This window comes from Eisenbergiella sp. OF01-20, assembly GCF_003478085.1.
GTDB lineage: Bacteria > Bacillota > Clostridia > Lachnospirales > Lachnospiraceae > Eisenbergiella.
On record NZ_QUES01000024.1, the window covers coordinates 1 to 57,671 of the forward strand.

General features: G+C 49.8%; 50 protein-coding genes and 1 tRNA gene (1 of these 51 running past the window's edge). 2 read left to right on the top strand and 49 right to left on the bottom strand.

The features are described from left to right. Positions 1–100: 100 nt before the first annotated feature. The 36 genes from spoIVB to rimP form a co-directional block, all read right to left on the bottom strand. Positions 101–1,411 carry a SpoIVB peptidase gene (gene spoIVB / locus DXA36_RS22115; protein WP_243114713.1) on the bottom strand — a complete coding sequence of 437 codons (1,311 nt, stop codon included), beginning with the start codon at positions 1,409–1,411 and terminating at the stop codon, positions 101–103. 141 nt (positions 1,412–1,552) lie between these two features. Further along, positions 1,553–3,238: a DNA repair protein RecN gene (recN, locus tag DXA36_RS22120; RefSeq protein ID WP_118681626.1), complete on the bottom strand. Its 1,686-nt coding sequence runs from the start codon at positions 3,236–3,238 to the stop codon at positions 1,553–1,555. A gap of 58 nt (positions 3,239–3,296) precedes the next feature. Further along, complete coding sequence (gene argR, locus DXA36_RS22125) at positions 3,297–3,749, bottom strand: arginine repressor (RefSeq protein ID WP_118681627.1); 453 nt, start codon at positions 3,747–3,749, stop codon at positions 3,297–3,299. A gap of 4 nt (positions 3,750–3,753) precedes the next feature. Further along, positions 3,754–4,605 carry an NAD(+)/NADH kinase gene (locus tag DXA36_RS22130; protein ID WP_243114714.1) on the bottom strand — a complete coding sequence of 284 codons (852 nt, stop codon included), beginning with the start codon at positions 4,603–4,605 and terminating at the stop codon, positions 3,754–3,756. A 39-nt stretch (positions 4,606–4,644) separates the two neighbouring features. Next, a complete protein-coding gene (locus DXA36_RS22135; RefSeq protein ID WP_118681629.1) occupies positions 4,645–5,550 on the bottom strand; it encodes a TlyA family RNA methyltransferase in 906 nt (301 codons plus the stop codon). After that, on the bottom strand, positions 5,550–7,412 hold the full coding sequence (gene dxs, locus DXA36_RS22140; protein WP_118681630.1) for a 1-deoxy-D-xylulose-5-phosphate synthase: 1,863 nt from the start codon (positions 7,410–7,412) through the stop codon (positions 5,550–5,552). Before dxs ends, DXA36_RS22135 begins: the two co-directional genes overlap by 1 nt. 13 nt (positions 7,413–7,425) lie before the next feature. Then, positions 7,426–8,352 (bottom strand): polyprenyl synthetase family protein, encoded by a 927-nt coding sequence (locus DXA36_RS22145; RefSeq protein WP_118681631.1) that lies wholly within the window; start codon positions 8,350–8,352, stop codon positions 7,426–7,428. Beyond that, complete coding sequence (gene xseB / locus DXA36_RS22150) at positions 8,342–8,617, bottom strand: exodeoxyribonuclease VII small subunit (protein WP_118681632.1); 276 nt, start codon at positions 8,615–8,617, stop codon at positions 8,342–8,344. Before xseB ends, DXA36_RS22145 begins: the two co-directional genes overlap by 11 nt. Next, positions 8,614–9,840, bottom strand: coding sequence for an exodeoxyribonuclease VII large subunit (gene xseA, locus DXA36_RS22155; RefSeq protein WP_118681633.1), 1,227 nt, complete (start codon positions 9,838–9,840; stop codon positions 8,614–8,616). Before xseA ends, xseB begins: the two co-directional genes overlap by 4 nt. A 10-nt stretch (positions 9,841–9,850) precedes the next feature. Further along, on the bottom strand, positions 9,851–10,249 hold the full coding sequence (gene nusB, locus DXA36_RS22160; RefSeq protein WP_118681696.1) for a transcription antitermination factor NusB: 399 nt from the start codon (positions 10,247–10,249) through the stop codon (positions 9,851–9,853). A 222-nt stretch (positions 10,250–10,471) separates the two neighbouring features. Next, a complete protein-coding gene (locus DXA36_RS22165; protein WP_330425090.1) occupies positions 10,472–10,888 on the bottom strand; it encodes an Asp23/Gls24 family envelope stress response protein in 417 nt (138 codons plus the stop codon). Between the two features lie 93 nt (positions 10,889–10,981). Beyond that, the gene (locus tag DXA36_RS22170) at positions 10,982–12,247 is read right to left on the bottom strand and encodes a transglutaminase domain-containing protein (RefSeq protein ID WP_118681634.1); all 1,266 of its coding nucleotides are present in this window, start codon (positions 12,245–12,247) and stop codon (positions 10,982–10,984) included. Between the two features lie 34 nt (positions 12,248–12,281). Further along, entirely contained in the window at positions 12,282–13,877 is a 1,596-nt protein-coding gene (locus DXA36_RS22175) for a peptide chain release factor 3 (RefSeq protein WP_118681635.1), read from the bottom strand. 106 nt (positions 13,878–13,983) lie between these two features. Then, positions 13,984–15,141 carry a phosphopentomutase gene (locus DXA36_RS22180; protein WP_118681636.1) on the bottom strand — a complete coding sequence of 386 codons (1,158 nt, stop codon included), beginning with the start codon at positions 15,139–15,141 and terminating at the stop codon, positions 13,984–13,986. A 47-nt stretch (positions 15,142–15,188) separates the two neighbouring features. Next, entirely contained in the window at positions 15,189–15,359 is a 171-nt protein-coding gene (locus DXA36_RS33095) for a hypothetical protein (protein ID WP_182479213.1), read from the bottom strand. A gap of 161 nt (positions 15,360–15,520) precedes the next feature. Next, the gene (locus DXA36_RS22185; RefSeq protein ID WP_321011277.1) at positions 15,521–16,276 is read right to left on the bottom strand and encodes a SpoIIIAH-like family protein; all 756 of its coding nucleotides are present in this window, start codon (positions 16,274–16,276) and stop codon (positions 15,521–15,523) included. A 21-nt stretch (positions 16,277–16,297) separates the two neighbouring features. Beyond that, complete coding sequence (locus DXA36_RS22190; RefSeq protein ID WP_118681637.1) at positions 16,298–16,891, bottom strand: stage III sporulation protein AG; 594 nt, start codon at positions 16,889–16,891, stop codon at positions 16,298–16,300. Next, entirely contained in the window at positions 16,884–17,462 is a 579-nt protein-coding gene (locus tag DXA36_RS22195; protein WP_182479214.1) for a stage III sporulation protein AF, read from the bottom strand. Before DXA36_RS22195 ends, DXA36_RS22190 begins: the two co-directional genes overlap by 8 nt. Before the next feature lie 56 nt (positions 17,463–17,518). After that, positions 17,519–18,577, bottom strand: coding sequence for a stage III sporulation protein AE (locus DXA36_RS22200; protein WP_118681639.1), 1,059 nt, complete (start codon positions 18,575–18,577; stop codon positions 17,519–17,521). 11 nt (positions 18,578–18,588) lie between these two features. Then, the gene (locus tag DXA36_RS22205) at positions 18,589–18,975 is read right to left on the bottom strand and encodes a SpoIIIAC/SpoIIIAD family protein (RefSeq protein ID WP_118681640.1); all 387 of its coding nucleotides are present in this window, start codon (positions 18,973–18,975) and stop codon (positions 18,589–18,591) included. Positions 18,976–18,995: 20 nt separating this feature from the next. Then, positions 18,996–19,190 (bottom strand): stage III sporulation protein AC, encoded by a 195-nt coding sequence (spoIIIAC, locus tag DXA36_RS22210; RefSeq protein WP_025483821.1) that lies wholly within the window; start codon positions 19,188–19,190, stop codon positions 18,996–18,998. 17 nt (positions 19,191–19,207) lie between these two features. Next, positions 19,208–19,726: a stage III sporulation protein AB gene (locus tag DXA36_RS22215; RefSeq protein WP_118681641.1), complete on the bottom strand. Its 519-nt coding sequence runs from the start codon at positions 19,724–19,726 to the stop codon at positions 19,208–19,210. Further along, the gene (gene spoIIIAA, locus DXA36_RS22220; RefSeq protein ID WP_118681642.1) at positions 19,723–20,682 is read right to left on the bottom strand and encodes a stage III sporulation protein AA; all 960 of its coding nucleotides are present in this window, start codon (positions 20,680–20,682) and stop codon (positions 19,723–19,725) included. The genes DXA36_RS22215 and spoIIIAA overlap by 4 nt, the downstream gene beginning before the upstream one ends. A 409-nt stretch (positions 20,683–21,091) precedes the next feature. After that, complete coding sequence (locus DXA36_RS22225; RefSeq protein WP_118681643.1) at positions 21,092–23,182, bottom strand: polyribonucleotide nucleotidyltransferase; 2,091 nt, start codon at positions 23,180–23,182, stop codon at positions 21,092–21,094. 264 nt (positions 23,183–23,446) lie between these two features. Beyond that, positions 23,447–23,713 (bottom strand): 30S ribosomal protein S15, encoded by a 267-nt coding sequence (gene rpsO, locus DXA36_RS22230; protein ID WP_118681644.1) that lies wholly within the window; start codon positions 23,711–23,713, stop codon positions 23,447–23,449. 203 nt (positions 23,714–23,916) lie between these two features. After that, positions 23,917–24,948, bottom strand: a complete 1,032-nt coding sequence (locus DXA36_RS22235; protein ID WP_118681645.1) for a C40 family peptidase — start codon at positions 24,946–24,948, stop codon at positions 23,917–23,919. A 239-nt stretch (positions 24,949–25,187) separates the two neighbouring features. Next, positions 25,188–26,840, bottom strand: coding sequence for a Na/Pi cotransporter family protein (locus DXA36_RS22240; RefSeq protein WP_118681646.1), 1,653 nt, complete (start codon positions 26,838–26,840; stop codon positions 25,188–25,190). A 153-nt stretch (positions 26,841–26,993) separates the two neighbouring features. Beyond that, positions 26,994–27,938: a bifunctional riboflavin kinase/FAD synthetase gene (locus DXA36_RS22245; protein ID WP_118681647.1), complete on the bottom strand. Its 945-nt coding sequence runs from the start codon at positions 27,936–27,938 to the stop codon at positions 26,994–26,996. A 30-nt stretch (positions 27,939–27,968) separates the two neighbouring features. Continuing rightward, the gene (gene truB / locus DXA36_RS22250; RefSeq protein WP_118681648.1) at positions 27,969–28,865 is read right to left on the bottom strand and encodes a tRNA pseudouridine(55) synthase TruB; all 897 of its coding nucleotides are present in this window, start codon (positions 28,863–28,865) and stop codon (positions 27,969–27,971) included. Further along, positions 28,862–29,821 (bottom strand): DHH family phosphoesterase, encoded by a 960-nt coding sequence (locus tag DXA36_RS22255; RefSeq protein WP_118681649.1) that lies wholly within the window; start codon positions 29,819–29,821, stop codon positions 28,862–28,864. Before DXA36_RS22255 ends, truB begins: the two co-directional genes overlap by 4 nt. A gap of 33 nt (positions 29,822–29,854) precedes the next feature. After that, positions 29,855–30,232 (bottom strand): 30S ribosome-binding factor RbfA, encoded by a 378-nt coding sequence (rbfA, locus tag DXA36_RS22260; RefSeq protein WP_118681650.1) that lies wholly within the window; start codon positions 30,230–30,232, stop codon positions 29,855–29,857. Positions 30,233–30,279: 47 nt separating this feature from the next. Then, positions 30,280–33,417, bottom strand: coding sequence for a translation initiation factor IF-2 (infB, locus tag DXA36_RS22265; protein WP_118681651.1), 3,138 nt, complete (start codon positions 33,415–33,417; stop codon positions 30,280–30,282). Between the two features lie 14 nt (positions 33,418–33,431). Next, entirely contained in the window at positions 33,432–33,743 is a 312-nt protein-coding gene (locus DXA36_RS22270; protein ID WP_118681652.1) for a L7Ae/L30e/S12e/Gadd45 family ribosomal protein, read from the bottom strand. Beyond that, positions 33,730–34,002, bottom strand: a complete 273-nt coding sequence (gene rnpM / locus DXA36_RS22275) for an RNase P modulator RnpM (protein ID WP_118681653.1) — start codon at positions 34,000–34,002, stop codon at positions 33,730–33,732. The genes DXA36_RS22270 and rnpM overlap by 14 nt, the downstream gene beginning before the upstream one ends. Beyond that, positions 33,995–35,257 carry a transcription termination factor NusA gene (gene nusA / locus DXA36_RS22280; protein WP_118681654.1) on the bottom strand — a complete coding sequence of 421 codons (1,263 nt, stop codon included), beginning with the start codon at positions 35,255–35,257 and terminating at the stop codon, positions 33,995–33,997. Before nusA ends, rnpM begins: the two co-directional genes overlap by 8 nt. 19 nt (positions 35,258–35,276) lie before the next feature. Beyond that, complete coding sequence (gene rimP, locus DXA36_RS22285; protein ID WP_118681655.1) at positions 35,277–35,795, bottom strand: ribosome maturation factor RimP; 519 nt, start codon at positions 35,793–35,795, stop codon at positions 35,277–35,279. 281 nt (positions 35,796–36,076) lie between these two features. On the opposite strand from rimP, the gene DXA36_RS22290 reads away from it, so the two are divergent. After that, positions 36,077–37,432, top strand: a complete 1,356-nt coding sequence (locus tag DXA36_RS22290) for a sodium-dependent transporter (protein ID WP_118681656.1) — start codon at positions 36,077–36,079, stop codon at positions 37,430–37,432. Positions 37,433–37,499: 67 nt separating this feature from the next. Here DXA36_RS22290 and DXA36_RS22295 read toward each other — a convergent pair whose 3' ends face one another. From DXA36_RS22295 to DXA36_RS22305, 3 genes are read right to left on the bottom strand one after another with little or no spacing between them, the layout of a single operon-like run. Further along, positions 37,500–37,988 carry a MarR family winged helix-turn-helix transcriptional regulator gene (locus DXA36_RS22295; protein WP_243114715.1) on the bottom strand — a complete coding sequence of 163 codons (489 nt, stop codon included), beginning with the start codon at positions 37,986–37,988 and terminating at the stop codon, positions 37,500–37,502. 42 nt (positions 37,989–38,030) lie between these two features. Continuing rightward, complete coding sequence (locus DXA36_RS22300; protein ID WP_118681657.1) at positions 38,031–39,887, bottom strand: ABC transporter ATP-binding protein; 1,857 nt, start codon at positions 39,885–39,887, stop codon at positions 38,031–38,033. Beyond that, on the bottom strand, positions 39,887–41,611 hold the full coding sequence (locus DXA36_RS22305; protein WP_118681700.1) for an ABC transporter ATP-binding protein: 1,725 nt from the start codon (positions 41,609–41,611) through the stop codon (positions 39,887–39,889). The genes DXA36_RS22300 and DXA36_RS22305 overlap by 1 nt, the downstream gene beginning before the upstream one ends. A gap of 346 nt (positions 41,612–41,957) precedes the next feature. Between DXA36_RS22305 and DXA36_RS22310 the strand changes: the two genes are divergently transcribed. Then, entirely contained in the window at positions 41,958–42,218 is a 261-nt protein-coding gene (locus DXA36_RS22310; RefSeq protein WP_118681658.1) for a hypothetical protein, read from the top strand. Between the two features lie 72 nt (positions 42,219–42,290). Here DXA36_RS22310 and DXA36_RS22315 read toward each other — a convergent pair. The 10 genes from DXA36_RS22315 to DXA36_RS22370 form a co-directional block, all read right to left on the bottom strand. Further along, a tRNA-Glu gene (locus DXA36_RS22315) sits at positions 42,291–42,362 on the bottom strand. Positions 42,363–42,607: 245 nt separating this feature from the next. Continuing rightward, positions 42,608–43,942, bottom strand: a complete 1,335-nt coding sequence (locus DXA36_RS22325; RefSeq protein WP_118681660.1) for a glycoside hydrolase family 5 protein — start codon at positions 43,940–43,942, stop codon at positions 42,608–42,610. Positions 43,943–43,957: 15 nt separating this feature from the next. Then, entirely contained in the window at positions 43,958–45,961 is a 2,004-nt protein-coding gene (locus tag DXA36_RS22330) for a glycoside hydrolase family 31 protein (protein WP_118681661.1), read from the bottom strand. Between the two features lie 157 nt (positions 45,962–46,118). Further along, complete coding sequence (locus tag DXA36_RS22335) at positions 46,119–47,858, bottom strand: aminoglycoside phosphotransferase family protein (protein ID WP_182479215.1); 1,740 nt, start codon at positions 47,856–47,858, stop codon at positions 46,119–46,121. A gap of 83 nt (positions 47,859–47,941) precedes the next feature. Beyond that, entirely contained in the window at positions 47,942–52,648 is a 4,707-nt protein-coding gene (locus DXA36_RS22340) for a PolC-type DNA polymerase III (RefSeq protein WP_118681663.1), read from the bottom strand. Beyond that, positions 52,649–53,707: a flavodoxin-dependent (E)-4-hydroxy-3-methylbut-2-enyl-diphosphate synthase gene (ispG, locus tag DXA36_RS22345; protein ID WP_118681664.1), complete on the bottom strand. Its 1,059-nt coding sequence runs from the start codon at positions 53,705–53,707 to the stop codon at positions 52,649–52,651. A gap of 14 nt (positions 53,708–53,721) precedes the next feature. Beyond that, on the bottom strand, positions 53,722–54,612 hold the full coding sequence (locus tag DXA36_RS22350; RefSeq protein WP_182479216.1) for a glycine betaine ABC transporter substrate-binding protein: 891 nt from the start codon (positions 54,610–54,612) through the stop codon (positions 53,722–53,724). Between the two features lie 48 nt (positions 54,613–54,660). Next, a complete protein-coding gene (locus DXA36_RS22355) occupies positions 54,661–55,389 on the bottom strand; it encodes an ATP-binding cassette domain-containing protein (protein WP_118681665.1) in 729 nt (242 codons plus the stop codon). Further along, on the bottom strand, positions 55,386–56,048 hold the full coding sequence (locus DXA36_RS22360; protein WP_118681666.1) for an ABC transporter permease: 663 nt from the start codon (positions 56,046–56,048) through the stop codon (positions 55,386–55,388). The genes DXA36_RS22355 and DXA36_RS22360 overlap by 4 nt, the downstream gene beginning before the upstream one ends. Positions 56,049–56,286: 238 nt before the next feature. Continuing rightward, positions 56,287–57,671, bottom strand: the 3' portion of a protein-coding gene (locus DXA36_RS22370) for an alpha-galactosidase (protein WP_118681668.1). Its footprint extends 823 nt past the window's final position; the window shows 1,385 of its 2,208 coding nt (coding positions 824–2,208); its start codon lies beyond the right edge, outside the window; it ends in the stop codon at positions 56,287–56,289.

The following is a 57,671-nucleotide window of genomic DNA, read 5'->3' on the forward strand; positions in this document are numbered from 1 at the left end:
CAATTTCAAGGCTGTGGGGCTTCGCCCCATAAAAAAAGAAGGAAAAGCTCCCTTATTGAGCAAGCTCAAACGGGGGCTTTTTCTTCTTTTTTTGCACGGCTCATTGGAGTAACATGTTTTCAATAAATATCCCGAAGCCTCTGGTGGGGTCTTGTACGAGGACGTGGGTGACGGCTCCTATTATTTTTCCGTCCTGGAGGATGGGGCTGCCGCTCATTCCCTGGACTATGCCTCCGGTGGTTTCCAGGAGGTCGGGGTCGGTTACCTGGAGTTCGATCCCTCTGTTGATGTTGTCGTGGTCAAGGTGTATCGCGGTGATTTTGATGTCGTATAGCTGTGGTTCGCCGCCTACGCTGCATAGGATTTGGGCGGGGCCTGTTTCTACTTCCTGTTTCAGGCCGATGGGCATAGCCTGGGAGGTGATGTGGGCCGCAGCGGATTCGCTCAGTTCTCCGAAGATTCCTTCTACGGTATTGGCCTCAATTGTTCCCATCTTATTGCTTTCTTTGTAGTCTATGACGCCTGTAAGTTCGCCCGGCGTTCCATTTTCTCCCTTGGTTATGGACACAATATCGGTCTGGTAAAGGCTTCCGTTTTTAAGATTCATCAGCGTGGCGGTATCCATATCGTTGATTCCATGACCCAATGCACCGAAGGAATTGTTCTCGTCCAGATAGGTGAGGGTTCCCACGCCCTGGGCATTGTCCCTTATCCATATACCAAGCTTATATTGCCCGTCCTGGTTTTCTTCGGGTTTTACCTTCAGGTCAAATTCCTGGTCGTCACGCAGTATTGTGAGAACCATTTCTTCTCCGTTGCTTTCTTCGATTTGCTTCATGAAGGCGGCTTTTCCTTCCACTTCCTTACCGTCCGTCTTCAGAATATAATCGCCTTCCTTGAGCAGATGTCCTACGGGTTCTTTCACCTGGCCGTCAGCGCCGGTAAAATCACCTGTGGCGATAACCAGTATCCCCTGGGTCTTGACATAAATGCCTATGGGAACTCCCGCCGGTATCAGTGTCTTGTCATTGATAACCTGTACATTTACGGTTTTAAATGGAATGACGCCGAACAGCTTCAAATCCATTGTATAGGTATCAATATCTTCCGCGTATAAGGTAAGGGACTCTCCCAGATCCACGGAAAGGCTTTTTGTTTCTTTTGTCTCTGTTACCGCGTTCATTCCGGTTACCGGTATTGCTTCGTCTTCACCTCCGGAGCTTGCCGGCGCCTTATACAGCTTACCGGTAACAGGTACGTTCAAATCCAAATCCTGCTGGATTCCTGCGCGGATATGGATGGCACGGGGAATTTTTTCCCATATCAGGAAAAGCCAGCATATGATTAACGCTGTTGTGGAGCAAATCAGCAAAACATATAAAAATAAGCGGTACTTTTTTCTTCTTTCCAAAATTTCACATCCTTCCTGCTGCTTATTCTGCTAATAGCAGGCACAGCTGCTATGGGACTTTTCAGGCCCTTTTAGCAAAGAAAAGGACATACATTTAACATGTACGTCCTTTCTAGTATGTGACAAATGGGTGAAGATAATTTAGTATTGTTTTGTATTTGCTGCCATTTCTTTCAATTCTCTTGCGTTGGCAAGTGAATTTTCCGTTATCATATCGCTCCCGAGCATCCTTGCAAGCTCGTTTAATATGTCATTTCCGCCGATTTCCGTTATGGCTGTGCTGGTGGAATCTTCCATGGATTTTTTTTCTATAATAAAATGATTATCCGCCATTGCGGCTATCTGGGGAAGGTGGGTGATACAGATTACCTGACGGTTTTTGCCCAGTACTGCCAGCTTCCGGGAAACCTTCCATGCGGTTTTTCCGCTGATTCCGGTATCGATTTCATCAAATATAAAGGTATCCTTATCTTCCTGTCCGGCTGTTATCGTTTTCAGGGCGAGCATGATACGTGACAGTTCTCCGCCGCTGGCAACGCCGGCCAGCGCCTTACGCGGCTCACCGGGGTTAGTGGATATCATAAAGGATACCTCATCCCAGCCGTCTGGGCCAATGGAAGCCTTCTGTTCCACCTCCACGGCAAAATCCACCTGGTTGAAATTCAAATCCTGCAGAGCCTCAATAAAAAGCTTTGCCAGCTTCTTCCCTGCGCTTTTGCGCATTTTAGTCGCCCTGGCGCAGACATGTTCCAGGCCTGTGCGGGCCTCCTGCAGCTCCTTTACCAGCTTTTCCCGGTAAGCATCCGCATCCAGCAGCCGTTCCAGCTCCTCCTGCCTGTTCTCTTTATATAGAAGGATCTCCTTTATCGTAGACCCGTATTTATCCTTCAGCCGGTTAATCGTGTTGAGCCGTTCCTCCACCTGGAGAAAATCACTTTGATCAAATTCCAAATCGGAAAGATAATCGGAAACCGAACGGTTAAAATCGTTCAGCAGTCCGTCTATATCCATGAGCATACCTGCCATATCCGAAAGTGCGCCGTCATAGGCGCTCACGCTGTTCAGTTCACGCAAAGCTCTTCCTGCTGCGCCGCCGGCGCCGCATTCCTGGTCATATCCGGTAAGCACATGGACATTTCCCAGGGCTTCTGCGATTTTACGGCTGTTGCTCATTTTCTGGTAACGCTCTTCCAGCTCCTCATCTTCATTATCTTTTAAGGCTGCATTGTCAATTTCTTCCACTTCAAAACGGGCCAGGGAAAGCTCACGCTCCTTTTCCCGTTCATCCAGGTTGGTTTCCGCCAGTTTTTCCTGGATTTTTCTATAAACATGATATTTCTCTTTTATCTCTTTTTTTATGCCGGTAAAATCTTCCCCGGCAAAATCATCCAGAATTTCCAGATGTTTTTTTGTTTGTAAAAGCTGCTGGGAATCATGCTGCCCGTGAATGTCGATCAATACACCGGAAAGCTCTTTCAGCAGCCTCGCGTTGACCGTTTCTCCATTCACCTTACTGATGCTGCGCTGGGGCATAATTCTGCGCTGCAGGATCACAAGGCCGTCTTCCTCAACGGGAATATCCAGCTTTTTCACCTTCTCAATCTGCGCCTCCTTATCCAGCTGGAACACCAGCTCGATCAGGGCAAAATCCGCGCCCGTCCGGATCATGTCCCGATCACCGCGGCTCCCCAGAGCCAGGCCCACAGAACCGATGATAATGGATTTTCCCGCTCCGGTTTCACCTGTCAGGATGTTCAGATGGGGACCAAAAAAAACCTCGGTCTCCTGAATCAATGCCAGATTTTTCACATGTAAGCTCACTAACATTTTTCTTCTCCTATTTTCTCCTTCCGAACACTTCCCGGCCGTTTCCCCTATCCGGCTCCTAATTTTTCAGGATTTCACGGATCTTATCCATTACTATCCTGGTATCCTCCACACTGCGCACCGCCATCATAATCGTATCATCTCCGGCAATACTACCCACAATCTCCTTGAATTTCATGGCATCCACCGCGGCGGCGACGGCCATAGCCATACCGGAGACGGTTTTGAGTACCAGAATGTTCTGTGCCATATCCATAGATACAAAACCATCCTTCAGCACCCTCACATATTTGTCCCACAGCCGGCTGTCATCCTGGCGCAGCACAATGTATTTCTGCCTGCCGTTTCCTGCAGGCACCTTGGAAAGGTGAAGCTGCCGGATATCCCGTGAAACGGTTGCCTGGGTCACCGTAAATCCGGCCTCACGGAGCTTGTCTGCCAATTCTTCCTGGGTCTCTATTTCATAGGTTTCAATCAATTCCACAATTTTTTCATGTCTGTTTTGTTTCATCGGTCTACTCACTCATCTTTCTATGTAAACGCTCCAGGAAGCTTCGTTCGCTCAGCTTCATGATGGAGGTGGTTTTACTGCTTCGTGTCACCTTGATTCGGTCTCCCGTTTTCAGGATGAGGCAGCGGCTTCCGTCAAAATTCACTTCCACTTCCCGGCTGAGAGCCTTATCCTGCCCGGACTGCTTTTCCCCGATTTCCACAACAACTTCGTCCTCAGCCCGCAGGACAATGCTTCTTGTATTGAGTGTATGCGGACAGATGGGCGTAAGCACAATGAGGTTTGCCCCCGGCTCCACAATCGGGCCTCCCGCAGACATGTTATAGCCTGTGGATCCTGTGGGAGTGGCTATGACAATCCCGTCCGCCCCATAGCTGTTCAAAACCTGTCCGTTCACCCATATCCGGAACCGGATCACCTGCAGAGGTCCCCTACGGGTGATTGCCACATCATTCAGCGCGTGCACCTGTGCCTCTTCCCCGCTGCCGTCTTCCCTGAGCACCCGCCCGGAAAGCATCATCCGCTCCTCTATCGTATATTCCTCACGCAGAAGCTTTTCCAGCGCAAAATCCAGTGCAACCGGCTCCACCTCCGCCAGATACCCCACCGTCCCCAGGTTAACACCCAGAAGAGGGATTCCGTTGCCGGCGGTTTCCCGGGCGGCCTTCAGCATGGTACCGTCTCCTCCCAGCACGATCATGCAGTCTGAATGCAAATCGCCTCCGCCTTCCTTCAGCCGGATTTGTTCTTCCGATTCATTATCCGCACAGATGGTGCAGGAAGCCCCCCTCTCTTCCAGATACTCACGGATATATGCGGTCACCTTCAGCCCCGGGTCCTTAGGTCTGTTTGTCATAATAATATAATGTTTGCTGCACCCTATCCCCATGTTAAGCTACCCCTGTTTCCTATCCTGATCAAGAGCTTCATGCGCCTGTTTCACAAGTTCCTCCACGGTTTTCTTCCATTCCGTATCTTCTGAAAGCCCGCTTTTTCCAGCGGTAAGCTCCGCCAGTTCCCTTTCCGCCTCATGCTCCGTAAGGGCGGTAATTTCTTCCGGCAGATTTTCTTTCTTTTTAAGGTAAACCAGATATTCGATATTTCCTTCCGGCCCTTTGACCGGAGAATAGGTCAGCCCTTCTATCGCAAACCCTGTAAGAGCCGCAAAATCCAATACCCTGGCAATGACCTCACCGTGCACCGCAGGCTCCCTGACCACACCCTTTTTCCCGACCTTATCCCGTCCCGCTTCGAACTGGGGCTTTATAAGACATACCATATGCCCGCCCTCTTTCAAAAGGTTTCTGGCCGGAATCAAAATCTTGGTCAGGGAAATAAAGGAAACATCCACGGAAGCAAAGCTCAGCTCATCCTGAATATCTCCGGGGAGCATGTATCGGAAATTCGTTTTTTCCATACAGACTACCCGCTCGTCGCTGCGCAGCTTCCAGGCCAGCTGTCCATGGCCCACATCCACAGAATAAACCTTTGCAGCCCCGCCCTGCAGCATACAGTCCGTAAAACCTCCGGTAGAAGCGCCGATATCCATGCATACTTTTCCCGAAAGACTGACAGGAAAGCACTGCATGGCCTTTTCCAGCTTCAGGCCCCCGCGGCTTACGTATTTCAGCGGGTTTTCCTTCACTGTCAACACACATTTGTCTTCTTCAAAGACAGAACCGGCCTTATCCTCCCGCTGCCCGTCCACAAATACATTGCCGGACATAATAATCGCTTTTGCCTTCTCCCGGGAGGGCGCATAGCCCTGCTTTACCAGAAGTACATCCAATCGTTCCTTCATCAGACTTCCCCTAACACTTCATGAATCCGTTTCAGAATGGATTCCTTGTCTATTCCGATTTCCTGCTTCAGCAGATCCACATTTCCATGCTCCACATATTCATCCGGAACAGCGATGGTGAGAATCCGGACCGGAAGGCCGTTGTCATCCGCAAAGGTACGCACTCTTTCTCCGAAGCCTCCGCTCTCCACGTTTTCTTCCATGGTAACCAGAAGCTTGTGGGTATGGGCCAGCTTCCGGATCCCCTCTTCATCAATTGGTTTTACAAATCTGGCATTTACCAGCGTACAGAACCGGCCTTCCTTCTTCAGGTCCGCATATACCTCCTCACCGGTTTTTACCATACTGCCCACAGCAAGAAGTGCGATATCCTTCTCCTCATATATCATCTCACTGCGTCCGTATGCAACGGGCGCACGGAAAGCTGCCAGGCCGTCATAAGCCTCACCTCTGGGATAACGCAGGGCAATAGGTGCCCCGAAGGACACCGCGAATTTCATCATATCGGAAAGCTCCCATTTATTTTTGGGTGCCATAATGTGCATATTCGGAATGGAGGACAGATAAGATAAATCAAAGATTCCCTGATGGGTCTCCCCGTCGCTGCCAACCAGCCCCGCCCGGTCAATGGCAAAAATGACCGGCAGATTCTGGATACATACATCATGCAGCACCTGATCATAGGCTCTTTGAAGGAAGGAAGAATACACGGCCACCACCGGTTTCAGCCCTCCTACGGCAAGTCCCGCAGCAAAGGTAACCGCATGCTGCTCCGCGATACCCACGTCAAAAAAGCGATCCGGATACGCATGGCTGAAACGCTTCAGCCCTGTTCCGTCCGGCATTGCCGCCGTTATCGCAACAATTTTTTCATCCCGCTGGCCAAGCTTCATCATAACGGTGGAAAAAACATCCGTATAATTGGCTTTCATTTTCTTTTTCAAAGGGACACCGGTCTGTACGTCAAAAGGCTCCGCTCCATGGAAACGGGCCGGATGATTTTCCGCGGGGGCATAGCCCTTGCCTTTTTTCGTAAGTACATGGATGATTACCGCATTCTTTCTGCGTTTTGCTTCATTAATAACGCGGATGAGGGATGCCGTATCATGGCCGTCCACCGGCCCCAGATAGGTAATCCCCATGTCTTCAAAATACATACCCGGAATTACCAGCTGCTTCAGGCTGTTTTTGGCACGGCGGATCCCGGCTACCACAGGATCTCCGTATTTGGTGTTGCGGATGGCATAGTAAATCCCGTCCTTCACATCCAGATATGCGTTTGAGGTACGGATATTATTCAGATATTTGGATACACCGCCTACATTTTCGGAAATGGACATATTATTGTCATTTAGAATAATTATGAAGTTGGTTTCCAGCCTTGCCGCATTATTGAGCGCTTCATAAGCCATTCCGCCCGTGAGGGAACCGTCTCCGATTACGGACACGATAGTCCGGTTCTCTCCCCGCAGATCTCTTGCCTTCACCATACCCAGGCCGGCAGAGATAGAAGTGGAGCTGTGTCCTGTATCAAAGCTGTCACAGGGACTTTCTTTTCTCTTGGGAAAGCCGCTCATGCCGCCGTATTTCTTCAGCATATCAAACCCTTCCCGCCTGCCGGTCAGCAGCTTATGGGTATAGGACTGGTGCCCCACATCCCAAATGATTTTATCTTCCGGCAGGTTCAGCGCCAGATGCAGAGCCATAGTAAGCTCCACGGCTCCCAGATTGGATCCCAGATGGCCTCCCGTCACACTGATTTTCCGAACGAGGAAGTCCCGGATCTCCGCTGCCAAAGCGGCATAGTCCCTGGGATTTATATTTTTAATGTCATTTGCTTTCTGTATCTGATCGAGAAGCATAAGATGCCTCCTTTTATTTTTTTCTGGTAATTAAATCTTCCACCAGTGCTTCCAAAAATTCATTGCGGACGGTTTCCTTCCCTGCAAGGGAAAATGAGGCAAGACCGGTTATGGCTTCCTCCGACAGGCGGCGTACCTCTTCTATTGAGCGCTCCATGCCATTGAGGGATACATATGTCACCTTATGGTTTTTCAGGTCACTTCCGGTCTGTTTGCCAAGGACCTCCAGACTGCTCGTGAGATCCAGGATATCATCCTGGATCTGGAAAGCCAGGCCGATACGTGTTCCGATTTCCTCCAGACGGCTAAGCTGCGCGTCATCAGCCCCGGCAAGCTGCGCCCCTATCATCAGGGAGCTTTGTATCAAAGCTGCCGTTTTGTTTTCATGGATATAGAGCAGAAGCTCCTGGGTTACCTGTTCCTCCGGCAGTTCTTCCGCCTGCGTATCCGCCGTCTGGCCGCCTATCATTCCATATACGCCGGCTTTCCGGGCCAGGACAGACATTGCTTTTGCACAGCGGGAAAGCAGATGAGGCTCTTCTCCCGCCATGGCAAAGGAGCGGCATGCGGTTTCAAACGCATAATTTAAAAGGGCATCCCCTGCCAGAACAGCCATTCCTTCCCCATATACGGCATGGGTGGTTTTACGGCCCCTGCGGTATTCATCGTTATCCATACACGGCAGATCATCATGTACCAGGGAATAGGTGTGTATCATTTCGATAGCCGCCATAAAGGGCTCAACAAGGTTTCCTTCTCCTCCGAACAGGCGGAAGGTTTCCTGCATCAGCATAGGACGGAGCCGCTTTCCGCCGGCCAGGACACTGTAATTCATCGCCTCGAGAACCGTTTTCTGGAACCCCTCTTCCGCCGGAAGGCAGCGCTTCAGGATTTTCTCAATCTCCTCCACCTTTTCCTGCCGCATTTTATCAAAATTCATCCAGTCCGCCCTCCTCATTCAGCATCAGTACCTTTTTTTCCACCTTATCTATCTTATCATTGCATATTTTCAGTAAATCCATACCTTTTTTATAGGCCTGGAAGGAATCCTCCAGGGTGATTTCCTCGTCCTCAAGGGTATGGGTAATTTCATCCAGGAGACTGAACGCTTCTTCCAGGGAAGGTGTCCTTTCTTCCTGGGAAGGCGCCTTGCCTTCCTTTTTTGCTTCAGCGGCTATCGGTTCCTGCACTTTTTCCTTTTTCATGCCCTGCCTTCTCCTTTCTCCTGCTTCCATAACTCTTTATCCGTGACCACCGCTTCTATTTTTCCGTTTTTCACATGGATGGAAAGCTTATCTCCGGTTTCCACACGTTCCACATCAGATACGGTTTTTCCCCTGCTGTCGGAAACATAGGAAAATCCCTGGTTGAGCTTATCCAGCGGGGAAAGGCCTTTCAGCTTCTCCGTATACAGACCCAGCATATGGCGTTTTCCCGTTAGCTGCCGCTTTATCAGCGCCGTCATCTGCTCTTCCATATGCAGGGCACACATTCTTTTTTCCCGGATCTGATTTGCCGGACTCAGATACTGCAGCTTTGTACGGGCCTGTCTGCCTCTGGAACGTTCCCATTCAATCCGGTTCTTCATCCTTACAAACAGCTCATTCCGGCAGTCCTCAAGCACGGCTTCCAGCTGACGCACATCATAAACAGCCAGTTCTGCTGCGGCAGACGGAGTAGGTGCACGCAGATCGGAAACAAAATCGATAATCGTAGTATCCGTCTCATGTCCTACGGCAGATATGACCGGAACTGTGCAGTCAAATACCGCCTGGGCCACCGCTTCCTCATTAAAAGCCCACAGGTCTTCAATGGATCCGCCGCCGCGTCCTACAATCATCACATCCACACCCAGGTGTTCCATGGCATGAATTCCCCGGATAATGCTGGCAGCCGCCTGATCGCCCTGCACAATGGCCGGATACAGCAGGATCTGCACATAAGGGTTCCTGCGGCGTGTGATATTGATAATATCCTGCACAGCTGCCCCGGTAGGTGCGGTTACCACCCCCAGGGTTCTGATGTATTTGGGCAACGGCTGCTTGTACTCCGAAGCAAAAAGCCCCTGCTCCGCAAGCTCCCGTTTCAGCCGTTCAAATTTTTCATATAAATAACCAGCCCCGTCCAGTATGATTTCGCGGGCATAAAGCTGGTATTTTCCATCCCGTTCATATACCTCGATGCTCCCGCCTACGACCACCTGCTGGCCTTCTTCCATACGGAATTTAAGGCCTGCCCGGTTTCCTGCAAACATCACACAGGCAATGGTGCCCCTGGTATCCTTGATAGTAAAATAAATATGCCCGGAAGAATGGTACTTGCAGTTGCTCACTTCCCCCTTGACATATATATTCTGCAGCATGAAATCCTGAGAAAACATATTCTTGATGTAGGAGTTCACCTGCGCCACGGTATATACATTTCTCACTTGGTTTCCTCTATACAAACCGGGCAAGCACGCCGTTTACAAAGCCGGCAGATTCATCCTGCCCGAACTTTTTGGCAAGCTCCACAGCTTCATTAATCGCCACGCTGTCCGGTACTTCTTCATCAAACTTAATCTCATAAACGGCCAGGCGGATGATGGTCAGATCCACTTTACCCATTCTGGAGGTTGTCCAGCCCTTTGCGGTGGTATTGATCATTTCATCGATCTCCGGCAGCTTATCCTGTATTTTTTCAAATTTTCCCTGGATATAAGCAGCATCCTTTTCTCCGATGCCGTTTTCCTCGTCCTCAAAAAAGAGCTGGCACTGTTCAGGCATCTCTTCCTTCGGATTGAATTCCACGCGGAACAACAGCTTGAAAATCTGTTCCCTTTGTTCTCTTCTGCCCATTATTTCCTCAATTCCGCCGATTTCCGGCTTTGTTCGCTTCTTCCCCCACAGCACTGCAGCGTCCGGAAAAAGAAGGGGAAAACCTGTCCCCCGCCGGGTCACACCACAATATGCCGAAAGGATTTGCCGATAAATAGCTTGTACAGGCTGAATATACAAGTTATTTGCCGGCAAATCCTAAGTGCCTTTCGGGATACGAAAGGCACCTGTCGTCAGACCATTTTAATTTCCAGGCTCCATATTGACATTGACAATACGGATATTGACATCCGTTACGGTAAGCCCGGTCATATTTTCTATGGCATTTTTAACCTTTTCCTGAACCTTGCTGCAGGTTCCAGGGATATTATATCCATATTCCAGGGACAGCGCCAGATCCGCCTTAACGGTATTACCGGCCACCTGCACCTTTACTCCTTTTGTCAGGCTCTTAACCCCAACCTTGCCGATAAGCTCATTGGTAATATTGCCTGCCATGGCAGACACGCCTTCCACCTCTGTCGCCGCCAGAGATGCTATCATTGCCACAACCTCGTCCGCAATCTGCACGGAACCAATGCTTTCATTGGAATTCTCTGATTCCATTCCCCGCAGGACATAGGTATTTCTATTGTTGTCTTTTCTTGTATCTTTTTCCATAAGGCTGCCTCCTTTATTCCTATAACACTGATTATAACAAAATACCACACCTTTGCAAAGTGTTTTTATCAGGCGCTCTTTTACTGCTACTGTTCACTCTAGCCAAAAGCTTAAGGTATACTGCTCCGGAGTGTCCACATAAGCGGCGGACGCACCGTCTCCCTTCAGATAGTCAAAGATCTTCTGATCCTCCAGTAATTTTTCCTTCATTTCCTGGTATACGGTAAGATCGGCGCACTTCAGGGTGACGATTCCTTTTTCCTCTTCATAGCCCCTGGCAAACAGCTCCGTCAGCCTGTTCTCATCAACGCTTTCAAAATATGCATTTTCCCTGACGTAATAATTGTCGGCCATGGCCGTACATTCCGGGAGGCAGAAGGAATTATCTATTCTATGGGTACGCAAAAGCTGCTGCGTGGTGACCATAAGATAATCATAGTTCACGCTGGGCCGGGTTTTCCCCTGCCAGGCAGGATCATCGTCCCCCATGAGGTAATAGGCGTCTCCCCAGGTGGGATCCACATAATACCATTCCCCGTCCGCCAGTACCATGTCCCAGGCATGGGGTTCTCCGTTCTTCACCTGTCCGGTGACAAGGACCGCCGGGATACCCAGCCGGCCGCAGAGAAACTGAAACGCTTTGGCATACCCCTGGCACACAGATTCCCCATAAAGGAATACGGAACATATTGTCTGGTTTTCAGGTGCATCCAGCCTGTAATCCGTGTGTTCTATCATGTAATCATAGATATATCTGATCTTCTGATAGTCATCCATATCGGTATGTATGCCTTCCAATGCCCGGTCAACATAGTCTTCTATGCCTTCCGTACGTTCCTGCACCTGTTCCCCGGTCAGGGTATATTGCCCGGAAAAGGTTATTTTGTGTATTTCCTCTCCCAGTGTATGTTTGGTGAAGGTATAGCCGTCCACATAGAAAATCTCCGGATGATCTGCAAGAATGCTGTTAAATACCGGCTCCAGCAAATCCGGATTCAGGGTGGAAAGCTCCACATCCCGTTCAAAACCGGTTATCGCCTGCAGCATCTGCAGGTAAAGCTGTTGTTCTTCCTCCGTAAGAAGTCCGTAAGCATATCCGTTTTCCCCGGAAATTCCGTCAGCCGTACTTTCCTCCGCCTGCTCGTCAGTAACTTTCTCTTCTGAAGCGGCTGTATCCCTCCCGGATAATCCGGATTCCGCGCGTGTCACAGATTCCTCCTGCGCGGGAAAGCTTTCTGTTTCTTCCACGTTTTCTCCTCCGGGCCAAGGAATGGGCAGTTCCCCCTTCCAGGCCCAGAATGCAGTGATAAAAATAAGAATAACGAGAATGACTACTACGGTTTTGGAAAATCTTTTCATTTTGCATGACTCCTGTCCATTGCGGCCGCTTTCTTTAATTCCGGCTGAATTCGGTTAAGATAAGTCCCTTGTTCCTGTCGATGGTCATGCCCACACTCCATTCGTTTACGAAAAGCAAAAGCGGATTTCCTCTCATATCCTTTACCTTCTTCATGTCGGAGGTTCCTGTCAGCTTATCCAAATCGAATTCTTCTTTATTCTCTATCCAGCGGATATATTCATAAGGAAGGGGTTCCAGACGGATTTCCACGTTATATTCATTATTGAGGCGGTATTTGAGTACATCAAACTGAAGAACACCTACCACCCCAACAATAATCTCTTCCATACCGGTATTGTATTCCTGGAAAATCTGGATGGCACCTTCCTGGGCAATTTGGGTGATTCCTTTGACAAACTGCTTACGTTTCATGGTATCCACCTGCCGTACCCTCGCAAAATGCTCCGGGGCAAAGGTAGGGATCCCTTCATAGGTGAAATCTTCCTTCGGCATACATAATGTATCCCCGATGGAAAAAACGCCGGGATCGAATACACCGATTATATCCCCCGCATAGGCTTCCTCCAGTATCTTCCGTTCACTTGCCATAATCTGCTGGGGCTGGGAAAGGCGCATGATTTTGCCGCCCTGCACATGCTTGACTTCCATGCTGGCTTCGAATTTACCGGAGCAGATACGCATGAAGGCAATTCTGTCTCTGTGCGCTTTATTCATATTGGCCTGTATTTTAAATACAAAGGCGGAAAAATTGTTTTCTGCCGGGTCCACAAGACCGGAATCCGCTTTTCTGGGAAGAGGGGTTGTCGTCATCTCCAGAAAGTGCTGCAGGAATATTTCCACCCCGAAGTTTGTGAGAGCGGATCCGAAGAATACGGGGGTCAGATCGCCACGGCGCACTTCCTCCAAATCGAACCCGGCACTTGCACCGTCCAGCAGTTCTATTTCTTCCAGCAGCTTGTCCAGCGCCTCACGGCCTATATATCCACACAGTCGTTCTTCATCTTCCACGGGAATCTCAATCGTTTCCCCTTCCTTCGTCCCTTTTTCCGTATCGGAATAGATGATCACACAGCGTTTATCCCTGTCATATATTCCCTTAAACCCTTTTCCGGAACCGATGGGCCAGTTTTTGGGGCAGGTGGCTATTCCCAGCTCCTTTTCGATCTCATCCAGAAGGTCGAAGGTATCGTTGGCATCCCTGTCCATTTTATTGATGAATGTAAATATAGGGATTTTACGCATTACACAGACCTTGAACAGCTTTCTGGTCTGCGCCTCCACCCCTTTGGATCCGTCTATGACCATGACCGCGGAATCCGCCGCCATCAGGGTTCTGTAAGTATCCTCGGAGAAATCCTGGTGTCCCGGGGTATCCAGGATGTTGATGCAGTATCCGCCGTATTCAAACTGCAGTACGGAAGAGGTGACGGAAATACCTCTTTCCTTTTCTATTTCCATCCAGTCGGAAACGGCATGCCTGGCCGTAGCCTTTCCTTTTACGCTTCCTGCCAGGTTAATGGCACCTCCGTACAGCAGGAACTTTTCGGTCAGGGTTGTTTTTCCCGCATCGGGATGGGATATAATGGCAAAGGTTCTTCTTCTGTTAATTTCCTGAGTCAGGTTACTCACTTTTCTTTCCTCCGGTTGTTCATGTTAATCCGGGCGTAAACCCGGCAGGGCATCACTTTGTCCGCATAATTTGACAGAACCGCAGACAGGCTCCGGTATATGCCGGTTAATGGGGAAGCATACTCTTCCCCTGAAACTGCGGGGAGATTCCGAAATAATCCAGTACGGTAGCCCCTATATCGGCAAAGGTATCCCTGGTTCCCAGATTAACCGGGGAGATATTTTTGCCGTAAAGCAGGAAGGGGGTATATTCCCTGGAATGATCGGTGGAAACGGTATAGCCGGGATCGCAGCCGTGATCCGCCGTGATCATGAGAAGATCCTCTTCCCCCATCCGGGTAAGAATCTCCGGCAGGCGACTGTCAAAATAGGTGAGCGCCCTGGCATAGCCGTCAATATCGTTCCGGTGTCCATAAAGCATATCATAGTCCACAAGGTTAATAAAACAGAGGCCCCGGAACTCTTTATCCATAAATTCCAGCGTCTTGTTGATACCGTCTTCATTCCCCTGGGTATAGGTATATTCGGTCAGCCCTCTGCCTGCAAAAATATCGTGTATTTTTCCCACACCGATTACCGCGTATCCGTTTTCCTTCAGCTGATCCAGCATATTGACGGAAGGCGGTTCAATAGAAAAATCATGGCGTCCGGAAGTTCTGGTATAGTTCCCCGCAGTCCCGGTAAACGGACGGGCGATTACGCGTCCGACACCGTGCTCACCTGTAAGGATGGCACGGGCAATCCTGCAGTACTCATATAAGGTTTCCGGCGGGACAATATCCTCATGGGCAGCAATCTGGAAAACGCTGTCGGCTGAGGTATATACGATGAGGTCACCGGTCTTGACGTGTTCCTCCCCGTAGTCCCGGATAACATCGGTTCCGGAATAAGGCTTGTTGCAGAGGACACCGCGGCCGGTGAGGCGGGTGAACTCATCCAGTACCTCAGCGGGGAAGCCGTCAGGATAGGTGGGAAGGGGACGGCCGGAATATATGCCGGAAATTTCCCAATGGCCTATTGTGGTATCCTTGCCTTTGGAGGCTTCCTGCATACGGGCTACCGCAGCCATGGGTGTTTCGCAGGAAGGATGGTAATCGATTCCTTCTATATTAAAGAGTCCCAGTTTTTCCATATTGGGCATGTGGAAAAAGGAACTGGCGGATGCGCTTTTCAAGGTGTTGGTACCGGCATCGCCGTATGCAGGGGCATCCGGTTGGGCACCGATACCTACGCTGTCCAGGACGATGAGAAAAATTCGTTTCATGGGTGGAGTGCTCCTTTCTTTCCCGCGGGCAGCCGGCTGCGGGGTATCTAAGTTTGGGGGATCATGCAGGAATTATAACGCAGCATGAAGGGCGGGGATTTGGCTGCGGACGGGCAGAACCCAGAGAACACAAGTGTCCTCTGGGTCGCTTCGCTCGCCAGATGGGAAAACAGAAAACGCCGGTTCTGCAAGCAGTCCAGCATTTTCTGTTTTCCCATCTGGTTCTGCCCTGTTCGAAGATTATACCACAAATCCTTCTTTTGTACACTATTTACTTGATGTATTTTCTTGTGTCACCAAAATCCATCGCCAGAGGCGATTTAGAATGGATTTTGGCTATAACTGTGAAGGGACTGGACAGTTATGTTTTTCCTATATATTAATTCCCGGTAATGGGGCTGATTATTATGTTTTCCGGGGAGATTCCTGTTTTTCTTGTTACGATGTCTTCAATCTGGGCTCTTTGGGCATCGGTAAGGCTGGGAGCATTGACTACCACATCCACGCCGGAGCCGCTGATGCTTACCACAACATCACTGAAGCCTTTTGCTTCCAGAAGAATTTCTGCGGCGGTCTCTTTTTCAGCCATATCGGTAAGTGCGATCATGCCGTTAATGGCATCCTGCTTCTGTTCTTCGCTGATATTTGCATTGTTTATAATGTCCAGAAGGGTCTCTTTATTTTTTGCCCTTGTCTGTTCCTTCTGCAGCTTGGCTCCCGCTAAGGAGGTTACTCCGGTAGAACTGGTAAATACGGCTTCTCCGGGGACTTCCCCGCTCTGTACATCCGCATCCTCCGCCACCTGTTCCGCACTCGCTTCATCCATATTTTCCGCCACCACCGCTACCTGCGCGCTGTCCGCCTGTACCTGGGCATCAGCCGACATCTGGGCGTCAAGGTAATCCGCCGCTGCCACGCCGTCCTGATCGGAATCCATACTGTCAATATCCGACACCACGTCCTCCTCAGACAAATCAAGCAAAGCAGTCATATCCTCTTCTGCGTTTCCGGCATCCGCGCTTGTAAGCTGTTCTTCTCCTGCCTTGGTTCCTGCAAAATTCAGGTACCCTGCCACCGCAATCATAATTGCCAGTGCTGTAATCATTATCTGGTTGCGTTTCAACACATTCTTCACTCCTGTTCCCTCTGCTTTCTGCTATTTCATCTTAACTACTTTAATCTTATGTGCCTCTACTCCAAATAATGCCTGAATCACTTCCGTAATATTTTTCTGTATAATGGCGTTTCCGCCTCCCTGGGCTACCACAGTAACTCCTTCTATGGCAGGCTCCAGTGTTTTACTGATATAGGGCGTTTTATTGCCGGCCTGATCGGTCACATATACCGTGGTTTCTTCCTGTTTGGAATTCACCACATCCCTGCTTCCGCCCGCGCTGTCCGTTTCTTTGGTCGTATCCATGCTGGAGGGAATATCCTTTTCCACCACCTGTTCCGTGGAAGAGGATAAGGTCACCATAACCTTGACGCTTCCCACACCGTCCATACTGGACAGCAGGGCCTCCAGGCGATCTTCCACCTGCTGTGCATAGCCGCCGTCACTCCCGATTTCTTCTGTTTCCGATGTCTTTACCGTACTGCTTCCCATGTCCGATAACCCGGTCTCTTCATTCGTAGTATCCGTTTTTTTTACAGGCAGGGCAATCACCATTAAAAGGATTCCCAAAAGCGCCAGGATTGCCATATTTTCTTTCGTCAGCTTTTTCTTCCAGGATGCCAGGCGATCACCCATTCCATATCACCTCCAGATTTTCCATTTCCATGCCAAGAGCACCGGCAAATGCTGTTTTTATCTGCCTCTGTTCTTCCGACGGCCTTCCGCTGCCCTCAGCATTCGTTCCCTCCCCCTCCCTCATTGGGGCAACCGCTATTTTTTCTATATTTATTGTTTTGCCGCCGCTGTTTCCTTCGGCTATTTCCAACCGGAGTTTTCCGTCTTCCGGTACGGATACGGCCAGCAGGGACAAACCATATTCCGCCAGGCATGGCTCCAGCTTTTGGCGGGCTGTCATATCCAGCGCCTCCTCCTGATAATCCCTGCCCTGCAAATCGCTTTCCTCCACCTGTTTTCCAATCCTTTCAATCTCCTGTTCATATTTTTCCATGGCACTGGCATAAGCGCCGGCTGCATCAAATTTGCCCAAAGAAAGAACAGGAAGCGCTATCTGGGAGAGGACCATAATGCTGATCATCATCTTCACATATTTTTCATAACCTCCGGATGGCAGAAAATGTACAATTATCTGTCCGGCCAGCATGAATACAGTTACCTTTTTTAACAGATCCAGAAACTGGTCACCCATATTCCTCCTTCCTTTCCCTGCTGTTTTCCTGTCCGCAACCCGGAGAAACAGGGTCATCAGCCCATCCGGCCTGCCAGACAGGTAATAATGGCAAACATGATTAAAAAGCAGGCGCAGGCGGTAAAACAGATGCGTAACAGCAGCAGCAGGCCGTCGCCGGCCTTGTTCACACAGCCGGTTATCCGCTTATCCGCGGTCATTCCCAGCAGCGCCGCGCACAGCTTCAGAATCCCCGCATACAATAGTAACTTGGCAAAGGGAACTATGCACAGCCCCAGTAAAAGAAGAAAGGCGGCAACTCCCAGCCCGTTCTTAACCAGTACCGCAGAACCAATCAGCAGCTGGGCTGTCCCCTCCGCCAAACCGCCCAGACCCGGTATTGCCGATAGGGCCTTTCCTGCCACATTAAGCTTTAACTGCTCCAGCACCGGAGTTACCATGGACTGGAGAAGGCCGATTCCGGTAATGCAGGTAAGCATGAACTTCAGGAATCCTCCTATGCCTTTCTGCAGAAGTTCTACAAGCATACCAAGCTTTTCTTCTTCCCACACACCGTTCATCACCACCAGCATCATATAAATATTCACTGCAGGAAGTCCTATGGTCACAAGAAGCTGCTCCACCCCATAAATCAGAAGCAGGATAAGCTGATAATAACCCGCCGCGGTGGCGGCTCCCGAGGAAAGCCCCAGTGCCAGCATAAAGGTGGGGACAAACAGACGGACAAACAGCAGTATCCGCTGCAGCAGGACTCCTGCGATATCAGCCGCCTGTGTAAAAGTCCTGAGAACCACAAACAGCATGAGCAGATAGGAAATAAAATGAGCGATATCTGCGATCTGATGATTGTCAAAACTCTGCATCACCACCGTGAACAGGGCGGACAGCACACCGATAATAAGAAGCGTGAGCATCAGGTTTTTCATTCCGCTTATCTCTGCCAGGATTCCGTTACGTATGGAATCGGTAAGGCCCCGGAAGGCCTCTCCCATATTCCCTGCCAGTACCTGTCCGAAAAAAGAAGTAAAGTCTATGCTGAAATCAGGGAAAAGCTGTTCTATTTGGCGGGACAGATCGTCCAGATTCAATTCTCCGGCCAGTGTCGTCAATTCCATCCTGTTTTCCTCTACTTCATAAAGCCCGTTATCGTATCAATCAAAGACAACAGCACCGGCATTCCGGCCAGGAGAATCGTCACCTTACCGAACAGCTCCACCTGGGCTGCAATGGCCTGGTATCCCGCATCCCTGCAAAGTCCGGCACAAAATTGGCAAAGATAGGTGATTCCGGTTACTTTAAATAAAATACCGAAATAGGTTCCGCTCCCTTCCAAAAAACCGCCCAGTGCCAGTACCGAATCCTTTACCTGTGTCAGATACTGGCAGATATAATAAAAAATTATCAATGCTACGGCTATTCCGATATAAGCGCTGTATTCCTGCTTTCCGGATTTAAACTGCAGGCCGATCAGGACGCCGGTTATCCCAAGTAACGCGATTTTTGCCATATCCATTCCCTGTCCCTTCCTTTCTGTCAGAGCTGAAACAGGTTCTGTATCGTAGTGAATAAATCGTATATGTAGGGGATCACCCAGGTAAGCACCAGTATCAGCCCTGCCAGGGAAAGGAGAAATGCGTGCTCTTCCCTCCCGCTGTGCTTTAATATCTGGCTGAGGATAGTGACCAGGATCCCTACTGCCGCTATTTTAAAAATAAGACTTACTCCCATTCCATTCTCCTTCAAAGTCATATCAGCAGGATGGCAATCAGCAGCCCTCCTGCCATACTCACGGAAAGAACCGCTTTTCTACGGCTTTCTGTCTCTTTCCTCGCCTTTTCTTCCGCACGCCTTATTTCCTTCCCGAACTGTTCCAGGGACAGCAGCTGCATCTGTCCGTCTGCAAAACCGGTAAATCCGGGGAAGGAAAGCAACAGCTCCTCTTCTTTTTTATCCAGACAGGTTTCCTTCAGGAAGCCTGTAATCTCATCCTCCCAGGCCGCCGCAAATGTGATTCCTTCCGGTCCCTGGGCTTTTTTCCCCACATTTACGAAGCATTCCCCCAGCCGGCCTTTCAGACGGTTTCCCACACGGATCAGCCCCTCGGGCAGTGTCGACCTGCTGTAACCCACTTCGCTTTCCAGCATGGAAAAGGCTCTTGCCAAAAGATGCAGCTGACCGATATGTTTGTCCATATCCCTGCACGTACACCATCCGAATCCGGCACAGCCCAGCACCAAAAGCAGCGCGCCGGCAAGTTTCATCATAGCAGCCTCCCTGCCAGTGTCCTTTGTTCTTTATCCAAAACGGAGGACACCTCACATTTTCCCAGCCTTCTGGTAAGGACCACATATCGTTCAAACACCTTTTCTCCCGCCAGCTGCCGCATAAACAGCCGGTTGGCCGCCTCATCTGCTGTTTCCGCATGAATCGTTGCCAATATAGAGCACCCGCAGCAAAGCGCCTTTTTCAAGGCCGCGATATCGTCCTCACTCCCCAGTTCGTCCACACCGATTACCTTCGGTGCCATGGAACGGATCAGCAGCATCATCCCTTCCGCTTTCGGGCAGCTGTCCAGGACATCCGTTCGCATCCCCACATCGTTCTGTACACGTCCCTGGAAGGAACCGGCAATCTCGGAACGCTCGTCCACAATTCCCACCGTAACACCTTCCCCAAAGGAATTCCCATCGGATACCTGCCTTACGATATCCCGCAGCAGCGTTGTCTTGCCGCAGCCCGGAGGAGACAGGATAAGCGTATTTAAAAAGCTTCCGTTCCGGTAAAGAAAGGGCAGTACCTCATCGGCAGCACCTTTGATTTCATGGGAAATCCGGATGTTTACACAGGATATATGTTTGATATTTCTGATTTTCTCCCTTTCCGAAAGAATGACCTCCCCTGCAAGCCCCATACGGTGCCCTCCCGGCAGCGACAAATATCCGCGGCTCATTTCTTCTTCAAAGGCATACATGGAGTAATTGCAGGTGTAGGAAATCAGCTGCTCCAGCTCTTCCCTGCCCATAATCTCCGGCTGTTCGGTGCGGTGTACGATATTCCCGTTTTTGTCTTTATAATATTCTTTCCCGTCTATATAAAGCAGCACAGGTTTATCCGCACGCAGCCTTATTTCCTGGAGTTGCTCGGACAAACCTGCCGCTTTCCGCCATTTTCCCCGCATTTCTTCCGGAAAAATCCGTAAAACATCTTCCTCACGCGTCATGGCCACACATCCTTTCCCTGTTTGTATTACCGGAACGTACTTGAAACTATGCTTACCGTCCGTTGTGCGTCCCACTTTGCGGCACAGCCGCTTCCAATGAGGAATACACAGCGCAGCAACGCTGACCGGACTTGGGACAAATCTCCTGCAATGGAGGCATACAGACAGCGGAAATGAATACGCAAATACACTCTTAGCAGTCTGTCCACTTTTCTGCCTAGAAAGGCTATACTTCCATGGAATGCTTTGCTTCCTTGGAAGGCTTTGCTTCCATGGAACGCTTTGCTTCCATTTTCAGTATATTGTGTGACATGCCAGGTTATGACTCCCGAGGAAATAAAAAACCGGAGGAATGTTTTTACACATTCCTCCGGTTCCTATTCTGTTTATTCGTGCGGGGATATTGGGTTTAAACCTGTGCTACATCCTTCATGGAGAAGCTGATTCTGCCCATTTTATCTTTACCAAGGCAGACAACCGTAACCATTTCACCGAGAGTAAGCACATCTTCCACACGGTTGATTCTTTCTTTGGCGATCTTGGATATGTGAACCATACCTTCTTTTCCGGGAGCGAATTCGATAAAGGCACCGAACTCCTTAATGCTGACTACCACACCCTTGAAAATCTGGCCTTCCTGGAAATCTGTGGTGATGATCTTAACCATTTCCACAGCCTTATCCATCATTTCCTTATCCGTTCCGCATACGGAAACCTTTCCGTCATCCGTAATATCGATCTTCACGCCGGTACGGGCAATGATTTCATTAATTGTCTTTCCGCGCTGTCCAACCACATCGCCGATTTTTTCCGGATCAATCTGTACGGAGATAATCTTGGGCGCATAGGTTCCCACTTCCGCTCTGGGAGCAGGGATGCAGGGACTCATCACTTCATTCATAATGAATTCCCTTGCTTCTTTTGTTTTAGCAATCGCCTCTTCCACGATAGGTCTGGTCAGGCCGTGAATCTTGATATCCATCTGAATGGCCGTAATACCGTCATGGGTACCAGCCACCTTGAAATCCATATCCCCGAAGAAATCTTCCAGTCCCTGGATATCGGTGAGTACCAGATAATCATCATCCGTATCTCCGGTAACAAGCCCGCAGGAAATACCTGCCACCTGCTTTTTAAGAGGAACGCCGGCGGCCATCAGGGACATCGTGGATGCACAGATGGATGCCTGGGAGGTGGAGCCGTTGGACTCAAAAGTCTCAGACACGGTACGAATTGCATAAGGGAATTCGTCCTCCGTAGGAAGTACCGGAATCAAAGCCTTTTCTGCCAGTGCACCATGGCCGATTTCACGGCGTCCCGGCCCTCTGGAAGGCTTTGTCTCCCCTACGGAATAGGACGGGAAATTATAATGGTGCATATATCTCTTATTTACTTCGTTTTCATCTAGTCCGTCAATTCTCTGCATTTCAGAGAGGGGAGCCAGTGTGGTAATCGTACAGATCTGAGTCTGTCCGCGGGTGAACATGGCGGAGCCATGCACTCTGGGAATAATATCCACCTCAGCAGCCAGGGGCCGGATCTGTGTAATCGCACGTCCGTCCGGACGCTTATGATCTTTCAGGATCATCTTGCGGACTGTCTTTTTCTGATACTGGTAAATCGCCTCTCCCAGAACAGAAAGCCATTCTTCCTTCTCTGCGAACGCTTCCTCCAGACGGTCGGTTACTTTTCTGATATTTTCTTCTCTTACCTGCTTAACATCGGTAAATACTGCCTCTTCCATCTCTGCAGGAGGTACGATTTCCTTCATGGCAGCAAATAATTCTTCCGGAATGGCACAGCTGGTGTATTCATGCTTGGCCTTACCTAATTCCGCAACAATCGTATTGATAAAGGCAATAATTGTCTGGTTTACATCATGTGCCATATATATGGCTTCAATCATCTTATTTTCAGGCACTTCATTGGCGCCGGCTTCAATCATGATGACCTTTTCGCCTGTAGAAGCAACGGTAAGGCTTAAATCCCCATTCTTCCACTGTTCCTGGGAAGGATTGAGAACAAATTCACCGTCCACCAGCCCTACCTGGGTCATTGCACAGGGGCCGTCAAAGGGAATATCGGAAATGCTGGCTGCAATCGCGGAACCCAGCATAGCCACCAGCTCCGGACGGCAGGAAGGATCTACGGAAAGAACCAGGTTATTCAGGGTTACATCATTTCTGTAATCCTTGGGGAACAAAGGACGCATGGGACGGTCGATAACACGGCTCGTCAGCACGGAGTTTTCACTCGCTTTTCCTTCCCTCTTATTAAAGCCTCCGGGAATTTTCCCAACGGAATAAAGCTTCTCTTCATATTCAACGCTCAGGGGGAAGAAATCAATCCCCTCTCTGGGCTTTTCACTCGCTGTTGCGGTGGATAACACAGTGGTATCCCCATAATGCATAAATGCAGCCCCGTTTGCCTGTGCTGCCACTCTGCCGATGTCCACACTCAGGGTGCGTCCGGCAAGCTCCATAGAAAATGTCTTGTACATTTTGTCTCTCCTTTTCTGAACTGATCTTTAATGATGTGCCGTCCAGGCAGAAGATGCCGAAACTACTGACAAAACCACTTGCCCGGCCATACGGGGCAAATACCCTTGTCAGTGGTCTCGGAAGCACTCTTCCGGCCTGAGATAGCAGAAAGCGCCCTCCATATAAGGATGCGCCCGTTGTACGGCCCGGAATTTCCCTTCACCGTACAATAAGGCGGAAGGCTCCAGGCAATCCCGAAGCCAAATCCGCCTTGATTTGCAGCATTATTTTCTGATTCCCAGTTTTTCAATCAGAGAACGGTATCTTTCGATATCCTTGCCTTTCAGATAATCCAGAAGGCCTCTTCTCTGGCCAACCATCTTAAGCAGACCTCTTCTGGAATGATGATCCTTCGGGTTGCTCTTCAGATGCTCGGTAAGCTCTTTGATTCTTTCTGTCAAGACTGCGATCTGTACCTCCGGTGAACCGGTGTCGCCTTCGCATCTTGCATACTCAGTGATAATTGCTGTTTTCTTTTCTTTGGAAATCATGTGTGTTCCTCCTTAAATTGGTAACCGCCTGATACCAGGATGGGGTCGGAGTGTCCTGCATCTGGGTACCGGCTGGATTTCATACTAGGAAAGTATAACACATGCATCCTGCTCTTGTAAACTCTTTTCTTATTTTAACCTATCTTTCCTTTTAACCCGTCTTGTAACAGTCCAGACAAGTCTGAAACGTTACCGCATCCGAGTTACTGGCTGAGAACCCGCTTCACCGCATAAGGCGTACGATAGCTCACATTGGAGATTTTGATGCCGGAACGGGGATTGCTGGCATGGATAACCTGTCCGTTTCCGATATATATAGCCACATGGTTCACTCTTCCGTTCTGTGCGTAGAAAACCAAATCACCGGGCATCGCCTCAGAAAGGCTCACCTTGGTTCCCATCGTGCTCTGGGAAGCGGAGGAATGAGGCAGGGATACCCCGTAATTCTTAAATACACTCATGGTAAATCCGGAGCAGTCTGCGCCTTTGGTCAGGCTCACGCCTCCCCAAACATAAGGATTTCCCAGGAACTGCTTCGCATAATTAACCAAATCAACACGGACATTGGAAACGCCCTTGCCATATTTCAGCTCGGTCTGTGTAACGGCTCTGTCCAGTTTCTTTGCAATATTCACATAATCAGCGGATACATAGGCTTCCTCATCATCCAGCATGATCTTCACCCATCCGTCCAGCTGCTCCACTACCTCCAGTTCTTCGCCTTCGGCAACCAGAGTTATAACCGGGCTTTCCGTGCTGGCCTCCTGTCTTACCCGCAGGCCTCCCGAATTACATACCGCCATATCCGCAGCCACCTTATCCGCCCTGTCCCTGGCTTCCTGCCCTGTGAGCAGAAACTCGGACTTAACGTAGCCGGTAACCTTGCCGGACTTGATATGCGCCCATCCGTCTTTTATCTCCAGCACCTCACAGCCGCTGTTCTTGCTCATTTTGCCGACCAGTTTGCCGTCCTCGCTGGGATCTTCTCTTACATTCAGATAATTGGAAACATTGGCAATCCCCAGGTTGCTGAAGCCGTATATCGCTTTCCGTTCCACCTTGGCTTCTTCTGCAGCCGCCAGATATTCTTCTTCCTTCACATTCGCTTCCAGGATCTCGCCCACACCTGCAGAAGGCACCAGCGCGTTCCCGGTTTCTGTTGCCGAAATTGTCATTCCCGTATATAATACGATTCCCGCCGCCAACATGCCGATTGCTTTTGTTCCTTTTAACATAAAATATATCTCCTGTTTTCCTGCTATGTACTCATTCCGTCCGGTCTGTACGGAACTTTTTACAGATTCCTTTCAAATTGTTACAATATTATTACAACTGTATTATATGCAAATCCGTCCCTTCTGTCAATTCCCAATTCCTTAATTTTACAGGAAATTGCTGGAATCCCGTAAAAATCACTTTTTACGGGATTCCAGGTGCTTTCTCTATCATTGCCGGCCGCATGTCACACATCCTTTTACACCGCCTTACTCACTTCATATTCTGTATTATCCATGGCAAAGGCGATATTGGTGGCATGATCCGCCACTCTTTCCAGGCCGCTGACCACATCGGAAAATATCATACTCGCTTCCGGCGTACAAAGATTTTTGGTCATACGTTCAATATGGGATTTCTGGATCTCCCGTTCCTTCTCATCAATGGCATCCTCCAGCTGTTCCACATTTTCTGCCAGTTCATCGGACCCGGTGGAAAACATTTCCACGGCAAAACGGATTATGGTATTGACCATATCCAGCATTTCTCCCAGTTCATGCTGTGCTTCCCTGCTGAAGCCCACACCGGTTTCTTTTCTTTTTTTCGCCGCATCCGCTACATTTTCCGCATGATCACCGATTCTTTCGATGTCATTTACAATATGGAATAGAGCGCCGATGCTCTTCTGGTCTTCGATAGGAAGGGTTGTCTGGTTGATTTTTACCAGATAATTGGTAATGGCATGGTTCAGGAAATTAATATTCTTTTCCACCGAATAAACGGTTTCAATATCCTCGTCATCCAGGGTAATCAGGGCATTCATGGCACGGTTGAGGTTGTCGGAGGCGAGGGTCGCCATACGGTTCAGTTCCTTATCCACCTCCACCACTGCTGTTGCCGGGTTGAATACCGTTTTGTCCCCGATATATTTCAGGGTAAAATTGTCCCTGTCGTCCATCCTGGCATCCTCGCCGGGCACAAAGACATAGGTGAGTTTTACGATAAGGCCGGCAAAGGGGAACAGAGCAATAACCTGGAATATTTTAAAGATAGTATGGGCATTGGCAACAAAACGGCCCGAATTGGTACCGGATACCAGATGCAGCATATCCATGACGGGATTCATGGCCAGCTTCAGGATCAGATACATGAGTGCGGTCCCTATTACATTGAACAGGAAATGTATCATAGCCGCCCGTTTGGCGTCCTTCTTTCCGTTCAGGGAGGCCAGAAGCGCCGAGGTGCAGGCGCCGATATTGCAGCCCAAAACAATAAAGAGGCAGATGGGGAGTTCAAGAAGTCCCTGGTTTGCCATGAGCAGCACAATGCTTACGGTCACGGAGGAGCTTTGGATCACTGCCGTCAGGACGGTTCCTACCAGAATGGCAAGCATAGGGCTGGTCAGGGAAGAAAGAATATGGACAATTTCAGGCATATCCCGCATACCCGACATGGCGCTTGACATTCCCGATAACCCCATGAATAATACGCCGAACCCAAGGACTATATGGCAGATCTTGACGATATTCTGCCGTTTGCAGAACATAACACCCAAAATTCCCGCAAGCAGGAAAACCGGAGCTATTTCAGAAAGGTTAAAAGATACGAGCTGTGAGGTTACCGTGGTACCGATATTCGCACCAAAAATAACTCCTGCAGCCTGATACAAATTCATCAGTCCCGAATTAACGAAGCTGACTACCATGACCGTACACGCTGAGGATGACTGGATCACCGCCGTAAAAATAATACCTACCAGCATACCCAGAAAACGGTTTGTGGTAAACATCTCCAGGATGCCCCTCAGCTTGGCTCCTGCCGCCTTCTCAATACTCTCGCTCATCAGCCGCATACCAAACAGAAACAAGCCCAGTCCTCCGGCCATCGACAACAGCATCGCACCTATACTCATCTTTCGTCTGATTCCTTCCCACCCTGCGAAAAAGGCCTTTCGGCCTTTTCTCCTGGGTTTACAATATACATAGATTTTGCATTTTATTTACACACACTTTACATATATTTTAAGGGATTCTTAAGAAAGATACAAGTCTAATAACGAATTTTGTCAAAATAGGGGGCGGACAGCTTTCCGGCTTTCCCAATACTTCCTGCCCGCATCGATATCCCGGGCCATATTTTCTTTTAACTCTTCCACGCCGGAAAACTTCTTTTCCGGCCGGCAGAAGGAAAGAAGGGATACTTCCACATATTCCCCGTAAATCTCTTTATCAAAATCATAAAGGTAGGTTTCCACACTCATCTGGCCGCTGTTGCTCACGGTGGGCCTGCAGCCGATATTAGTAATTCCTTCATGCAGGACTCCTTTGACGCAAACGAGGGAGAGGTACACCCCTTTCGGCGGAAGGAGTTTGTCCCTGGGAGGCAGGAGGTTTACCGTAGGCATACCCAGCGTCCTTCCCAGCCTTTTCCCGTGTTTTACGGTCCCGGACACCCCGAAAGGAGCACCCAGAAGCTTTTCCGCCAGTTCCATATTCCCCTTCAGAATCTCTTCCCTGACAAAGGTGGAACTGATCTCCCGGCTTCCATACATGATTTTATCGATCACCTGCACCTGATAGCCCATTTTATCCGCCATGGCCTTTAACAGATGCCAGTCTCCTTTTCCTCTGTCTCCAAAGGAAAGATCCGTACCGGCAGCTATGAACCGCGCCCCCAGCTGCCCGTGAAGAACCCGGCTCACAAAAATCTCCGGAGGCATGGCAGCCGTCTGTGCATTCATGGGAAATTCAATGAGCAGATCGACACCCATCCGCTCAAAAAGCCGCCTTTTTTCTTCTTTTGTGGTAAGCTCCGCCTGGGGTTTTCCCGAGAAGAAAACGGAAGGCGGCGGATCAAAGGTAAATACTGTGGCTGCAAGCCCGTCCTCCTTCGCCTTGATAATCTGGGCCAGAAGTTTTCTGTGCCCCTGGTGGATTCCGTCAAATTTCCCGATTGCCACCGCCGTATGCTGTTCCCACTTAAATTCTGTCGTTCCTGCTATAATCTGCATTCTTTTAATCCACGCCTGGTATCATTTCTCTTATAAAAACATCTTTACCGGCTGATACCGTCCTTTTTCATCCGAATAGGCAAAAATTCCATAAAAACGTCCTTCCATATCATACACTTTCACCCGCACGCCGTCAACCGCTTCCCTTTCTTCCCGGATCTGTTCGGGATAGAAAGCATTCCCATTTTCCAGCAGACGGCGGAAGGGATTCTGTATTGTGACCGAAGGCAGCTCCGCGAACATGGCCTCCACCGGAATCACCTGTTCCTCCAGCCTGTCCTCATGGGCAAGCTTTTCCAGTTCATCAAGCCGCAGGGCATTATCAATAGTAAATAGCCCCACTCTCGTCCGTTTCAGGCTTTTCATGGTTCCCCCGCAGCCCAGTCTTGCGCCGATATCATGGCAGAGGGTGCGGATATAGGTCCCTTTGGAGCATACCACCCGGAAGGTTATTTCGGGAAGCGCTGCGGAAAGGATTTCTATCTGTCTGATTTCCACCGGACGGCCCGCCCGTTCTACTTCTTTTCCGGCCCGGGCCAGCTCATAGAGTTTTTTCCCGTTGACCTTCAATGCCGAATACATGGGAGGTATCTGCTCATATTTTCCCAGAAAAGAAAGAACAGCCTCCACAGCCTTTTCCTCTTCTGCGGGCACAGGATGCTCTTCCAGCACCTTTCCTGAAATATCCTGGGTATCCGTCACCTTCCCCAGAAGGAGCACCGCTTCATATTCCTTGCTTTTATCCGTAAGCATATCACAGAGTCTGGTGGCATTTCCCAGACAAACAGGAAGTACCCCGACCGCATCCGGATCCAGGGTACCTGTATGGCCGATTTTCTTCTGCCTGCATATGCCGCGCAGCTTTGCCACCACATCGTGGGAGGTATAGCCCGCTTCTTTATAGACATTCAGAATGCCGTTTATCATGTGTCCTGCTCCTCAATAAATTGTTTTTCGATATGTAAGGAAAGGTTATTGATCACATCGTGGCTGGTTCCGTTCATGGTACAGCCCGCCGCCCTCACATGGCCGCCTCCGCCGAAGTAGGAAGCGATCCGGGAAACATTGATCCGTCCGCCGGAACGCATGCTGACCTTATATTCCAAAACCCCTGTCTGATACATGAATACCGCACATTCCACACCCTTTATGCTGCGCAGCTGACTGACAATGCCTTCCAGATCCTGGGAAGAGGCGCCGTAAAATTCCATGGTCTTTTTATCCAGCACGCTCACCACGCAATTCCCATCCATAAAACGGATGCTTTCCAGAAGGGCACGCCCCAGGATCTGCGTCTGCAGGTACGTTTTCTCATAGAAGGTTTCTTCAATCAGACGGCTGAAATCAAACCCAAAGGATATCAGACGCGCCGCCGCCTGCAGCGTCTCCGGGGATGTATTGGAATACTGGAACACTCCGGTGTCATGGATAATACCGATATACAGCGCCTTGGCTATTTCCCCGTCCAACTCTTCCCCGTCAATCAGATTATATATCAGCTCACTGGTGGAACTGGCTTCCGGTATCACATAATTCACATCCCCGCAGCCGCTGTTGCTCACATGATGGTCAATATTAATTTTTTTGGCTGCCGCATGGAAATACTCTTCTGCTCCCCCCAGGCGGTCAGCGGCGGTATCAAGACAGAAGAACACATCAAACGCTTCCTGTTCCCCAAAATCACTGTTTATCTCTTCCACGCCGCGGATACAACGGAATATATCAGCCGGTTTTTCCAGGAAAACGCGGATATGAGCATCCGGCCTTACCTTTTTCAAATAAAGGTAAAGGCCCATGCAGGAACCGACGCAATCTCCGTCCGGCCGGATATGTCCGCTGATACCGATTCTCTTCGCCTGTTTACATTCTTCCAAAAGCTTCATAGTAATCCTCCCTGCCAAAGCGGCAAGGGATGCTTATTCCTCTTGGGAACCCGCATCCTGTCCGCCCATTACCTCGTCAATCTTATGGGACATATTTACTCCATAGGCAATGGACTGATCCATGATAAACTGGATTTCCGGCGTAATCCGCAGATTAATTTCCTTTGCCAGCCTGCTTTTTATAAAGCCGGAGGCGCTTCTTAAGCCAGCCAGCGTTTCCTTCCGGGCATCTTCGTCACCCAGGACACTGATCCATGCCTTGCACGTCTTTAAATCCGGGGACACCTCCACCGCCACCACGGAGGTGAGGGGGGCAATCCGGGGATCCTTTATTTCCCCCCGGATTGTTTCGGCGAGCACCTTCTGCACTTCCGTATTAATCCGGGTATTCTTTACACTGTTTTTTTTCATAGCAACTCCTACCTGTAAGGGCTGCCCTCCGGCAGACAGGCCGGCTCTTACCTGGGAACCTCCACCATAATGTAGGCTTCCACGATATCGCCTTCCTGAATCTGATCAAAGCCGTCGAATACAAGACCGCATTCATAACCGGAACGGACTTCCTTGACATCATCTTTAAAACGTTTGAGACTTGCCAGAGTACCTTCATAAATCTGATCCTTGTCTCTGGTAATCCTCACCTTGCAATCTCTCTTGAACTCACCGTCAAGCACATAGGCGCCGGCAATATTTCCCACTGCGGAAGCCTTGAAAATCTGGCGTACCTCCGCGTGTCCGATAACCTTCTCCTCGAATACGGGATCCAGCATACCTTTCATTGCCGCTTCAATATCCTCGATAGCCTGGTAAATAACTCTGTAGAGGCGGATATCCACGCCTTCTCTCTCGGCAGTAGCCTTGGCCGTAGCATCCGGGCGTACGTTAAAGCCGATAATAATGGCATTGGAGGTTGCCGCCAGGGTAACGTCGGATTCATTGATGGCACCGACACCGCCGTGGATGCATTTCACCACCACTTCTTCGTTAGTCAGCTTCAGAAGGCTCTGTTTTACCGCCTCCACGCTGCCCTGTACGTCTGCCTTGATGATCAGGTTAAGCTCTTTCAGGTTACCTTCCTGGATCTGGCTGAACAGATCATCCAGAGACATCTTGGCTTTCGTTTCTTCCAGTTTCTTTTCTTTATTCTGTGCAATAAAGGTTTCCGCATAGGTACGGGCTTCTTTATCATTCTCATGGGACAGGAATACTTCTCCTGCATTGGGCACATCGGAAAGTCCCAGGATTTCCACAGGAGTGGAGGGTCCTGCTTCTTTTGCCCTTCTGCCCTTATCGTCTATCATCGCCCTTACTTTACCATGGCATGCCCCCGCGGAAATAAAGTCGCCCACATGGAGGGTACCCTTCTGTACCAGAACGGTTGCCACCGGCCCGCGGCCCTTATCCAGTTCCGCTTCGATAACAAGGCCTCTTGCCTGTCTGTTGGGGTTGGCTTTCAGTTCCATGATTTCCGAGGTCAGCAGAATCATTTCCAGCAGCTGGCTGATGCCTTCCCCTGTCTTGGCAGATACCTGGGCGAATACGGTGCTTCCGCCCCATTCTTCCGGGATGAGTTCATATTCTGCCAGTTCCTGTTTCACTCTGTCGATATTTGCATTGGGTTTATCCATTTTATTAACGGCAACAATAATCTCAATCCCCGCCGCCTTGGCATGGTTAATGGCCTCTACGGTCTGGGGCATTACGCCGTCATCCGCCGCCACTACCAGAACAGCGATATCCGTGGAATTGGCACCGCGCATACGCATAGCGGTAAATGCTTCATGTCCGGGAGTATCCAGGAAGGTGATCTTCTGCCCGTTTATCTGCACGGTATAAGCGCCGATATGCTGGGTGATGCCGCCCGCTTCCCTGTCTGTTACATTGGTTTTGCGGATAGCGTCAAGAAGGGAGGTTTTACCGTGATCGACATGGCCCATTACGCAGATAACCGGCGGTCTGGATATCATATCGTCTTCATTTTCCTCGTCCTCTTTCAGCAGTTCTTCAATCACATCCACCTTGATTTCTCTTTCGCAGATAATATCATAGTCGATGGCAATATTTTCGGCATCTTCGTAAGCAATTTCCTGGTTAAGGGTTACGATCTTGCCTTCCAGGAACAGCTTTTTAATGATTGCAGCAGGCTGCAGCTTCATCTTTTCCGCCAGTTCCTTGATGGTGATGGTTTCCGGCACGGTAATAACCTTAATCTGCTCTTCCTGTACCTCTTCTTTGACAGGTTCGGGCTTGATAAATCTGCCGGGCTTGTTTTTCAGTTTGTTCTTTGCTGCGCCGTCCTCTTCGTAGATAAGATCCTTTTTGGAACGTTTATCTCTTTCCTGGCTGCTGCGGCGTTTTTCTTCATCCCTGTGCTTCTCCCCTTCTTTAATGGGGCTTTCCGGAACAAAGCCCTTGCCCGGAGCAGGCTTTCTGAATTTATTGTCCGTCCCTCGTCCCGCACCCTGCGTACGTTCTCCCTGAGGACGGTCACTATTTCCGCCAGGACGGCCGCTGTTTGTACCAGGACGGCCGCCGTTCGCATTACGGTTAAAGCCCTGGCCAGGCCTCTGGCCGCCGCCATAACCGGGACGGCTCTGTCCTTCGCCGGGTCTGCCCTGGGGCCTGTCGTTTCTGGGTCCCCTTGTATCCGGACGGCTGCCCTGCGGTCTGTCTGTCCTGGGGCCTCTGGACTGTGTCCTGTCCGAATAGCTGTTTGTTCTGCCTTCGTTTGACGGGCGGTTTCCCTGCGGCCTATCCTGTCTGCTGTCCGCCGTTCTTTCCGGCCTTGTATCATTCCTGTTTTCATTCCGCTCAGCCCTTGCCGCTCTTTCTGCGGCTGCTTTTTCTTCTCTTGCCTTCTGTTCCCTGGCAGCTCTTTCCGCCGCCTCGGCGCGTCTGCGCTGCTCTTCCAGCCTTTCATCCGGCATCTGGGGCTGGGAAGGCTTGGTAAGGGGCTTGATCAGCTTAGGCTGTTCAAAACCGATCCTTCCTGAAGAACGGTTCTGGTTGCCGTTCTGACGGTTTCCGTTTTGCCTGCCTGCAGATCCCGCGTTGTTATTTCCGCGGTTTCCATAGGACGCGCCGCCCGCACCGCCTCTGCCGCTGTTATTATTGGAGGAGTGACCGTTCCCGCCCCTTCTGTCTCCAGTATTTCCAGCTGTCCCGCCTTTATTCCCGCCCTGGGGCTGTCTCTGGCCGCCGGACTGCATTTTGCTGTTATGGGGATTGCTCACAAAGATAATATTTTTCTTTTTCTTTACAGGCGCATCTCCTGCTTTTTCTTTTCCGTCGCCGCCGGCCTCATGGGACTGGGGTGCTGCCGGCGCATGCTCCTGGGCCTTTTCATGACTGCCGCTCTGTGTGCTTTCTGTTTTCTTTTCCGGCGTAACGCCTGTCGTCTTCATGGATGCATCTTCCACTATGCGTTTTTCTCCTTCGCTTTTACCAAAATGTTTCTTTACCATCACTGCTGCATCTTCTTCCACAGAACTCTGGGCGGCTTTCGCCTCCACCCCTTTGCCCTGCAGAAATGCAAGAATATCTTTACTGTGTATATCCAACTCTTTTGCAAGTTCAAATATTTTCGTTTTTGCCATGCTGTTACCTCCGTCTACTTGGCTTCTTCCAAATGTCCGATTAGGCTTTTGGCAAACCCGTCATCTGTTACCGCCAGGGATGCCCTCATTTCCTTTCCCATCGCGTGTCCCAGCGCCTCTTTGGTCTCGCAGAGGTAGAACGGCACATGATAGTACTCGCACATATTCCGGAAATTCTTCTTTGTGTTGTCGGAGGCATCGTTCCCCACTATCACCAGGCGGGCCGCACCGGATTTGACGGCCTTTTCCGTCATAAATTCACCGCTGACCACCTTGGCTGCACGGGTTGCGAGCCCAAGCATGGATAAAATCTTATTCTGCTTCAAACTCCTCAAACTCCCTTTCCAGACTGTCATAAACTTCATTTGGAATATTCATCTTAAAGGAGCGCTCCAATCCCTTGCTTTTCCTTGCCTTTTTCAGGCATTCAGCAGATTTGCAAAGATAGGCGCCTCTTCCATTTTTTTTACCTGTCACGTCGAGGACAATGTCTCCCTCTGCAGTCCTTAAGACCCGCATCATTTCTTTTTTGCCTTTCATCTCCCCGCAGCCTACACATTGCCTCATGGGAACCTTCTTATTCATAGTTCTCTCCGTTATCCTCTGTCAGCTCCCCGCCGGAAGGCTCCTCATCCAGCTCCTCGTCAAAGGTTTCCTCCACAGGGGCTTCCCCGCCGCCTTCTTCGGAATACTCTTCGCCGCTGTCCTCAAATCCTTCCCCATACTCTTCCCCGTAGTCTTCCTCATCCTCGTCGTAATCATCATCCAGATAGTCTTCGTAACGGAAACCGGGAGCATCCTTGGCCTGCGTCTCGCTCTTGATATCTATTTTATAACCTGTCAGCCTTGCAGCCAGTCTGGCGTTCTGCCCTTCCTTACCAATTGCCAGTGACAGCTGGTAATCAGGAACCACTACCTTTGCGGTCTTTTCATCCGGATCCGCAAATACAGCTACAATTTTTGCAGGAGAAAGCGCGTTCTGAATGAGATTGCCGGGATTCTCATCCCAATTGACAATATCAATTTTTTCGCCGCGCAGCTCATCCACAATCGCATTTACCCTGGCGCCGTTCATACCGACACAGGCTCCAACAGCATCCACGTTGGGGTTGTTGGACCAGACGGCCATCTTCGTACGGCTTCCGGCTTCCCTGGCAATGCTCTTTATTTCAACGGTTCCGTCCTTGATCTCGGTAACCTCGGATTCAAACAGTCGTTTTACCAGTTCAGGATGGGTACGGCTCACCAGGATACGGGGGCCTTTGGGAGTGTTTTTCACTTCCAGGATATATACCTTAATCCGTTCGGTAGGTTTGAAAACCTCTCCCTTCACCTGTTCGCTTTCATTCAGGAGGGCATCGGCCTTTCCTAAATTAATGCTTATGTTCTTACCCACATATCTCTGTACTACGCCGGTAACCACATCTTTTTCTTTTTCAAAGTACTGGTTGTAAATTACGCTTCTTTCTTCTTCCCTGATTTTCTGCAGGATGACGTTTTTCGCATTCTGGGTGGCGATACGTCCGAATTCCTTGGACTTGATTTCCACATGGATGACATCCCCCACTTTCGCCCTTTTGGATATCTCCAGGGCATCCTCCAGAGCTATCTGCAGACAGTCATCCTCCACTTCCTCATGTGTCCCGACAATCTCTTTTTCCGCATATACAAGGAAATCACAGGTCTTCCGGTCGATCTCCACTTTCACGTTATCCGCTTTCCCGAAGTGGTTCTTGCACGCTGTAAGCAGAGAATTTTCAATCGCTTCAAAAAGTGTCTCTTTGCTGATTTCTTTTTCTTTTTCCAGAATGTCCAGCGCTTCCATTAATTCCTTATTCATTGCTTCAACCTCCAAAATATTAAAAATCTAATGCAAGCCTTATCAGCGCGATTTCGGACCTTGCAAAAACTTTTTCTTCCTCTTCCGTGGACTGCTCCGCTTCCATGGAATGCTCGGCTTCCATGGAATGCTCCGCTTCCATTTCTATAGTAACGCTGCCGGCATCAAACGCTTTCAGGATCCCTGTAAATTCTTTCTGTTTATCCCTGGGCTTGTAAAGCCGCAGCTCCACTTCCTTACCCAGGCTTTTTTCAAGATGTTTATCCTTCTTAAGAGCCCTTCCAAGCCCCGGGCTGCTCACCTCCAGGATATACGCTTCTTCTATAAAGTCCTCTTCATCCAGCTTATCGGAAAGCGCCCTGCTCACATTTTCACAGTCCTGGATATTCACTCCTTCCGGCTTGTCGATATAAGCCCTCAGATACCAGTCACTGCCTTCTTTTACATACTCCACATCGTAGATTTCCACTCCGTTTGCTTCTGCAATGGGAGCAAGCAGCTCTTCCGTACGGTTTTCCGCCGCTTTGCCTTTTGACATTCGTTCACCAGTTCCTTTCTGTATTCAGTTGTATGTTGCCAAACCAATAAAGAAGAGTGGACCGGAAGTCCACTCTACTCTAGTAACTATATTAACCATATAATACTATAGCACCATTGTATACAAAACGCAAGCGCTAATTTCCGGGAAAACCGGGGTTTTTCTTCGGCTGGGGCTTCCTTCTTCCGGTTTAATATGCTAGAATATAGCTTTGCCACGGTACCGTATCCCATACGGTTCCCGTGCTAATACTTACCTATTATACAGGGGGATTTACCAATATGAACGAACAAAAGAATTCTTTTTCCAGCCGTATCGGCTTTATTCTGGCAGCCGCAGGCTCCGCAGTAGGACTGGGAAACATCTGGCGTTTTCCTTATCTGGCCGCCAAATACGGCGGGGGAACGTTTTTGCTGATTTATCTGATTCTGGCTGTTACCTTCGGCTTTTCTCTCATGCTTACGGAAATTGCCCTGGGGAGGAAAACCGGAAAAAGCACGCTTTATGCCTTTACCTCCCTCAATAAAAGGTTTTCCTTTCTGGGCCTGCTTTCAAGTATTGTCCCCATCCTCATTTTCCCGTATTACTGTGTAATCGGCGGATGGGTGGCTAAATATTTATCGGTCTACCTGACAGGGCAGGGAACTGCAGCAACGTTAGATACGTTCTTCACCGCTTTTATCGGCGGCGTGGGGGAGCCTCTTTTCTGGCTTTTCCTTTTTATTGCGGCTACCGCCTTCATTGTCATGCTCGGCGTGGAAAAAGGAATTGAAAAGGCCAGCAAAATCCTGATGCCGGTCCTGGTCGTCCTTTCCATCGGCATCGCCTTCTATGTCATCACCCGTCCCGGGGCCATGGAAGGGCTGATTTATTATATCAAGCCTGACCTTTCGGAATTTTCCGTAACCTGTGTACTGGCCGCCATGGGGCAGCTGTTCTATTCTATGTCACTGGCTATGGGAATTATGATCACCTATGGATCCTACATGCCCAAAACGGAAAATATAGAATCCTCCGTGCGCAGCATTGAACTGTTTGACACGGGAATTGCTTTTGTCTCCGGCATGATTATCATTCCTTCCGTATTTGTTTTTTCCGGCGGGAACAGGGACATCCTTTCCTCCGGTCCCAGCCTGATGTTTATCACGCTTCCCAAGGTTTTCTCCAGCATGCGTGCCGGTCAGCTGCTGGGCTTCGTATTTTTCCTGCTGGTTCTGTTCGCCGCACTGACCTCATCCATTTCGTTAATGGAAACGGTGGTGTCCATCATTCAGGATAAATTCCATATAAAAAGGAAACCGGCCTGCCTGCTGGTGATGGCTTTTGCCATGGTTATGGGAATCCCTTCTTCCCTCGGGTTCGGTGTGCTTTCCTGGCTGGCGCCCCTGGGCCTGTCCATACTGGATTTCTTTGATTTCCTGACTAACAGCGTGCTCATGCCGCTGGTCGCTTTATTCACCTGTATCTTTGTGGGATATGTGGTAAAACCGAAAGCAATTGCCGAAGAAGTAAAGCATTCGGCACCTTTTAAAAGTGAAAAGCTGTATACGCTGCTCATTAAATATGTGGCGCCGATCCTCATACTTCTTATCCTGATAAGTTCTGTGGCAAATACCTTCGGCTGGATCAGCCTGTAAACCCGGAATACCGGAAACCCTGTCGGGGCGGCATGCTGTATGGAATACAGTGTGCCGCCCCGGTGATTTATTCCCGCGGAATGTTTGCTTTTTCCGAATCAATACTCAGATTATTAATGATTTTCCTGGCGCAGGAAAGAAATGCCGTCATTTCTTGCTCCGTAAGCCCCTGCCATATGCGTTCGTCGATGAGCCGGAAATCTTCCGATACCTGTGCTGCCCTGTTTCTTCCCTCCTGTGTCAGGACAATCAGAAAGGAACGCCGGCAGTCGGGATGCTTCTCCCGGGTAATGTAACCCGCTTCTTCCAGACGATCCAGATTCCTGGACATCGTTGCCACGTCCATAAAGCATCTGTCCGCCAGTTCCCGCTGCGTTACATGATCCTTTTCGTAAAGTCTGTTCAGAATACGCGGCTGCCCCGGTGATAACCCCAAATCCTGAAAAAAAGGCTGCAGGATCCGTTTCCTGGCAATTTCCATCTCCACCATAGCTTCCCTTATTTCCCGCTTCTCCATGGAAAGAATGGATTGTTTTATATCCATATCCATACCCATATCACTCCCTTCCCTGCTTGTATTGTAGCACGATTGTTCCTGTCATTCCAGTTCAAACTGTCCGGTGTACAGCCGGTAATAGCGCCCCTTCTGCGCAAGAAGCTCCTCGTGATCGCCCCTTTCAATAATCTCTCCCTGCTCCAGAACCATAATAGCTTTGGAATTGCGCACAGTGGACAGTCTGTGGGCGATGACAAACACGGTCCTTCCCTCCATCAGGGAATCCATCCCCTTTTCGATCAGCCTTTCCGTCCGGGTATCAATAGAGCTGGTAGCTTCGTCCAGAATCAGTACCGGAGGCCGGGATATCGCGGCTCTGGCAATCGCAAGCAGCTGACGCTGGCCCTGGGAAAGGTTGGATCCGTCACTGTGGAGCATGGTGTCATATCCCTCCGGCAGCCTCCGGATAAAGGAATCCGCATTGGCTATCCTTGCCGCCTCCCGGATATCCTCCTCTCCGGCCTTCAGCCGCCCGTACCGGATATTTTCGGCTATGGTCCCGGTAAATAAATGGGTATCCTGGATGACCATAGACAGGGAACGGCGCAGATCTTTCTTACGGATATCCCGGATATCCAGTCCGTCATACGTGATGGTACCGCTCTGTATTTCATAAAACCGGTTAATCAGATTGATAATTGTGGTTTTACCGGCACCCGTGGATCCCACAAAGGCAATCTTCTGGCCGGGCTTGGCATAGAGGCTGATTTTGTTCAGTATTTTCTTTTCCGGCGTATAGCCGAACACCACATCCATAAACCGGACATCTCCTTTTAAAGGAACCAGTTCGAAGGTACCATCCTCATGGGGCACCTTCCAGGCATAATCCCGGCCCTCCTCTCCGTTTTCCTCCAGCCGGCCGTCCTTTTCCTTTACATGGCACAGGGTAATCCTGCCTTCATCCAGTTCCGGCTCTTCCTCCATCATTTCAAAGATACGCTCCGCACCGGACAGGGCTGCCAGCAGGAAATTAATCTGCTGGGTGAACTGGTTCATAGGCATGGCGCTCTGTCTTACGTATACCAGATAGGAAGCCAGGCTGCCCAAATCCATAAGGCCCGACAGGACAAACATCCCTCCCACACAGGCCGACACCGCATAATTAAAATAAGAAAGGCTGACTATGGTGGGAACCATCATGCCGGAATAGGATAACGCCTTTGTTGATGCCTGCCTGAGCGCTTCATTCCGTTTACAGAATTCCTCAAAATCCTGCTCCTCGTGGTTGAAAACTTTTTCCACCTTCTGGCCGCCCACCATTTCCTCCACAAAGCCGTTGATACTGCCCAGATATTTCTGCTGTGCCAGATAATACTTCTTGCTGCGCTTTCCGTTAAACTGGATAAACAAAAACATGAGAATGAGGAAAGCGATTACAATCAGGGACAATCTGAAATTCAGGATAATCAACATGGCTATGGTACCTGTAACCACAATAAAGCTCTGGATTAAAAGGGTAAAGCTGTTGTTGAGAGCCTCTGTCAGGGTATCCACATCGTTGGTGAACCGGCTCATCAGCTCCCCGTGGGTGTGGGCATCAAAATAAGAAACAGGAAGCTCCTGGGTATGTTCGAACAAATCGCGCCGGATGCGGCTTACGATTTTCTGGCAGGTATGGACCATAAGCTGATTATAGCCAAGGGTTGCCAGCGCACCGCACCCATACATGACCGCCATTACCGCAATAATACGGATGAGTCCGGGTATATTTCCCGGAAGGATATATTCATTGATGACCGGCTTGAGCATATAGGTCCCTAAAATATTAGCAAGGCTGCTGATGCACACCAGCAAGGCCACCAGAACGACGGACCATTTGTATATCCCCATATAATGGAGCATTTTTTTCATGGTTTTTTTCTGATCCCTGGGACGTGCATATCCATTATATTTTGCCATTACAAATCAGCTCCTTCCTGTTGGGACTGGTAAATTTCCTGATAAATAAGGTTAATTTCCAGAAGTTCTTTATGTGTACCGACCGCATGGATCGTCCCGTCCTCAAGAATAATGATCTTATCTGCATGGGCAACGGAGGAAATCCTCTGGGCAATAATAATCTTCGTGGTTCCCGGAAGGCTCTCTGCAATTCCTTCCCGGATTTTCGCCTCCGTGGCCGTATCCACGGCGCTGGTGGAATCATCCAGGATGAGCACTTTGGGCTTTTTCAGCAAAGCCCTGGCGATACACAGCCTCTGCTTCTGTCCTCCCGAAACATTGACACCGCCCTGCCCCAGATCCGTATCGTACCCGTTCTCCAGTCTGCCTATGAATTCATCCACACAGGCAGCCCGGCAGGCTTCCGTAATTTCTTCTTCCGTGGCATCCTCTTTTCCCCACCGCAGGTTATCTTTTACCGTACCGGAAAAAAGGGTGTTTTTCTGAAGCACCACAGCGATGGAGTCCCGCAGCGGCTTAAGAGGGTATTCCTGCACCGGATGGCCGTCAATGAGGATCTGCCCCTGCGTCACATCGTAAAGCCGGGGAATCAGCTGCACCAGTGTGGTTTTGGCAGCGCCGGTTCTTCCGATGATGCCGACCGTCTGACCGGCTTCTATCTGGAAGGAAATGTCGGAAAGCACATATTCCTTCGCCTGGCTGCTGTATTTAAAATATACATGGTCAAATACGATATCCCCTTTTTCCACCGTAATGTCCCTTGCATTTTCCTCCGTGATGTCAATTTTTTCATCCATCACTTCTGTGATACGCCTCCAGGAAGTAAGGGAACGGGTGAACATCATAAATACATTGGATATCATCATAAGAGAATTCAGTACCTGCAGGACATAGCTTAAAAATCCGGTCAGTTCCCCCACCTTCATGCCGCCCGCCAGAATCAGATTTCCGCCGAACCACAGGATACACAAAATGGTGGTATACATGACAAGCTGCATGGCAGGCATATTTAAGGATGCTACCCGGAACGCCTTCTCCGAGGTAGTCCGCAGGCCGCTATTCACCTCTTCAAACTTAGCCAGTTCATGATCCCCCCGCACATAGGCCTTTACCACCCGGATGGCGGTGAGGTTCTCCTGGATGATGCGGTTCACCAGATCCACGGCCTTCTGCATTTTTGCATAAAGCGGACGTACATGACTGATAATGGCAAACAAAAGGATTCCCAGAACCGGTGCCGCTACCAGGAATACTACCGCCAGTTCTTTGTTGATGTAAAAGGATACAGCGACTGCGGTTATCATCATTACCGGTGCCCTGCAGGCAGGCCGCATCCCTGTGGATATGGAATTCTGTATGTTGGTCACATCCCCGGTAAGCCTGGTTACCAGGGAGGACGTCCGGAAATGATCCGTGTTGGCAAAGGAAAACTGCTGCAGCCTGCGGTATTCATCCTTACGGATTTCCGCACCCACCCCCTGCCCGCATACCGCGGCAAATCTGGCGCTTCCGGCCCCCAGGACCATGGAAACCACCGCACAGGCCGCCATCAGGAATCCTTTTTCAAAAATATAAGCCTTATCCCCGTTGGCGATTCCCACATCCACCATATCTGCCATGATGAGAGGGATTATCAACTCCAGAAAGGTTTCCAGAACAATACAAAATACTGCCAGGGCCGTAGCTGCCCTGTACTTTTTCATGTAGGAAAGTAAACGTTTCATATTGCCTCCATTTTCTATTACAATTATTGCATCTGCAACTATTGTATGCACACATTTAATTTTTGTCAATATAGATGCCTGTTTCCTTTTTGTTAAAATGTGACGCAAAAAACGCCGCCCCATGGAAACACAGGGAGGGGGATCAGGGGAGGACGCAGGGCAGAAAAGGCCGGCTGCACTGTTACAGAAACTGTTATAATATCATGGAATTTTACTACAATTATATGGACTATTTTATCGTGTCGTGGTAGACTGTATATAGTCACATGCCGAAAAAACTGTTTTTCCGGACATACCGCCAGTCTCTGATTTCCGGAATGTCCGAAGCAGGCAGGAGGGAATAAAAATGTTGGATGAGATAACAGATTGTGCAGTATCCGGCTGGCTGCAGGATGTCTTTTTAAATGATAAGGAGTACCAGAAGCTGGGAGAAGAAGAAAGGGACGCGGCTGTGGAATGCTACCGTAACCTACCTGAAGAATATCATGATATGGTGGAACAGCTGATGGACTGCCATAACAGCTGCTGCGGCAAGCTCATTGATCTCGCATACAAGCAGGGAATGATTGACTGCGCCCAGCTGCTGTCGGAATTGAAGATAAAATAATAAAAAAAGAACTGTAAACGTAATGTCTACAGCACTTCTTTCGGGTTGGGCTATTCTTTTCAAAATAGTCAGCAGCTCGTAGGGGAATCGAACCCCTGATTCCGCCGTGAGAGGGCGGCGTCTTAACCGCTTGACCAACGAGCCATTGTTACCCACAGGCTTGCTTCCCGCGTGGCACTTGTATATATTATAACAAGTTACCAAAAAAAGCAAGTACTTTTTTCAAAAAATTTTTACAGTATTTTCTGCCAGTTTTTTCAGGCCGGGCGCCGTACCAGTTCTGCCTTTTCCGAACCGGCACGGACTCTTTTTGCAGTTAAAACAACTGCCTGTTGTGCGGTTTCCGGGGATTCCCGGTCTGTTTGATATCGGTTGAGCCGTATCTGTATTTACTTCCAGGAATATCGTTTCAGGAGTTCCCGGTATTCCTCATAGAACTCACAGTTTTCAAAACGGAAGGATTCCGGCATGGCCATGATTTCGTCACGGGTAAATTCCTGAAGTGCCGGTTTGAGGATATATTCCTCTTCCATGCGGTAAAGGACGCCCCTCAACTGGAACTGCAGCTCATATTTCAGTTCCCGGGAAATAGGACCGGTATATCTTCTGCCCATTTCCTCCATGATTTCGTCCGCAATCTGCATCTGCCCGTAATGAGACCATTTCTCACGGATCCGGGAAGCAAGCTTCATCCATCCGGTATGGGATCCCGGATAAGCAAGCCCCATCCACTGCGCATCCTTATAGCTCCATAGCGTCCAGGAAAGGCTGTGCTTCTGAAACAGCCCAAGTGTCTCGTCCAACAGCTGCATGGTAAACGGCAGATCCTCTTTTTTGATATCCACTCCCGCTTCCCCGCAGAGTGCCGGACGGTTGAAGGTATCCCTGAGAGCAGCAAAGCCTCCCAGCTGCTCGTCCATTTTACGGATTCTTTCTGCGGCGTCATAATCCTTATTCATCAGATCCTTATCCCATACGGTAGGATAGAAATGGAAGGTAAGAGCCGTCTGTTCATCCCGGGGAAGGCGGATATCCGTAAAATCCATGGAAAAGAAATCACCTTCGATAAAGATGATATGATTGGGATCCACCTCTCTCACCGCTTTTGTCACTTCCTCCAGAAAGGCGTTCAGGACGCCCTCCTTTTTTGGCATCAGAAACGGCTCGTTCAGAAGATCGTATCCCAAAAGGAAAGGCTCTTCTTTATATCGTTCCGCTATGGCCCTCCACAGATCCCTGATTTGTTCCTGGAAAATACGGAAATGCCAGAACTGGGGAACTCCCGTCATATTATCGGAATGCCAATCGGGATTCTGGCCGCCGGGAGTCGTATGTAAATCCGGCATGAGGAAAATTTCGTATTCCCTGCACAGGGCCAACAGCCTGTCCAGGTAGCGGAAACCTTCCTCCTTATAGGTATGGGGATTCTCATCATCGATAAACAGATGGTAGCTGAAGGGAACCCGCAGCAGGTTGACTCCCGATTCCTTCAGGAATCGGAAATCCTCCCCGGTAAGGAAATTCAGGATAAACGAATCGAAAAAAGCTTCTCCATCCTCTTTTCCCAGTACCTGGGAAAAGGTCTTTCTGATCTGGGTATCCGTGCCGGGCAGCCCCAGCATAAAATGCTCCATATTCAGCCAGGATCCCACTCCAAGCCCGGAAAACAGGATTGGTTTCCCTTTATAATAAAATTCTTTCCCTTTTACTTTTACAAAGTCCATATTCACTCATTCCTTTTAAAATGTTAATTCTTCCAGACATCCCTTTTTCACAAAAACCGGAATGGCATCCACAGGCGCATCACAGGTAACCGTGCAGCCGCCCTGATAAAGTCTGCCGTCCTGTAAGCCGCGCCATTCTCCGGAAGGCAGGTACAGCGTTCTTTCCCTCTGTTTCTCATACAAAATGGGCGCCACAAGGATCTCCGGGCCAAACATGTATTCGTCCTCTGTTTCCCAGCATTTTGTATCTTCCGGGAAATCATAGAACAGCGGCCTCATAACGGGTGTTCCCTTTTCATGGGCTTGTGCCATCAGACGTTTGACATAAGGAAGCATTTTCTCGCGCAGCCTTAAATATTTCCTGCAGATTTCATATACCTCTTCCCCATAGCTCCATACTTCGTTTTCCGCACCGCTGATGGATTTCCCGCCTCCGGTGGTTCCCAGGGGTTCCTTGAAGGGTTCACGGAAACCGTGGAGACGGAAAACGGGACAGAAAGCTCCGAATTCAAACCATCTTACCAGAACCTCCTTGAAATCTTCATCATATATATTACCGCCATGGAAGCCGCCGATATCCGTTGTCCACCAGGGAATTCCCGCCAGTCCCATATTAAGGCCGGCCGCCAGCTGGCTTCTTAAGGAACGGAAGCTGGAGTCAATGTCCCCCGACCACACGAGGGCGCCGTATTTCTGGCTGCCTGCCCATGCACAGCGAAGAAGGTTGACGATGTTTCCCTGTCCTTCCTCTTCCATGCCTTCGTAGGCCATCCTGGCATATTCCCTGGGGAAAATATTCCCGATTTCCAGGTCGGATCCCATGTAAAACCGGTGGTTGCCATATTCATAATTGGTGAATTCCGGTTCCGCTTCATCCAGCCAGAAAATGCGGATACCATCCTCATAATAATTTTTCTTTATCTTGCTCCATACGAATTTTCTGGCATCCGGATTGGTGGGGTCAAAAATAGCGGCGTCTCCCAGCTGATGCATTCTCTTTCCGTAATCATTACGGCTTAAAAAGCCCAGTTCTTCCATTTCCTTAAAGTTTTCACTCTCCCCGTCCACCGTAGGCCAGATGGATACCATGAGCTTAATGCCCATGCTTTCCAGCTCTTCCACCATAGCTTTGGGATCCGGCCAGTAATCATTATCGAATTTCCAATCGCCCTGATGGGGCCAATGAAAATAATCCGCCACGATGACAGAAATGGGAAGGCCTCTTCTCTTATATTCCCTCGCCACCTCAAGAAGCTCCTCCTGGGTCTGATAACGCAGCTTACACTGCCAGAAGCCGCAGCCATAATCCGGCATCATGGGAACCTTTCCCGTGGCGTCCGCATAGGACTCTTCGATTGCAGCCGGCGTGTCTCCCGCCGTGATCCAGTAATCCATCTGTCTGGTTGAAAGCGCAGTCCACTCCGTCAGGTTCTTTCCAAAGGTAACGCTGCCTATGGCGGGATTGTTCCAGAGCATACCGTACCCTTTATTGGAAAGGGCGAAGGGCACGCTGGCCTGGGAATTGCGGTGGGCAAGCTCCACCACACAGCCCTTCATATCCATGTATGGCTGCTGATACTGGCCCATTCCGTATATTTTTTCCCCGTCATTCGGCTCAAAGCGTACCGCCAGTTTATAATTATCGGTTCCCATGATGGGCGTAAATGTCCGGGGGCTGATTTCCAGGGCACTGTTGAACTCCCCCTCCACATTTTCCCGGAAACGGTTTCTGTCAAATTCCTCCAGAAGCAGTTCTCCCTTCTGGTTAAAAAATTTAAGTTTCCCGGTAACCATAAGCTCGCATCGGATTTTGCCGTTTACAATAGATGCGCTTTTACCGTCTGTTTTTATTTCCGGCGAACAGGGAAGCGCCGGGAGCAGCGCGGAGGTTTCTTCCTCCTTGTTAAAGGTGTGGTTCTGAGTGGCCCGCACGCGCAGGCTGTCAGGCCCCCAGGGTTCGATAATAAGAAGCTCCTTGTCCTGCCTGCGGCAGATTTTATTGTCGATTATCTTGATCATATGCCCTCCTTATAATCCGTTTCCAGTTTTATAAGTTCCATTATATTCATAATATATAAAGATTTCTTGCTGAAATTTGACCTCTTCTTTCAAAATCCTGACCTTTTTTTTGTGAACTACCTTTTATCTGATACCAGTGGGACACGGCGGCCTTATTTCATCCCTCTTCCCGAATCTTACCTCTTGCATCCCTCCACTCCTCCAGCAGCTGTTGTATCGATTGCTGCCGCTTATCGCGTTCCTTGCTGACCGCTTTTTGTGCCACAAGGAATAATTCTTTGCTTTCTGTCCATCCTTCCATACCCTTATCCCGGTCATTGCCGAACAACGCAAACGCACCCGCACCCATGGCATAAACATTGGTAATTTCATCTATGGCCGCTCCGAGCTGATATTCTTCCGGGGACATAAATCGTGAACTGCCCCACAATCTTCCCATTTGATTCCGATAGGGAGCTTTCGCGTAAAAATCCACATCACAGATTACGGTCTTATGATTGCCGAAGTCATACATAATGCTGCCATCATAAAAATCAATAGCCACATATCCCTTCTTTGCTGCATGAATATGAAATGTAAGAATATCCTCGAAAACCTGATGCCTGGTTTCCCTTGTCATCTTTAAAAACGTTTCCCGGGAACGCGGATACATCGGATGCATACACTCCGCTTCAGCCCATTCGAATATCATGGCAAACCCGCCGCCGATTTCTTCGGATGCAACCAGCGTGATAAGGTTCGGATGTGCCAAGTCCCGATAAACGGGTACGGTACGTTTCAGGTTTGCAACCGCCTCCCCGCTGCTTATACAAGCCCTGTCTGTCGGTGCACCTGCAAATTTAATAAAATACTTACGTCTGCCGTCTGTTACGCCAAAACAGATGTTACCTGAATCCTGGTTATCATAAACCTTGAAAACCCTGCCGTATTTGCTAAGAAAGGAAAAATCAAACGGGGCCTTGAGTTTAAAGGGAACACCGTCCGTGTATTGGATATAAAAATCTTTGAGATACCATTTTCTTAAAGGGGAGCGCCCTTCTTTCAGACACCGGGCGTTTTCTTCATTCCAACGCAGCGTTTCCGGCAGTTCAGCAGGATTATGATATTTCACCCACACTATGGATGTGAGCGCGGCGGTAACAATATAGCAGGTTAACGTCTCCCAAAACAACAGCGGCGGTTCCCCGCCAAAATAGCCGCGGACAAGTCCGGTAGAAAAACAGGCATTGTCATTTTCTCCGAAGGTCTTAAAATCATACCATGGATCGCCGTAATTCCCAAATCCCTCATCAAGCAGATCAACTACATAAATTTCACTGTCGGTACCAACCAATAAATTACCTTCATGATAATCCCCGTGCAGAAAGCATTGCGGACGGTCGTGCAATAAAGCCCGGTTACGTTCCAGATATTCCAGGACAACATCACTGTCCTTAAATGTAATTCCGCTGGCACGATAGGCTTCTATTCTTTCCTCTATTACCGCAAAGTAACGTTGTTCCCAGTCTGCGGAGTCAGCAGGCGCAGCCAGCCTGTGGACCAAACGCAAAATCTTCCCTGCCTTCAGGCCCAGGTCATACTGCTCCGCCGCGGACATAAGAGGCATGGCTTCTTCGGCGTCCGCCCCGTCAATCCACGCCGACAGGGAATAGCAGATTTTTCCTGCATCAAACGTCCCAAACGCAAGCGGCTGCGGTACAGGAACCCCCGAGTCGTATAGTCTCTCCATCCGGCGGTACTCCGCCCTTTTGTTCTCAATCCCGGAAATATCTGAAATACGCAGGAACATACGAGTTCCGTCCTCTGCGGTCACACAGTATTTCTTATCTTCCGACCAGCCTTTAGTAATTGGTTCTACTTTAGAAAATCCTTCCAGACCTTTCCATGTAATCCCCATCTCCATCTCCTCCCGGTTACCGCTCCGATTTAAAACAGGGACCGGCGCCTGTTCATCAGGCTGTCCGGCCCCGGAAGTTCTGATTATATGGCAAAATCAAACAGGCTGATCTGGTTGGATTCCGGCAAATCTCCCAAAAGCTTCAGATCATCCATCAAATCCACCACCGTCTTGGAAACCTTCGTGCGCTGCCGGAAATCATCCTTGGAAAGGAAGGGGCCGTCTTTTGCCGCTTCCACAATGGCATCCGCCGCTTTTTCACCCAGACCATCTATACTGTTCAGCGAAGGCATGATTTTGTCGTCCACCACCTGAAAGCTCCGGGATTGTGCCGAGAAAATATCTATGGGCACAAATTCGAAGCCTCTTGCATACATTTCCTGTACCACCTTCATATCCCTTGCCGCATCCTGTTCCTTTTTGGAAAGTACGTCACTACGCCTTTTATAGTCCGCCATAACCTGTTCCAGATGCTTCTGTCCCTGGCACATGAGTTCATAGGAAAACGCGGATGCACGGATACTGAAAAACGCCGCATAATAGGCAAGCGGATAATTCACCTTACAATAGGCAATACGCCAGGCCATCATAACATATGCCGCAGCGTGGGCCTTCGGGAACATGTATTTAATCTTCTTACAGGACCAGATATACCAGTCCGGCACATCAGCCGCCAGCATGGCCTCTTCCATTTCCGGCTTCAGGCCCTTTCCTTTCCGCACACTTTCCATGATAGTGAAGGCAAGGCTGCTTTCCACACCCATCTCAATGAGATAGAGCATGATATCATCCCTGGTGCAGATTGCGGTGGAAATAGTGGCTTTTCCTTCCTTAATCAGTGTCTGGGCGTTGCCCAGCCATACGTCCGTACCATGGGCCAGTCCCGCGATACGCACCAGATCGGAAAAGGAGGTGGGCTTGGTATCCAGAAGCATCTGCATGGCAAATTCCGTACCGAACTCCGGTATGCCCAACGCGCCCAGCAGACAGCCGTCTATCTGCTCCGGAGTAATGCCAAGCGCCCCGGTATTCTGGAACAGGGACATGACCTGGGGATCGTCCAGAGGGATTGTGGTGGGATCCACCCCCGTCAGGTCCTGGAGCATACGGATCATGGTGGGATCATCGTGTCCCAGGATATCCAGCTTCAGCAGGTTATGGTCGATGGAATGGTAATCAAAATGGGTGGTTACCGTATCCGTTGTCATATCGTTGGCGGGGTGCTGCACCGGGGTAAAGGAGTTGATTTCTTCACCGAGAGGAAGTACGATAATACCGCCGGGATGCTGCCCGGTACTCCTGCGTATGCCGGTACAGCCGGTTACGATCCGATTGATTTCACAGGTCCTTTTCTTGGAGCCCCGTTCCTCATAATAGTTCTTCACATAACCAAAGGCTGTTTTATCCGCCAGGGTACCGATCGTCCCCGCACGGAAGGTCTGTCCGGCACCGAAAATTACTTCTGTATATTTATGGGCCTTACTCTGATACTCCCCGGAAAAGTTCAGGTCAATATCCGGTTCCTTATCCCCTTTAAAACCGAGAAAGGTTTCGAAAGGAATGTCAAAGCCGTCTTTTTCCAGCGGTTCCCCGCATACCGGACAGTATTTGTCCGGCATATCGCAGCCGGCCTTGCCGGTATACGCTTTCACATCGGGGGAATTAAAGTCATTGTAATGGCATTTCAGGCAATAATAGTGCGGGCTTAAGGCGTTTACCTCCGTTATCCCCGCCATAAACGCTACCAGGGAGGATCCTACGGAACCGCGGGAGCCTACCAGATAACCGTCCTCCACCGATTTCCACACCAGCTTCTGGGCGATGATATACATAACGGCAAACCCATTGGTAATAATGGAGTTCAATTCCTTTTCCAGACGTTTTTCCACGATGGGGGGCAGCTCCTCCCCATACATTTCATGCGCTTTATTGTAACAGATATCCGTCAGCGTCTTGTCACTGTCCGGGATGACCGGGGCACACTTATCCGGCCGTACCGGCGAGATGGATTCTATCTGATCCGCAATCAGGTTGGTATTGGTTATCACCACCTCTTCCGCCTTGTCGCTTCCCAGGTACTGGAATTCCTCCAGCATTTCTTCTGTGGTGCGAAGATACAGAGGGGCCTGATCATCGGAATCCTTAAAGCCCTTGCCCGCCATGATGATCCGGCGGTAAACCTCATCCTCCGGATCCAGGAAATGCACATCGCAGGTAGCCACAACAGGCTTATTGTACTGCTCTCCCAGGGCCACAATGCGTTTATTCACTTCCTGTATATCCTCTATGGAATTGATATTCCGGATCTTTTCCTCGTTGATCATGAATTTATTGTTGCCGGAGGGCTGTATTTCCAGATAATCATAAAAATTTACGATTCTGGCAATGTCCGCATCACTTTTTTCATCCAGCAGGGCACGGTACAGTTCGCCCGCTTCACAGGCGCTTCCCAATATCAGCCCTTCCCTGCACTCCTGGAACAGGCTTTTGGGCACACGAGGCCTTTTGGCATAATAGGTCAGATGGGATTCCGATATCAGTTTATACAGATTCACCCTTCCCGTATTATTTTTGGCCAGGATAATCGCATGGTAGGTGGGCAGCCTTTTCACAATATCCGGATTGGAATCACCCAGGGCATTTACCTTCGCCAGGGTATCCACATCCTCCTTCAGCAGTCTGTCCGACAGCTTGATGAAAATCTCCGAAGTGGCCTCGGCATCATCTACGGCGCGGTGATGGTTTTCCAGGGAAATACCCAGGCTTTTACATACCGCATCCAGCGTATGCTTGGCCTGGTGAGGCAGAAGCACCCGGGCAATCCCGACAGTATCCACGTATGTATAATCGAAGGGCAGGCTCTGTCTTTCCGCATTCTCCCGGATGAAGCTGATATCAAAGCTGGCATTGTGGGCCACCAGCACGGTCCCTTCGCAAAATTCCAGGAACCGGGGAAGCACCTCTTCAATCGCAGGCGCATCCATGACCATTTCGTCATTGATGCCGGTAAGCTTTTCGATTTCAAAAGGAATCGGCACTTTGGGATTCACAAAGGTGGAAAAACGGTCCCTGATCTCCCCGTTTATAACCTTAACCGCGCCGATTTCAATAATCCTGTTTTTAATCGGGGAAAAACCTGTGGTTTCAATATCAAATACCACATAGCTGCCCGCCAGGGGCTGTCCCTTTCCATTCGTGACGATTTCCTTCAAATCATCTACCAGATAAGCCTCCACCCCATATATGACCTTGAAAAAATCATTTTTGTCAGGATTGGGATCGCCGGCTTCCTTACGCTTGTTTTTTTCTGCTTTCCACAAATCGTCAATGAGATGATTGGCGTCGGGGAAGGACTGGACCACACCGTGATCCGTGATGGCGATAGCTGGATGGCCCCACTGATATGCTCTCTTAACAATATCCTTGGCTTCCGATACCCCGTCCATATCGCTCATTTTGGTATGACAGTGCAGCTCCACCCGCTTCCGGACGCTGTGATCCATACGGCTGTGCGTAAAATCGCTGATTTTCTTAACACCTACAATGGAACCGATGGTCAGTTCTCCGTCGAACTTGTCAATCATGGTGATTCCCTTGATTTTCACAAATGCACCGGGTTTGATGCCTTCGCAGATCTCCGCCACCTGCTCGTTTTTAGCGAACATTTTTATCGTCATGGTATCGGAAAAATCCGTCACATCAAAAATAAGGATAGTCCGCTCGTTCTTGATCTCTCTTTTATCCATGTTCAGGATTTTACCCCGGATGGCTACTTCGCCGATTTCTCCCATAATATCTTCAATGGCGATGGCTTCTTCTTCAAAATCCCTGCCATAAAGCACATCGGGATTATCCGAGCGCTTGGCAGACTTAAAGAAGTCACCGTCTCCCTTGAATTTACCTTTGCCTCTGCCAAAGCCGCCCGACTTTCTGCCGGCAAAGGTCTTCCCCTCCAGCCCCGTACCGGAAGAAGGCTTCGCTTCCTTGAGGACAGTTCCGGTGCCGGGCGCCCTGCCCTTTACCGTTCCTCCGTCGAAGGGTGCCCCCTGACCGGCTTTGGCTCCGTTCTCCTTTGCCGATGCCGCCAGGTAAGCTTCATAAGCGGTATCCGCATTCCGGGGATCCGCCTGGCCGCCGTTCTGCGCAAAAGCCGGAGCGGCAGGCATTTCCTGATAGCCTTCCCCCTCCTGGCCGCTCCGGTTTCCCGACCCGGTAAAGCGAGCGGCGATTTCCGCCACCCTGCGGGCGATAAAAATATCATCCTCTTCCTTAAATCTGCCGGTTCTCGCTTCCCGGTACTCCACAAATACATTCACAGGCAGGCCGCAGCGTTCAAAGAAAATTTTTTCCAGAATACGGGTCAGTTCCTCACTTTTTGTCCTTGCGAGAACAGTATCCTCAATACACAGGTTCATGCGCCCTTCCTCCGGGAAGAGAACCTGCGCATTTTTGAACATACTGTACATCAAATGGCTGTACTCCTGCAGCTCCAGCAGGATGCTGTCCCTGTAGACCTCCAGGAGCTTCTCCGGGTTATACTGGGACGAAAGACAGTATTTTTCATATATTTTGATGGTTATGTTACATCCGGAGAAAAGCTGCTTCTTAATCTCCTTCTCCACCGTAAAAATCGTATCCTTCTGTATCAGTCTCTCACTGGTCAGATAGACCCGCACAAAGTCCTTCTGCTTCGTTGCCGTCACCCGCTCTATCCGGGTCTGCTCAAGCAGGCTTTTCAGCTTGCTGTCCAGTTTTAATCCGGGGAATACTTCAAAAAAAGCCTTTGCCATTTATGCCTCCCAATGCAGCAGTTCGTCGCGGAGAACCGAAAGCAGATCTTCTTCCGGGACCTTACGGATAATTTCTCCTTTTTTAATCAACAGCCCTTCTCCGACGCCGCCTGCGATTCCGATATCCGCTTCCCTGGCCTCTCCCGGTCCGTTCACCGCACATCCCATGACCGCCACCTTGATCCCGTCCAGCGGGATATCGGCCACCATGGCCTCCACCTGGTTGGCCAGGCCGATGAGATCGATTTTGGTTCTGCCGCAGGTAGGGCAGCTCACCACTTCTATCCCTCCCTTACGAAGGCCCAGCGTACGCAGCAGCAGCCTGGCTGAACGCACTTCTTCCACCGGATCCCCTGTGAGGGAAACACGAATGGTGTCACCGATTCCTTCATAAAGGATAATTCCCAGGCCTATGGAGGATTTGATATTTCCGCTCCACAGCGTCCCTGCCTCCGTTATCCCTACATGCAGGGGATAATCCGTTTTCTCCGCCAGGATCTCATGGGCTTTGATGCACATGAGCACATCGGAGGATTTGATACTGATAACCAGATTGGTATAATCCAGATCTTCGATCATTTTCACCTTATCCAGGGCGCTCTCCACAATACCTTCAGCCGTGACGCCTCCGTATTTTTCCACCAGCTGACGCTCCAGGGAGCCGCTGTTTACGCCGACACGGATGGGGATATTTCTTTCCTTCGCCACACTTACCACCGCAGCCACATTCTCTTTGGAACCAATATTCCCGGGATTGATACGTATCTTATCCGCGCCGTTTTCCATCGCGGCAATCGCCATCTTATAATCAAAATGGATATCCGCCACAAGCGGGATATGGATTCTTTTCTTGATCTCCCCAATCGCCTTTGCCGCTTCCATATTCGGGACCGTACTGCGGATAATATCACAGCCCGCCTCCTCCAGGCGGAGGATTTGCGCCGCAGTGGCTTCCACATCCTCCGTCCGTGTATTTGTCATGGATTGAATCAGCACCGGGCTGCCTCCGCCGATTACCCGATCCCCTATTTTTACTTTTCTGGTATGATCTCTGTACATAAGCTCTCCCTCTGCTATTTAGTGATAAGGCCTTTTTCAACAAGGAATTCTTTGGCGACTTCTTTTTCGTCCCTGCCTTCCACCTCTACCTGATAGTTCATATTACGCATTTCCTCATCGGAAATCTGTCCCGTAAGCTTTTCCAGCGTATCGGCCAGTCCCGGGTATTTCTCCAGCGTATCCGTCCGGACTACGGTACCGGCATAATAGGTTGCAAACAGGCTCTTATCATCCTCCAGAAGCTTCACATCGGCCGCTGCCAGCTGGGCATCGGTGGTAAATGCATTGGTGACGTCGATTTCACCATTGGCCATAGCCTGATATTTCAAAGCGATATCCACATCCACGGTTCCCTTGAAATCCATTCCATAAGCTTCGCAGATCATGGGATATCCATCCTCCCTTTCCATATAATCCGGGTTTCCTCCGAAAATCAGGTTCCCGGATGCTGCTGCCAGGTCGCTGAAGGTTTCCAGCGAATAGCTGTCCGCCGCTTCCTTTCTCACCGCCAGAACGTAGGAATTCTGGAAGCCGTACAGGCCGCTCCAGGTCAGTCCCATGTCCTGGTAATCCTTCTGCAGGTTCTCATACAGCATATCGGAATCCTCTTCCTTCTCATGCTTCAGCACTGTCATCCAGGCCGTCCCGGTATATTCCGGGTATAAATCAAAATCCCCTTTGAGAAGTGCCGGCTGGATATTGGTGGTTCCGCCGCCGATCCCTTTGATGATTTCCACCGGGACATCCAGATCATTCTCAATAAGCTGCCCAATGATTTCCGTGAGGATGTACTGCTCCGTCATCGGCTTCGATGCAATTCTGACCGGCTCCTTTTCTTTCCCGCACCCTGCCAGTGTTCCAATGGCAAGCAATACCGCCGCCAAAAATATCCTGTTCTTTTTCATCCTTATATGTCCTTTCTTCTTTGCATCCGCCGTTACGCACACAGCTGCTTATGCCCTGTCCGATATCAGCTTTCTCACAAAATCCGTGGCCGGATTCGCCCTGATTTCCTCCGGCGGCCCGTCCTGGATAATCCTGCCCTCATCCATAACCACAATACGGGTACCGAGACGCAGTGCTTCGTCGATATCATGGGTAACAAAAACAATGGTTTCCTTCTGCCGGCGGTGAATCCTGCCGATTTCCTCCTGCAACCTGCGCCGGGTAATCTCATCCACCGCGCCGAAGGGTTCGTCCATCAGCAGGATTTCCGGTGAATTCATCAATGCCCTTGCTATACCCACACGCTGTTTCTGGCCGCCCGAAAGTTCGTCCGGATATCTTCTTAGCACCTCTTCCGGCAGCTCCACCAACTCCAGCAGCCGGTTCACCCTCTCCTTCACCGCTTTCTTATCCTTTTTCCGGGATAAATCGGCCACATAAGAAATATTTTTTGCAATAGTTAAATGGGGAAAGAGCCCGGTCTCCTGCACCACATACCCCAATTTTCTGCGAAGTTCGGTGAGATCGGTATCCGCCAGATCTTTACCATTCACCATCACCCGGCCTGCGTTTGGCTTCAAAAGGCCGTTCATCAGCTTGAGAGCCGTTGTTTTTCCGCAGCCGGAAGTACCGATAAGCATGACAAACTCTCCCTGTGTGATGTCCAGGTTAAAATGCTCCAGCACCCCTTTCTTCCCATAGGCTGCCGTTATATCTGTCAGTGAAATCACACTCATGCCTGCTGCTCCCTTCTGCCTCTCGCCCCGTCGCTCCAGGGAATCTTCTTTTCCAGCAGATATATCAGCCGGTCGGAAATCAGCGCCACAAGGGCGATCAGTATACTTCCCGCATAGGTCATGGCCGCATTATTCGTGGTTATCCCTCTGTAAATAGCCACACCCAGGCCGCCCGCCCCGATATAGGAAGCGATACCGCTCAGGGAAATAGTCATCACTACCATGCTTCTCACACCTGCAAGGATCACCGGCAGGGCCAAAGGCAGCTTTACCCGGAACAGGATCTGCAGCCTGGTGCTGCCCATCCCGGCCGCCACCTCCGTCAGGAAGGGCTGGATAGTGCTGATTCCCGTATAGGTATTGCGCACGATAGGCAGCAGGCCGTATATACTCAGGGCAATAATTGCCGTTTTGTTTCCGATTCCCGTAAAAGGGATCAGAAATCCCAGCATGGAAATAGAAGGTATCGTATACAATACGTTAATGATATTCATTATAATCTGGGCCGGCTTCCGGAATTCACTGATGAGCACCCCGATGACAAGGCCCAAAAGCAGGGATATTGCCACGGAAATACCCGCAATGCGTATATGCTGCAGGATCAGCTCCCCGAAAAAGGAGCTTCGTTCTGCATAAAGCCTGAAAATTTCCTGTATCATACTATTTTGTCTCCAATCCAATCGTATTTATTATACCCTTACCCGGTGGTTTTGGCAAAGGTAAAAATTGATGTAATATGGCAGACGGCAAAAAGGGCCCGGCAACATCCTTATGGAATACGGCAAAAAAGCCTGGTGCCGCCGGCCCCTTCCCTTCTGCCCGGTCGGCAGCGAGAAAGGAACAGACGGAATCAGACCTTTTTACCGGCATACGGCTGGTATCCTTCGGAACAACAGCTTATTGCGCGTTTAATTCAAACTGCACCGCTCTGTATTCCCCGGAGGCGGAAGGAATGCAGATTCCGGCATTCATCAGGGCGCTTCCGCTTAAGCACCTTCCATCCTCCAGCCGATAAACAGCGGCAGCATCCAGACCTTTCAGCTTGATAAATACCGGCTTGCTGTTCGCACGGGTATGGGTGATTACCAGATTAACAAGAGCCTGCTTTTTATCCTCCGATACAAAAGACCAGGCCACGAACTCTTGTCCATGGAATGCTCCGGCTCCATTCAGCCGGTAATATGCGCCCTGATGGATGAGTTCGTAATATTTCTTATAATCGGAAACCTGTTTTTTCACCTCTTCCTTTTCGTTCTGGGGAAGGGTGTTCAGATCCAGCTCATAGCCGAAGCTCCCCGCCATCGCTACCACGCCTCTTGTATGGAAGGGCGTAATTCTTCCGGTCTGATGGTTGGGACAGGCGGAAACATGGGAACCTACGGTTCCAATGGGATACAGGAAGGAGGTTCCGTACTGGATTTCCAGCCGTTCCACTGCATCCGTATCATCACTGCACCAGATTTGGGGGGAATAATAAAGCATGGCGGCATCAAATCTTCCTCCGCCTCCGCTGCAGCCTTCAATCATAAGATCCGGGAAGGCGGAAGTCAGCCTTTCCAGAAGCTCATATACGCCCAGAATACAGCGGTGGTACACCTCTCCCTGACGCTCCGCCGGAAGTGCGGCACTGTAAATGTCACACATACTGCGGTTCATATCCCATTTTACATAATCGATCCGGGCATTACTGAGGATATCAGACATCCGTTCAAACAGATAATCCCTCACATCCCGGCGTGACATATCCAGAACCAGCTGGAACCGGCTGCGGTTGGGTTTTCTTCCCGGTATCCGTAAGGCCCAGTCAGGGTGTGCCCTGTACAGTTCGCTGTCCTCGGATATCATCTCCGGTTCAAACCAGAGGCCGAATTTCATACCCATGGCATTGATCTTTTCAGACAGGCCGGAAAGGCCCTCCGGCAGTTTATCCGGATTCACAAACCAGTCGCCCAGGCCGGAGCAGTCGCCGTTTCTCTTCCCGAACCAGCCGTCATCCAGCACCAGCATTTCAATTCCCAGCTCTGCCGCCTGGGATGCAATCTTCAGGATTTTCTCTTCATTAAAATCAAAGTATGTGGCCTCCCAATTATTGATCAGCACAGGCCTTCTCGCATATTTGTATTTTCCCCTGCAGATATGGTCCCTGATAATTTTGTGGAATTTATGGGACAAATCGGTAAAGCCTTTATCCGAATAGCTCATAATGACCTGGGGCGTCTCAAAAGTATCTCCCGGTGCCAGTCGGAAACAGAAGGATTCCGGATGGATTCCCATGAATACAC

Coding starts and splice junctions, on each gene's coding strand:
- nusB (WP_118681696.1), bottom strand. CDS start 10,249: ATGGGCAGAAGAGAACAAAGGGAACAGATTTTCAAGCTGTTGTTCCGC.
- DXA36_RS33095 (WP_182479213.1), bottom strand. CDS start 15,359: ATGGGAAAACAGAAAATGCTGGACTGCTTGCAGAACCGGCGTTTTCTG.
- spoIIIAC (WP_025483821.1), bottom strand. CDS start 19,190: ATGGGAGTAAGTCTTATTTTTAAAATAGCGGCAGTAGGGATCCTGGTC.
- DXA36_RS22335 (WP_182479215.1), bottom strand. CDS start 47,858: ATGGGGATTACATGGAAAGGTCTGGAAGGATTTTCTAAAGTAGAACCA.
- rbfA (WP_118681650.1), bottom strand. CDS start 30,232: ATGAAAAAAAACAGTGTAAAGAATACCCGGATTAATACGGAAGTGCAG.
- DXA36_RS22145 (WP_118681631.1), bottom strand. CDS start 8,352: ATGAATTTTGATAAAATGCGGCAGGAAAAGGTGGAGGAGATTGAGAAA.
- DXA36_RS22350 (WP_182479216.1), bottom strand. CDS start 54,612: ATGAAAAAGAACAGGATATTTTTGGCGGCGGTATTGCTTGCCATTGGA.
- DXA36_RS22330 (WP_118681661.1), bottom strand. CDS start 45,961: ATGATCAAGATAATCGACAATAAAATCTGCCGCAGGCAGGACAAGGAG.
- DXA36_RS22225 (WP_118681643.1), bottom strand. CDS start 23,182: ATGTACAAGACATTTTCTATGGAGCTTGCCGGACGCACCCTGAGTGTG.
- rimP (WP_118681655.1), bottom strand. CDS start 35,795: ATGTCAAAAGGCAAAGCGGCGGAAAACCGTACGGAAGAGCTGCTTGCT.
- DXA36_RS22355 (WP_118681665.1), bottom strand. CDS start 55,389: ATGAGTGTGATTTCACTGACAGATATAACGGCAGCCTATGGGAAGAAA.
- DXA36_RS22290 (WP_118681656.1), top strand. CDS start 36,077: ATGAACGAACAAAAGAATTCTTTTTCCAGCCGTATCGGCTTTATTCTG.
- DXA36_RS22205 (WP_118681640.1), bottom strand. CDS start 18,975: ATGGATATGGCAAAAATCGCGTTACTTGGGATAACCGGCGTCCTGATC.
- DXA36_RS22200 (WP_118681639.1), bottom strand. CDS start 18,577: ATGGAATTGACGACACTGGCCGGAGAATTGAATCTGGACGATCTGTCC.
- DXA36_RS22245 (WP_118681647.1), bottom strand. CDS start 27,938: ATGCAGATTATAGCAGGAACGACAGAATTTAAGTGGGAACAGCATACG.
- DXA36_RS22130 (WP_243114714.1), bottom strand. CDS start 4,605: ATGACAAACAGACCTAAGGACCCGGGGCTGAAGGTGACCGCATATATC.
- DXA36_RS22190 (WP_118681637.1), bottom strand. CDS start 16,891: ATGGGTGATCGCCTGGCATCCTGGAAGAAAAAGCTGACGAAAGAAAAT.
- infB (WP_118681651.1), bottom strand. CDS start 33,417: ATGGCAAAAACGAAAATATTTGAACTTGCAAAAGAGTTGGATATACAC.
- DXA36_RS22215 (WP_118681641.1), bottom strand. CDS start 19,726: ATGATGAAACTTGCCGGCGCGCTGCTTTTGGTGCTGGGCTGTGCCGGA.
- DXA36_RS22300 (WP_118681657.1), bottom strand. CDS start 39,887: ATGGCAAAATATAATGGATATGCACGTCCCAGGGATCAGAAAAAAACC.
- rnpM (WP_118681653.1), bottom strand. CDS start 34,002: ATGAATAAGAAGGTTCCCATGAGGCAATGTGTAGGCTGCGGGGAGATG.
- DXA36_RS22310 (WP_118681658.1), top strand. CDS start 41,958: ATGTTGGATGAGATAACAGATTGTGCAGTATCCGGCTGGCTGCAGGAT.
- DXA36_RS22195 (WP_182479214.1), bottom strand. CDS start 17,462: ATGGGTGACCAGTTTCTGGATCTGTTAAAAAAGGTAACTGTATTCATG.
- DXA36_RS22165 (WP_330425090.1), bottom strand. CDS start 10,888: ATGGAAAAAGATACAAGAAAAGACAACAATAGAAATACCTATGTCCTG.
- dxs (WP_118681630.1), bottom strand. CDS start 7,412: ATGCTTCTCGATCAGATACAGAAAGCAAATGACATTAAAAATATAAAT.
- DXA36_RS22305 (WP_118681700.1), bottom strand. CDS start 41,611: ATGAAACGTTTACTTTCCTACATGAAAAAGTACAGGGCAGCTACGGCC.
- DXA36_RS22235 (WP_118681645.1), bottom strand. CDS start 24,948: ATGTTAAAAGGAACAAAAGCAATCGGCATGTTGGCGGCGGGAATCGTA.
- ispG (WP_118681664.1), bottom strand. CDS start 53,707: ATGTACAGAGATCATACCAGAAAAGTAAAAATAGGGGATCGGGTAATC.
- DXA36_RS22240 (WP_118681646.1), bottom strand. CDS start 26,840: ATGAGTATAGGTGCGATGCTGTTGTCGATGGCCGGAGGACTGGGCTTG.
- DXA36_RS22170 (WP_118681634.1), bottom strand. CDS start 12,247: ATGAAAAGATTTTCCAAAACCGTAGTAGTCATTCTCGTTATTCTTATT.
- DXA36_RS22360 (WP_118681666.1), bottom strand. CDS start 56,048: ATGATACAGGAAATTTTCAGGCTTTATGCAGAACGAAGCTCCTTTTTC.
- DXA36_RS22180 (WP_118681636.1), bottom strand. CDS start 15,141: ATGAAACGAATTTTTCTCATCGTCCTGGACAGCGTAGGTATCGGTGCC.
- recN (WP_118681626.1), bottom strand. CDS start 3,238: ATGTTAGTGAGCTTACATGTGAAAAATCTGGCATTGATTCAGGAGACC.
- DXA36_RS22295 (WP_243114715.1), bottom strand. CDS start 37,988: ATGGGTATGGATATGGATATAAAACAATCCATTCTTTCCATGGAGAAG.
- DXA36_RS22325 (WP_118681660.1), bottom strand. CDS start 43,942: ATGGACTTTGTAAAAGTAAAAGGGAAAGAATTTTATTATAAAGGGAAA.
- DXA36_RS22340 (WP_118681663.1), bottom strand. CDS start 52,648: ATGGCAAAGGCTTTTTTTGAAGTATTCCCCGGATTAAAACTGGACAGC.
- rpsO (WP_118681644.1), bottom strand. CDS start 23,713: ATGATTTCCAAAGAAAAGAAAACAGCAATTATCACTGAGTATGCAAGA.
- truB (WP_118681648.1), bottom strand. CDS start 28,865: ATGATAAACGGCATTCTGAATGTCTATAAAGAAGCGGGCTATACCTCC.
- xseB (WP_118681632.1), bottom strand. CDS start 8,617: ATGAAAAAGGAAAAAGTGCAGGAACCGATAGCCGCTGAAGCAAAAAAG.
- DXA36_RS22135 (WP_118681629.1), bottom strand. CDS start 5,550: ATGAAGGAACGATTGGATGTACTTCTGGTAAAGCAGGGCTATGCGCCC.
- nusA (WP_118681654.1), bottom strand. CDS start 35,257: ATGAATAAGGAATTAATGGAAGCGCTGGACATTCTGGAAAAAGAAAAA.
- spoIIIAA (WP_118681642.1), bottom strand. CDS start 20,682: ATGACGCGTGAGGAAGATGTTTTACGGATTTTTCCGGAAGAAATGCGG.
- argR (WP_118681627.1), bottom strand. CDS start 3,749: ATGAAACAAAACAGACATGAAAAAATTGTGGAATTGATTGAAACCTAT.
- DXA36_RS22255 (WP_118681649.1), bottom strand. CDS start 29,821: ATGAAGCTTTTGGAAGAATGTAAACAGGCGAAGAGAATCGGTATCAGC.